Origin of the sequence: Limnovirga soli (assembly GCF_013106755.1) — a bacterium.
Classification (GTDB): Bacteria; Bacteroidota; Bacteroidia; order Chitinophagales; family Chitinophagaceae; genus Limnovirga; species Limnovirga soli.
The window spans coordinates 115343-173013 of sequence record NZ_WHPF01000009.1; the positions used below are offsets into that span (position 1 = coordinate 115343).

At 39.7% G+C, this 57671-nt stretch carries 46 protein-coding genes (2 of these 46 running past the window's edge); 15 read left to right on the plus strand and 31 right to left on the minus strand.

Annotation, left to right across the window (positions count from 1 at the left end):
- From GD597_RS13730 to GD597_RS13785, 12 genes are all read right to left on the minus strand, one after another.
- Positions 1–1258, minus strand: the 5' portion of a protein-coding gene (locus GD597_RS13730; protein WP_171608447.1) for an NADP-dependent isocitrate dehydrogenase. It extends 197 nt beyond the left edge of the window; 1258 of the gene's 1455 nt are visible here — the first part of the coding sequence; the start codon lies at positions 1256–1258; the stop codon falls past the left edge of the window.
- Positions 1259–1596: 338 nt separating this feature from the next.
- Positions 1597–4056, minus strand: coding sequence for an ABC transporter permease (locus tag GD597_RS13735; RefSeq protein WP_171608448.1), 2460 nt, complete (start codon positions 4054–4056; stop codon positions 1597–1599).
- Between the two features lie 425 nt (positions 4057–4481).
- Positions 4482–5156: a DUF1349 domain-containing protein gene (locus GD597_RS13740; RefSeq protein ID WP_171608449.1), complete on the minus strand. Its 675-nt coding sequence runs from the start codon at positions 5154–5156 to the stop codon at positions 4482–4484.
- A gap of 251 nt (positions 5157–5407) precedes the next feature.
- Positions 5408–5872 carry a hypothetical protein gene (locus tag GD597_RS13745; protein WP_171608450.1) on the minus strand — a complete coding sequence of 155 codons (465 nt, stop codon included), beginning with the start codon at positions 5870–5872 and terminating at the stop codon, positions 5408–5410.
- A 792-nt stretch (positions 5873–6664) separates the two neighbouring features.
- On the minus strand, positions 6665–7504 hold the full coding sequence (locus GD597_RS13750; protein ID WP_171608451.1) for a hypothetical protein: 840 nt from the start codon (positions 7502–7504) through the stop codon (positions 6665–6667).
- 237 nt (positions 7505–7741) lie between these two features.
- Positions 7742–8302, minus strand: coding sequence for a hypothetical protein (locus GD597_RS13755; RefSeq protein ID WP_171608452.1), 561 nt, complete (start codon positions 8300–8302; stop codon positions 7742–7744).
- A gap of 223 nt (positions 8303–8525) precedes the next feature.
- The gene (locus tag GD597_RS13760; protein WP_171608453.1) at positions 8526–9197 is read right to left on the minus strand and encodes a hypothetical protein; all 672 of its coding nucleotides are present in this window, start codon (positions 9195–9197) and stop codon (positions 8526–8528) included.
- A gap of 234 nt (positions 9198–9431) precedes the next feature.
- Positions 9432–10268 (minus strand): Imm26 family immunity protein, encoded by an 837-nt coding sequence (locus tag GD597_RS13765; RefSeq protein WP_171608454.1) that lies wholly within the window; start codon positions 10266–10268, stop codon positions 9432–9434.
- A 172-nt stretch (positions 10269–10440) separates the two neighbouring features.
- Positions 10441–10791, minus strand: a complete 351-nt coding sequence (locus GD597_RS13770) for a hypothetical protein (RefSeq protein WP_171608455.1) — start codon at positions 10789–10791, stop codon at positions 10441–10443.
- 190 nt (positions 10792–10981) lie between these two features.
- Entirely contained in the window at positions 10982–11656 is a 675-nt protein-coding gene (locus tag GD597_RS13775; protein WP_171608456.1) for a hypothetical protein, read from the minus strand.
- Positions 11657–11970: 314 nt separating this feature from the next.
- Positions 11971–14067, minus strand: coding sequence for a T9SS type B sorting domain-containing protein (locus GD597_RS13780; protein WP_171608457.1), 2097 nt, complete (start codon positions 14065–14067; stop codon positions 11971–11973).
- A gap of 88 nt (positions 14068–14155) precedes the next feature.
- Positions 14156–15109, minus strand: a complete 954-nt coding sequence (locus tag GD597_RS13785; protein ID WP_171608458.1) for a GyrI-like domain-containing protein — start codon at positions 15107–15109, stop codon at positions 14156–14158.
- 313 nt (positions 15110–15422) lie between these two features.
- Between GD597_RS13785 and GD597_RS13790 the strand changes: the two genes are divergently transcribed.
- A complete protein-coding gene (locus tag GD597_RS13790; protein WP_171608459.1) occupies positions 15423–16802 on the plus strand; it encodes a UDP-N-acetylmuramate--L-alanine ligase in 1380 nt (459 codons plus the stop codon).
- Between the two features lie 42 nt (positions 16803–16844).
- On the opposite strand, the gene GD597_RS13795 is transcribed toward GD597_RS13790, so the two are convergent.
- A complete protein-coding gene (locus GD597_RS13795) occupies positions 16845–17414 on the minus strand; it encodes an O-methyltransferase (RefSeq protein WP_171608460.1) in 570 nt (189 codons plus the stop codon).
- A 177-nt stretch (positions 17415–17591) separates the two neighbouring features.
- On the minus strand, positions 17592–18998 hold the full coding sequence (gene mgtE, locus GD597_RS13800; protein ID WP_171608461.1) for a magnesium transporter: 1407 nt from the start codon (positions 18996–18998) through the stop codon (positions 17592–17594).
- A gap of 252 nt (positions 18999–19250) precedes the next feature.
- Between mgtE and GD597_RS13805 the strand changes: the two genes are divergently transcribed.
- On the plus strand, positions 19251–19625 hold the full coding sequence (locus GD597_RS13805) for an SET domain-containing protein (RefSeq protein ID WP_171608462.1): 375 nt from the start codon (positions 19251–19253) through the stop codon (positions 19623–19625).
- A 52-nt stretch (positions 19626–19677) separates the two neighbouring features.
- Here the strand turns inward: GD597_RS13805 and GD597_RS13810 are convergent, their stop codons facing one another.
- The 5 genes from GD597_RS13810 to GD597_RS13830 form a co-directional block, all read right to left on the minus strand.
- Entirely contained in the window at positions 19678–20967 is a 1290-nt protein-coding gene (locus GD597_RS13810) for a TolC family protein (RefSeq protein ID WP_171608463.1), read from the minus strand.
- 264 nt (positions 20968–21231) lie between these two features.
- Positions 21232–22809 (minus strand): DHA2 family efflux MFS transporter permease subunit, encoded by a 1578-nt coding sequence (locus GD597_RS13815; protein WP_171608464.1) that lies wholly within the window; start codon positions 22807–22809, stop codon positions 21232–21234.
- Between the two features lie 7 nt (positions 22810–22816).
- Positions 22817–23860, minus strand: coding sequence for an HlyD family secretion protein (locus tag GD597_RS13820; protein ID WP_171608465.1), 1044 nt, complete (start codon positions 23858–23860; stop codon positions 22817–22819).
- A 43-nt stretch (positions 23861–23903) separates the two neighbouring features.
- Positions 23904–24524: a TetR/AcrR family transcriptional regulator gene (locus GD597_RS13825; RefSeq protein ID WP_171608466.1), complete on the minus strand. Its 621-nt coding sequence runs from the start codon at positions 24522–24524 to the stop codon at positions 23904–23906.
- A 493-nt stretch (positions 24525–25017) separates the two neighbouring features.
- Entirely contained in the window at positions 25018–26844 is a 1827-nt protein-coding gene (locus GD597_RS13830) for a CocE/NonD family hydrolase (protein ID WP_171608467.1), read from the minus strand.
- Positions 26845–27053: 209 nt separating this feature from the next.
- On the opposite strand from GD597_RS13830, the gene GD597_RS13835 reads away from it, so the two are divergent.
- Positions 27054–27929 carry an aldo/keto reductase gene (locus GD597_RS13835; protein ID WP_171608468.1) on the plus strand — a complete coding sequence of 292 codons (876 nt, stop codon included), beginning with the start codon at positions 27054–27056 and terminating at the stop codon, positions 27927–27929.
- A 231-nt stretch (positions 27930–28160) separates the two neighbouring features.
- Positions 28161–28553, plus strand: coding sequence for a hypothetical protein (locus GD597_RS13840; RefSeq protein ID WP_171608469.1), 393 nt, complete (start codon positions 28161–28163; stop codon positions 28551–28553).
- Between the two features lie 39 nt (positions 28554–28592).
- Here GD597_RS13840 and GD597_RS13845 read toward each other — a convergent pair whose 3' ends face one another.
- The 4 genes from GD597_RS13845 to GD597_RS13860 all read right to left on the minus strand — a co-directional run bounded on the left by GD597_RS13845 (position 28593) and on the right by GD597_RS13860 (position 33388).
- Positions 28593–29111, minus strand: coding sequence for a hypothetical protein (locus GD597_RS13845; RefSeq protein ID WP_171608470.1), 519 nt, complete (start codon positions 29109–29111; stop codon positions 28593–28595).
- A 142-nt stretch (positions 29112–29253) separates the two neighbouring features.
- Positions 29254–31089: an alpha-amylase family glycosyl hydrolase gene (locus GD597_RS13850; protein ID WP_171608471.1), complete on the minus strand. Its 1836-nt coding sequence runs from the start codon at positions 31087–31089 to the stop codon at positions 29254–29256.
- A 144-nt stretch (positions 31090–31233) separates the two neighbouring features.
- The gene (locus tag GD597_RS13855) at positions 31234–32175 is read right to left on the minus strand and encodes an alpha/beta hydrolase (RefSeq protein ID WP_171608472.1); all 942 of its coding nucleotides are present in this window, start codon (positions 32173–32175) and stop codon (positions 31234–31236) included.
- A gap of 127 nt (positions 32176–32302) precedes the next feature.
- Entirely contained in the window at positions 32303–33388 is a 1086-nt protein-coding gene (locus GD597_RS13860) for an aromatic ring-hydroxylating oxygenase subunit alpha (protein WP_171608473.1), read from the minus strand.
- 324 nt (positions 33389–33712) lie between these two features.
- On the opposite strand from GD597_RS13860, the gene GD597_RS13865 reads away from it, so the two are divergent.
- On the plus strand, positions 33713–36421 hold the full coding sequence (locus GD597_RS13865; protein WP_171608474.1) for a TonB-dependent receptor: 2709 nt from the start codon (positions 33713–33715) through the stop codon (positions 36419–36421).
- 312 nt (positions 36422–36733) lie between these two features.
- On the opposite strand, the gene GD597_RS13870 is transcribed toward GD597_RS13865, so the two are convergent.
- The gene (locus GD597_RS13870; RefSeq protein WP_171608475.1) at positions 36734–37342 is read right to left on the minus strand and encodes a hypothetical protein; all 609 of its coding nucleotides are present in this window, start codon (positions 37340–37342) and stop codon (positions 36734–36736) included.
- Between the two features lie 208 nt (positions 37343–37550).
- On the opposite strand from GD597_RS13870, the gene GD597_RS13875 reads away from it, so the two are divergent.
- Both GD597_RS13875 and GD597_RS13880 read left to right on the plus strand, forming a co-directional pair.
- Positions 37551–39020 carry an oligosaccharide flippase family protein gene (locus tag GD597_RS13875; RefSeq protein WP_171608476.1) on the plus strand — a complete coding sequence of 490 codons (1470 nt, stop codon included), beginning with the start codon at positions 37551–37553 and terminating at the stop codon, positions 39018–39020.
- A 322-nt stretch (positions 39021–39342) separates the two neighbouring features.
- Positions 39343–40020 (plus strand): 2-C-methyl-D-erythritol 4-phosphate cytidylyltransferase, encoded by a 678-nt coding sequence (locus GD597_RS13880; RefSeq protein WP_171608477.1) that lies wholly within the window; start codon positions 39343–39345, stop codon positions 40018–40020.
- Here the strand turns inward: GD597_RS13880 and GD597_RS13885 are convergent.
- The 6 genes from GD597_RS13885 to GD597_RS13910 all read right to left on the minus strand — a co-directional run bounded on the left by GD597_RS13885 (position 40009) and on the right by GD597_RS13910 (position 47899).
- Complete coding sequence (locus GD597_RS13885) at positions 40009–40917, minus strand: hypothetical protein (RefSeq protein ID WP_171608478.1); 909 nt, start codon at positions 40915–40917, stop codon at positions 40009–40011. The two genes, GD597_RS13880 and GD597_RS13885, sit on opposite strands and share 12 nt — an antisense overlap.
- Before the next feature lie 2 nt (positions 40918–40919).
- A complete protein-coding gene (locus GD597_RS13890) occupies positions 40920–43754 on the minus strand; it encodes a M1 family metallopeptidase (RefSeq protein WP_171608479.1) in 2835 nt (944 codons plus the stop codon).
- A 150-nt stretch (positions 43755–43904) separates the two neighbouring features.
- The gene (locus tag GD597_RS13895) at positions 43905–44453 is read right to left on the minus strand and encodes a DUF4136 domain-containing protein (RefSeq protein ID WP_171608480.1); all 549 of its coding nucleotides are present in this window, start codon (positions 44451–44453) and stop codon (positions 43905–43907) included.
- A 202-nt stretch (positions 44454–44655) separates the two neighbouring features.
- Positions 44656–46080, minus strand: a complete 1425-nt coding sequence (locus tag GD597_RS13900) for a sugar transferase (protein WP_171608481.1) — start codon at positions 46078–46080, stop codon at positions 44656–44658.
- Positions 46081–46086: 6 nt separating this feature from the next.
- Complete coding sequence (locus GD597_RS13905; RefSeq protein ID WP_171608482.1) at positions 46087–47064, minus strand: Gfo/Idh/MocA family protein; 978 nt, start codon at positions 47062–47064, stop codon at positions 46087–46089.
- A 301-nt stretch (positions 47065–47365) separates the two neighbouring features.
- On the minus strand, positions 47366–47899 hold the full coding sequence (locus GD597_RS13910; protein WP_171608483.1) for a transposase: 534 nt from the start codon (positions 47897–47899) through the stop codon (positions 47366–47368).
- Positions 47900–48431: 532 nt separating this feature from the next.
- Between GD597_RS13910 and GD597_RS13915 the strand changes: the two genes are divergently transcribed.
- Positions 48432–49331, plus strand: a complete 900-nt coding sequence (locus GD597_RS13915; protein ID WP_235954300.1) for a phytanoyl-CoA dioxygenase family protein — start codon at positions 48432–48434, stop codon at positions 49329–49331.
- On the opposite strand, the gene GD597_RS13920 is transcribed toward GD597_RS13915, so the two are convergent.
- Positions 49328–50596 carry a replication-associated recombination protein A gene (locus GD597_RS13920; RefSeq protein ID WP_171608484.1) on the minus strand — a complete coding sequence of 423 codons (1269 nt, stop codon included), beginning with the start codon at positions 50594–50596 and terminating at the stop codon, positions 49328–49330. The genes GD597_RS13915 and GD597_RS13920 overlap by 4 nt on opposite strands.
- 334 nt (positions 50597–50930) lie before the next feature.
- On the opposite strand from GD597_RS13920, the gene GD597_RS13925 reads away from it, so the two are divergent.
- The 7 genes from GD597_RS13925 to GD597_RS13955 all read left to right on the plus strand — a co-directional run.
- Positions 50931–51449: an RNA polymerase sigma factor gene (locus GD597_RS13925; RefSeq protein ID WP_171608485.1), complete on the plus strand. Its 519-nt coding sequence runs from the start codon at positions 50931–50933 to the stop codon at positions 51447–51449.
- Entirely contained in the window at positions 51446–52135 is a 690-nt protein-coding gene (locus GD597_RS13930) for a hypothetical protein (RefSeq protein WP_171608486.1), read from the plus strand. The genes GD597_RS13925 and GD597_RS13930 overlap by 4 nt, the downstream gene beginning before the upstream one ends.
- 288 nt (positions 52136–52423) lie before the next feature.
- Entirely contained in the window at positions 52424–52882 is a 459-nt protein-coding gene (locus GD597_RS13935) for a PepSY-like domain-containing protein (protein ID WP_171608487.1), read from the plus strand.
- A gap of 95 nt (positions 52883–52977) precedes the next feature.
- On the plus strand, positions 52978–54834 hold the full coding sequence (locus tag GD597_RS13940; RefSeq protein ID WP_171608488.1) for a M1 family metallopeptidase: 1857 nt from the start codon (positions 52978–52980) through the stop codon (positions 54832–54834).
- Between the two features lie 310 nt (positions 54835–55144).
- Positions 55145–56044 (plus strand): YitT family protein, encoded by a 900-nt coding sequence (locus tag GD597_RS13945; RefSeq protein WP_171608489.1) that lies wholly within the window; start codon positions 55145–55147, stop codon positions 56042–56044.
- Between the two features lie 6 nt (positions 56045–56050).
- Positions 56051–56614, plus strand: a complete 564-nt coding sequence (locus GD597_RS13950; protein ID WP_171608490.1) for an HD domain-containing protein — start codon at positions 56051–56053, stop codon at positions 56612–56614.
- Between the two features lie 267 nt (positions 56615–56881).
- Positions 56882–57671, plus strand: the 5' portion of a protein-coding gene (locus GD597_RS13955) for an ATP-binding protein (protein ID WP_171608491.1). Its footprint extends 545 nt past the window's final position; 790 of the gene's 1335 nt are visible here — the first part of the coding sequence; its start codon is at positions 56882–56884; its stop codon lies beyond the right edge, outside the window.

Sequence of the window (57671 nt, forward strand, 5' to 3'; positions counted from 1 at the left end):
AAACCTGTGTACCCCTGTTGCTGATATTGATTAGTTTAAACTTAACACCCGCATGGCGCATACATTTATTGGCAATGGTTATAGGTTGTTCGTTGCTCTCAATAAAAAAGTCTACACCTACAATTTTTTCAATACCCACTTCGGTTGATTCCATCATGGAGTTTTTCTCCAGTGTAAAATGAGTTTGTGTGGTGGGCATATCCGGTAACATTGGTTTGGCGCCAATTTCGGGGCTCTTGCCAAAATTGCCAATTATTGCTGCGGCATATTCTGTAGTATTAAGGGCCGTAATGGCTTTGTCGCCAAAGTCGCCGGTATGTATACCTTGTTCCAAAGTGTACAATAAGGCATTTTCAATAATGGCTGCAATCTGCATTAAACCAAGATGTCTTAACATGCCAATACCACTTAAAAGCAAAGCGGTAGGGTTGGCAATATTTTTACCGGCAATATCCGGTGCGGTACCATGTACTGCTTCAAAAATACAAATATGATCACCAATATTGGCCGATGGGGCAAAACCCAAACCACCTACCAAACCTGCACAAAGGTCGCTTACAATATCGCCCTGTAAATTGGTTAGTACAACCACATCAAATAAATCGGGGCGGGTAACCAGTTTCATACACAGGTCATCTACAATTACATCATCGGCTTTAAGTTCAGGATATTCTTTGGCCACTTCGTAAAACACATCCAAAAACAAACCATCCGTAATTTTCATGATATTGGCTTTGTGGCCACAAGTAATACGTTTGGTGCTTTTTTTCTTTGCCATTTCAAAGGCATAGCGTATTACCTGCTCACTGCCGGGGCGGGTAATAAAACGGCGGCTTAAAGCCACATCATGGGTAAGCATATGCTCTACACCGCCATATGTATCTTCTATATTCTCCCTAACAATAGTAATATCAATAGGAATACCTGCTTTACTAAAAACAGTATCTACTCCATGCAGGGTTTGAAACACCCTTTTATTTGCATAAGTATTCCAGGTTTTGCGGGCAGTAACATTTACACTTTTCACCCCTTTGCCCTTAGGCGTTTCCATAGGGCCTTTAAATAAAATACCCAGCGATTCTATAGCCTGCTGTGCTTCGGGTGTCATCCCATTGCTATAGCCCTTATCAAATACCCACTTACCCATATCTACAAACTGATATTCAATAGGCACATGGGCGGCATTAAAAATATTTAAAACGGCATCCATAATTTCCGGGCCTATACCATCGCCTTTAGCTACAGCAATTTTTGTCATACGGTGATTTTTTATAGTGAAGTGTGCTGCAAAATTAAGGGCTGCAGCCTAAGTATGCCGTTAAATTAAAAACTAAATTTTCAAAATACAGCAAGGGCAGGGGCTATTATTAAAAAGGGGAGTAATTTATAAAATGGTAAGTATGGGCCCGGCAGTATAATAGCTATTAAACTTCCCTTGCGTCGCACACTTGTACTGCAGTTATAACAGGCAGCTATTACAGCCAAAATAATTACTGCGGTAAACTCTATATAAAGGGCCATTGCAGTTACAAAAAACAGGTATGATTTTACATTTTGCTAATCCGCCCTTTCACACTCCACTAATAAAAGCGCCTACTATTCTATTCTTAAACTCTTCACCGGATTTGCAACAGCCGCATTTATTGCCTGAAAGCTAATCGTAACCAGGGCAATTATAATTGAAATAAATCCGCCTACAGCAAATAACCACCAACTAATGCTAATGCGATAAACATAATCCTGCAACCACTGATGCATAAAATACCAGGCAATAGGCGTTGCAATTACAAAAGCAATCGTAATAAGTAGGATAAATTCCTTGGAAAATAAATACACAATATTGGCAGATGTTGCTCCAAGAACTTTACGAATTCCAACTTCTTTAATTTTTTGCGCCGCCATAAACGATGCCAAACCATATAATCCCAAGCAACTAAGAAATATAGCTATGGCTGCAAAAATTTTATATAATTGAGATAACTGACTTTCCTGTTTATAAAAACTGGCAATCTTCTCATCTAAAAACCGGTATTCATACACATAATTTGGAAATGTTTGCTGCCATAGTTTTTTCACATGCCCCATGTTAGCCGCAATATTAGTTGTAGCCAGTTTAATAGAAGCCTGACGGTACATGGTAGAATTGGTGGATATAAGTAATGGCGAAACAGTTTGCCTTAAAGATCTGTCATTAAAATCCTTCAATACACCAACAATAGGGCATTTAATCAGGCCTCCCATTATACTTACTTCCTTGTTCAATATATCTTCAGGTTTGGTAAACCCTAAACTTTTTACGAATGATTCATTCACTAAAAATTCTCTTGTCCAACCAGAAGGCTGCAAATTTCTACCAGCTATCAATTGCAATTTATAAGTTGGTACATAGTCATTATCAGCAAATTTGGTAATCACTGGAAAATCTTCCTCCTTAATCGAATTGTCAAATGTAAATGTGGTAAATACATTATTATTATCCTCTATCGGCGCGGTGGAACAGAAGCTTACCGATTCCACTCCATTTTTCAATAATTGTTGTTTTAAATAATCAGTAAGCTTACCGCCCGTACTATCCGGACGAAAAGGAATATTTACTACCGCCTCCTTATCAAAGCCCAATGGCTGATCCATGAAATAGTTCATTTGTTGTACAATAACAAGTGTACCAATTATCAATGCCTGCGCAATAATAAATTGAAACACCACCAACCCTCTTCTTAACGAAATTCCCCTGTTGGTATGTACCGTGAATTTGCTTTTTAAAGCAGTAACCGGATTAAAACCAGACAATACAATTGAAGGATAAAAACCGGCAAGTGCCGTTACAACCACTGTTACCACCAAAAGAAAAAGCATAACGGAAGTGTTGGTAAGCAGGTTTAACGACAGCGAAAGTTCTAACAGCTGATTTACATATGGTAAGGCAAATTGCGTAATTGCAGCTGCAAATATCACGGCAATGGTAACTATCAAAAAAGTTTCAACAATAAATTGCATTTGCAATTGAAATCTATTACTCCCCAGTACTTTTCTTACACCAACTTCTTTTGCCCTGTTAACGGCCTGAGCAGTAGAGAGATTAATAAAATTAACGCAGGCAATTAACAATATAAATGCCGCAATCAGCCACAACACATTTAGCAACTGTTTACTAATCATTTTATTACTGTAATTACCCGTTTGAGTGTCATAATGTACAGCATTTAATGGCTGTAACATTTGAATATCCTTACTGTCTGCAGGTAATACCTTTCTTGAGTAAGCGCTTAGCTGATTATTAAAGTTGTCAACTGAAATATTTGGAGGTAATAAAACATAGCAGCCAAAATCAGGTGCTGTTCCGTTCCAATCGGGTTGTTGAAACCCATATTGTTTGTCACCTGTAAAATCTGTTCCATAAGCCACCACCAATTTTAGCTGAAAGTCTGTATTTGCAGGAATGCTTTCCAAAATACCCGAAACTTTTAGTGCAACCGGCGGAAACTGAAACAATCCTGCCCCCATACTATAATAGCCGGTTAGCTTAATTGTTTTACCCATCGCAGTATGCCAGTCACCAAAATAGGTGTTAGCAATCTCTTTTGTAAGCAATACATTATTCGGATCTTTTAGCGATGCATAAGAACCTGTAAGCAGGGGAAAATCAAATATTTTAAAGAACGATGGCGATGTATAAAATACCCCGCTTTCTTCTTTAAAATTCTTTATAGGGGTACCATTATCATCCACCACCTGTAATTCATCATTGTGGCTTGCATATACCGGTGCCACCTGTTCTAGTTGCGGAAACGCAGTTTTCAATCCTTCGGGCATTGGAAAAGGCACATTTTTTCCATAAGAAACAGTTCCTGCATCAGCGTGGTGGAATGCTGTTAAAACCCGGTACACACGATCTTTATTTGTATGAAAATTATCAAAGCTGGTCTGAAATTGTATAATAATAAAAATCATCATACAAACAGCAATACCCACCGATAATCCGGCAATATTAATAATTGTGTAATTCCAGTTACGGGTTAAACTTCTAAAGGCGGTTTTAAAATAGTTACTAACCATAAACAAGTGATATTCAATTTAAAAGCACTATTCAAGTGCCAGTTTACTATTTATATGAGCTTCAATTAATTGGTGTCAATCCCAACATTTCCGGTGTACGTTTTTGATACAGTCCTGTTCGTTTTTGTTACAAGATTACTGTCCCCATCGATTCCAAAATGCATTAAGGAAGTGGCAATAATGTATCAGCATTATTTAATGCTATTTCAGCTGTCAATTGCAATTTATCCATCAAATAATATGTTGAGGCTTGTTTGAACCCGGCAATCCAATTCCTGTTCAGCTATTCTTGCGTCGCACTCTTGTGCTGTTGGTAATGCTATGCAGCTTTTTTAAATATGCTGTAAAAATTATTATATGTCTTACTCAAAACTGTGTATTGCAGTAAAAGAAGGAATCCTTTGCAGCGCATAACAAATAGTTATCTATTCCCCGGTATAGGGGTCGCTTATTTTTTTTGACTCATAATTAATATCATCAAAATGTACTTCGCATTTTTCACCAAGTGGAGATTGGGCCAAAAAGCCAATTCTTATTGGCTTAACAGTATTAAATTGTAAATGCCTGATCAATAACCAATTTTTACTGTCAATGGAATAGTATAAAGTAATTACATTGTCGGCCCTGGCAATTTTATAATACACTTTGTTGCTGGTTATTTCGGCAGAATTGCAATCATCCGAAATGTCTTTGGTTACTACACTCACCACCCTTCTGGCACCGGTATAGTCTTTTTCAAAACAAAATTTTATCCAGTGTAAACTATCCTCCATAAGCACAATGGCACCCCCATCCCATTTGCTTGAAAAGGAATGCTGGATGGAACTTGATAATACAAAATTTTGATCTGGCACAAACAACAGCTTTGGTGCATTATCCGTATTGTAGGTAACATTCGGGTCCCTAAACATATCTGTTTTTGGGCCGGCAACAATCGTAAGTGCATTGTTTTTTATGCTAAAACTCATTGGTTTTACCACCCATGAACATACATAAGGAATTGAACCCACGCTAAAAGAATCAGCTGTTTGGGCAAATGCGCAATTGGCAAACAAATGCAGCAATAAAAAAAGTGGCAAGTGTAATAAAAGTTTTTTCATTGGCTTTTAATGTATTTAGTTGCTGCATCAAAGTTGGTATTTTTTATCAATATGTATGGTTTTTAACCCGGCGATTTTTAAGATTTAAACCATTGCTATTAGCCCAACTATTGTACCCAAATGCGGCATCCTTGCGTCGCACACTTGTACGGTTGGTAATGCTATGCAGCTTTATCAAATACACGATAAAAAAATAAGACTGCCTAACACTTGCTTATTTTAGTAGTCGTTTCGGAGAAAACGGATGCTGCTTATTTACTTTTACTGCTGTCATAATCTGGAATAAAATGCTGTGTATAACATGGGATGGCGCTCTGAAAAATTCCTTTTTGATATGCTTCAAAATGCAACGCTGAAAGTTTTTTAAATTCTTTCATCCTTAGTTTGTCCGCTTTTTTAAGCGTTATAAAATCATAAGTCGGTCTAAACAATAATACAATTTCAAGTTGATGGCAACTATCCGTCAAATCAATGGATGCCGATTCAAAACCTACAGCTGCAATGGTTAATGATTTTGTGTAAACCGGAATGGGTATACTAAATAGGCCATTCATATCATACTTGGAGAATATGTTGGTATCGGAGTATTGAATAACAACTCCTAAAACAGGTTTTAATTCTCTATCAATCACTTTTCCGGTAATAATTTTGGTTTGTGCTTTCGCGGTAATTGTCAAAAATAAAACTGTGCTAAGTAGCATTATGGTTCGTTGCATAATATTGAAGAGGTTAGGTGTTTAATTGGCTTGCAACGTCCAATCAATGAAGCAGTTGGGGAATGTTATTCCGTCCCTAATGGATTAATGCTGCTAAACTAAGTTACAAAAGATCATGATATATTCTAATGCTGCCCAGAATTCTTTCAGCCGGAACTGATGCTGGGATATTTGCTGCAGTTGAAGAATGTTATTCCTAAGCTCCAATTGGTGCAATGCACTGTTATGCGAAAGCTTTCTTTCGCTTAAATCAGATATTTGTAGCTCCTTTTAGTTCCCTGCAAGCTTCATGGTTTCGGATTTATTAGTCTTACAATATTTAGAATAAGAATTAAAGGGAGATACAGATAAATTCCGAGTACAAAATACCCGATTTCGATATTCATAATAGTGTCTGTGATATTATTGCTGTTTCCATCAACATAGTACCTTGTTTCCAAATAATTAGTTAGAAATCCTAAAATAATTGCAATTAACACTTGGATTATCAGAAGTTGATTAAGTAAGCGCAAAAAAATATAGAAGTCAAAGTTCGAAAACCTTTTTGCTTTCCATATGTAAATTATCAATGGAAATAAGAATAACAGCGTAATTACTATTGTGGTCAAAATTTCAAAAGTTAAGATTAAGCTTGCGCGCAACGTTTTGGCGCTTGGCGAAGAAGCGGATTTGGGAGCACTAAACTTTCAACTTGCATTGAACTTAATTGGAAGCACAATGTTTCAATTAAGCAGTCAGCCCGCTTTTTTGCCAAACGCCTGTTATGGCTCGTTTTTCTTTCGTCCGCATTCATTATCTGTATGAAACATTGTCAAGCTGTCCACCCGAAACAGAAAATGACAAGACTTGATAGCAATCAACTGTTTTACCATCAACTGTCGCAGGTTGCCAATTTTGTGGCATTCTGTTTACGATTGCTAAAACCTGATTTGCATATGTTGCCAAATCTCCACGTCCTTTTGTAACTACTACAAAATTACCTGCTTTTCCTTCACAGTTTACCATAAAAGCAATAGATACTCTAAAAATAGATTCCTTAACTCTTTCATCTGTCAAAGGATTTGTCGAAAAATATTTTTTTAATTCGTCAAGTCCACTAGTAAATGTTGGGGTAGTTGTCGGTTTTGAAAGTTCTCCGAATTTTTCCTTTGCTAAAAAGTCGTCCACCAAATATATAGTCTTTGAACAAGCGGTTACTTTCAAAATACTGTCGGCAGGGAAAACAACTACTTTAGGGATGTCGTCAATAGTCTTGAAAGAAAAACCAACAATTGCTTTTGGTTGTTCATACTCTGTTGTCAAAAAGTAAATGGTTGTTGTTTCCTTTTTTTGTTCGTAGGTCAATACTACCATTGTTTTACCTGTCTTATTTTTATAGTTAAATTTCATATCACCAATATGAATTCTATCTCCGTCCAAAGTTTTTAAACTATTCAAATAGGCACCAATTGCTTTCTCATCTGAACCAACTTTTATCGGGTTATTTAACTCAAAGCCAAATGTTTTGTCTGTTGAAACTACAGTAAGTTTCATAAATCTTTTGTCGCTGTCAAGATACTCTTGGCTGAAAGCATTCAATGAAAAAGTCGTAACCAAGATGGTTATTGCCGAAAGTTTTTTTAGTCTTGTCATACTGTTTTTGTTATTCATTGTGTCGCTTTAAAATGAGCCATAACGAGCCGGGGCTTAGCGAAGTTGGGGATTTTCCAATTGTCCGCCCGGAACCGATGCTGATTTATAATTAAAATTTGAAGTTGCGTACAACTGCCCGGTGATGTTGTGTCGGCCCGAACCAATGATGATAATGAGAAAATGTTGAAGCTAAGTTTGTCTAGCCTCAATTTTGCTAAACCACCTGTTAGTAGCCGTTCATTTCAGTCCCCCGAATATTTGTTTCAGGTCAAATTCTTTAGTTTCGTAATTGTTCATTTGTTTGTTAAACATATTCTTCAGTCGTGCCCAAATTGTTACTTTTTCAAAATGATAAGTGTGTGAAAAACTATTACTTGTTTCGTTGTCGTAAAGAATGGACAACTTTGAATGTGAGAGTACTCCGTTTTTATAAAAAATTACCTCTTGTCCGTCTAACCCTTCATGAAGCTCAGTTAAAACACCCTCTTGATTTTGCTTAGTAAATTTAAGCCCTGGTCTTCCGTAGCTTTCATTGGAATTGAAGTCATGTTCATTAAAATACTCAATTTGATTTTTATTCAGTCCCGGTGTTTTGTCGTTAAATGTGTGCAAATAAATTAGTCTGTCGTCTGATAAATAGCCAACCTGAAATGTAGTTTCTGTGTCTCCAATAAGTTGTCTATATATTTCAATATCGGTGTCACCTTTTCTAAAAGACTTGTCCAACCCGAATTGATTGTTTTTAGTTAGGGTTGCAAAAATAAATTCTTTCCAATTTTTGTATATGTCACTTGTCATTTTAGGACTGTCTCGTTGAATGGCTACTAACGGGCAGGGCTTGCTGCAGGGCTGGAATTCATTGCTCGTCCGCCCGGAACCGCTGCTGATTAAAGATATAAAAGTACAAGTTAACAAACAAAAGCCCAACGATGTTGGTCCAGCCCAGATGATGCACAACAGCGATAAAATGCCCAATTGCTACAATGTCCAGCCAGCCTTGCAGCAAACCCAATGTTAGCGGTTAGGCCGTTTCCGTGTTGTTCGTCTTACGCGTTAACAATTCTGCATCTAGTGGTTTGTCAGTACCCACTATTGGTTTGATAATATATTGTCGAATTCCTTGGTCTTTTTGTCGTTCTTGCTTTTCGTACGCAGAATAAGGGTCAACAAACATAAATGGTTCATTAACTATAGTCCACATTCTCGAATTGTCTAGCGAAGTAATTATTTCGTTTTCTAGCAGTTTAGAATTTTCCGTTCTCAGAAACGCTATCATTCCTCTATTCGTCACATTAAATGCTCCTAAAACCTCAATATAGTTTCCAAGTTTTCTTGGCATTACATCAGACATAGTCCGTTCCATTGTTTCCTCAATATAAGAGCCTCCGAATCTTAATAAAATATCAAGCGATGAAATTTCTTCAAAAGGCGTGTCACTACCTTGTTGGTAAATTGCCAACCTGTGTGGAGTGTCTTTGTAATAGAGGTAGAATTTAAGTTTGCTTAGTTCACAAACTTCTTTTGCTAATTGAAACGGGATTTCTTCATCTAATATTTGTCTGTCCTGTCTTTGAACAATTTCGTTTAAGTTGTCGTAATGTGATTTAAATTTTGCCCAACTATCTTTTGAAAGAACAGATTTCAAATTGTCTGTTTCGCTTCTAAATGCAGATATTAGTTCCCAAAATTTCATAGTTGTTGTGATGTCGTGTCGGCTTACCGCTAACGGCCAAGGGCTTGACGCAGGTGTGGGATTAGAATTCCGTCTGCCCAGTACCGCTGCCGATTGAAAATATTTTGTTCAAGTTAAAAACTAAAGTTGAGAGTTGATCGTCAAGCCCGAACTGAAATTGATTAGCGATATACCGCCCATTGTTCTTCCGTCCAGCCACACTTGCGCTCAAACCCACTGTTGCCTGCAGGCTTTCTACCATTTGTCAATCATTTGAATTAAGTCGGTCTTGCTATGAGGAATAGCCATGTATTTGCTAAGATCAGAAGGTTGAATTTTGGTTAGTTCTGTTCCGCTTAACAGTCTATGGGAAACTATTGGATATTCTCCGTAGAAAACATGAGCATCGTTTATTTGAATTGGTTTAAGGGTTGGATATTTTAAAAGAGCATCAAAATTAATATCAACAGTTTGAGAAATATAAGAATAAGGCGAAATCAAAAGTGTTTTTCCAAACAAGTCTATTGGACTTAAAAAGCCAGCCACCAATACTCTGGCAAAGCCATATTCATATCTACCAATAGGGAAAGCGATTATATCTCCCTGCTTTGCATTTACATTTAACCTCTTAGAATTTAATTGCTCCTTTAACCATCCGAAATAGTTAGATGAACTTTCGGCTACATATTTATTAACCCAATTTGTTATATCCTTATAACTGGAAATTTGACCATCCTCCAAGAAACTCCTAATAAAAGTCACATTGCGTTTATTATCATAGACATTAATTCCGCCTCCATGAAAGGATCCTGAAAATTGTATCCCAGATCCCTTTATTTTTAAAATACGTTGCACTGTCATTTTCCGCTCCTTTCCCTTTGATGTTTTAGGAAGTAGTATGTTTTTGTTTATCGTATTTATTTCGGTATCATATTCAAGATAGCCATACTTATAGTCGATAATTTTTACAATCTTGTCTTTATTGAAATAGCCAACAACCGTCTCATTTAGAGATGTTCTTGTCCACGTCTCTTCAACGTGTGAAAGGCCCAAAAATGCTCGATTAATATTTGAAAGTTCGTAGGGTGTCATAAGCTTGCAGGCAACGGAAAAGTGTTTATGAAGTTGTGGCAATTGAAAAACTCCGGATCAATTAACCACAAAGGCAAAATAGCGATTTAAAGTTGAATGCTTAACGTCCAGCCACAATTTTATAAACACACTGTTAGCTGCTGTTTTTATAGTCTTCGCTTTTTGTGTCAAGCTAAATCCAACCCAGTTCAATAAAATATTCTTTTGCGGATTGCTGAATTTTTTGTTTGTCTAGATGTAATTTTTTGTACTTGTCAAGAATGTCAAAAGAATTTATAATACTATTTGCAAGTATTACTTGTTTGCGCTCGATAGGTGCTGTCTTTACCTCTTGGTAATCTAACAATATATCCCAATACAAAGCCTTTTCTTTCTTGTCAAAATGATAGCGAAGTTTAGCTTCAAACGGCAAACAGTTAACTACAAAGAATAACGACACGTCATCGTTACCATACTCCTTATTATGAAAAGGCCTACCAATGCTTAATAAACTTAAAAGAGGTTCTAATCCAGCATCTTCCATTGTGTCCGCAGAACTCCTTACGTACATATATTCTTGTAGTTTTTATTTAACAAATGCAAGTTCTCGAACATTTAACTGTTCAAAAAATAGCAGCTAACGACCGGGTATTGCTGGTCGTTGGGGTTTGTCGACATCCTGCCCGGTACTTAAGTTAAATTTATAATATAAAATTGATGATTAGAACTGCAGCTCAAGAGAAATTCGTCCGCCCGAACCACTGCTTGGAACTGTACAGCTGTTGATTGTTATTCCGTCCCGCCCCAATGCCAGCAATAGCTTTGTTAGCTGCATGTCTTTTCCACCATCGCTTAAAAATACCCTTTGCTTTTAAAAATGCAAGTCTCTGTCGCATGACTGGAAAGTTTTGAATGAAATACTCAGGAGCATATGATTCCAAGATTTGTCTACCAGTTGTATTTTCAATTTGAAATTTATAATTGACGTCGTCTGAAATGTCACCCCCTCTTGTTTCATTTAGAGAGTCAATATTAAGTGTCCAAAAATTTACTAACGCTAAACTGTCAAATAACTCTGTTACAGCTGACGAGTCCAAGGTTGTGACTTTCTTGAAATACTTACTCTTCTTTTTACCTTTATTATCGAAGACGTCTGAAGAGCTTTTCCACTTCTTAAAATAAGTCCAGGCAGTCCACATATTTCCTGTCCGGGTTATGAGGCTGAAATTTTCAGTATTAGACCACCAATAACTTTCTTCGGAGTATGCAAAAACGAAATCAGCTCTTGTTGGCAAAAATTGGAGAAAAGTCGATGTGTCATTTTTACAAGACGCAAACGTCGGTAATGAAGTCTGTGCGACAATTGTAAGTTGTCCTAAAAGTAAAAATATCAACATTGAAGACTTCATAAGATTGCTGCTAACTCAAAAATAGACGAACAAAACAGCCATACCAAATAAAATCAGCTATTGATAATCAATGCATCTCATGGGCGGTTTTTAAATAGATGGTGCGTCTATTTTTTAACAGATGTTTGTACGATTTTCTTCGCCTTCTTAACAGTCGCCATAAAATGCAGCCAGGGATTAAATTCTTTTTTACTAACTACACACTTATTTGCATAGTACCTCCATTCATAAAAGCCCAATAAAGTATCTAACCGTACAAGAGTGCGACGCAAGTAAAGCTGCTGATTGTTTTGTGGCCGGGCTAATAATTGGCTTTATCGTATCAGGGTTAGCAGGCCGTGTTGGTTTATTGGGATTTTACCATCTACACTTATCATTTGCAGGCTGTAGGCATAAGTACCTGTGGCGGCGGGTATGCCTTGTACTGTGCCGTTCCACCCCTGGCTGATATTAGCCGTGCTAAATATTACCTGCCCCCAACGGTTGTAAATGGCAAAGCGTATTAGCCGGTTGTTTACACCTTTGGGTATGCGGTATGTATCGTTTAACCCATCGGCATTGGGGCTAAAGGCAGTGGGCATAAATATGGTAAATACACATTGCTGAAATACCTGTATGGTATCTTTTTTTATACCACAGGCATTGGTTACCGCTACAGTGTAGATGCCCGGCGTTGTTACGGTATAGGCGGGGCTGCCGGTGTTAATGCCGTTCCAGCTATAGTTATTATATCCTGCTGCGGTTTTTAGTACCAGCGAGTCTTTGCCATCCAGGCAATTATCGGGGCCCAGTGCTACGGTAGGGCTGGAAGAAAACTGCACATCGTAATACACAATACTATCGCAGCCTTTGGTGGTTTTATAGGTGATGCTATAGGTGCCACTGTTGTATACTACATCGTTATTGGGTAGTTTATATTGGTTGGCATTACAAAGGTCTGCAGCAGGGGCGGTATTTACCACATCGGTACAACATGTTTTGCGGCATACTATGGTTTGCTGCAAGTTATAATTGCCGGGGCCAATGCCCGAAACATCGTAAAAGAGCCCATTGGCCTGGTTTTGTAATAGGGTGGAGTCTTCGCTTTTAAACAGGTTCTTAATATTACTGGCAGCTATGCTTAAAGGTGCATCAATACAATCGGCATTACCACTGGAATCTGTTTTTACCAATCGTAAATCCGTACTGCCACCATTATGGGTAAAGGAGAAAAAATAGAGTCCGTAAAGGGTGGATAATACTGCTTTGGTTTCCTGGCTTCGCCCGGTGCCGGGGTAAGATTTTGTCCATTGAATATCGCCATCTTTGTTTATCCGCATCAGGTAGGGCGCATCGGCATTGTCCATAAGAATGACCTGGTCTCCGTTGGTGCCTACATCAGTTACATGCGATGCGCTGATGGGTGGGGCATTGTTTTTATACTGCAATATGGCTTTGGTATGGCCAATGCTATCCAATAATATATTTAATACATTGGTGGCGGTTCTAAAATAAATATAGGATGTATCGGCAAAGGAACTAATAAGGCTTAGGTTGCCATCTGGTAATTCGGTAATGCCGGCAACGGGGTCAAAAGTTCTTTGGCGGTTATTGGGGGGCAGGGTAAAAAAGAATGATTTATCCCATAAACGGTTGCCATAAGTGCTGTTAATATTGGCAATATAATACCCTTGCTTAGGTGGTGTAAAATAGGGGTTGTCTAAATTTAACAAGGTTAGCTGCTGGGCTAAAACAATATTGCCGTTTTTTAATTGCTTTAGCTTGCCTTGCCCAAAAAAGGCAATATATTTTGTGGGTATGGGACTAAAAGTATTTGTCCATTTTAAGGTGCCGTTACGATCTATACATACCATTATATTAACGCTATTATCTGATGAATAGCTTAGGGTAAAAGCATAATCGCCATTGGCCAGCGGAATAATATCATCTATCTGGCTGCTTAAATTGGAAACAAACATTTTCCCAAACATTTTGGTCCAAATAATATTGCCATATTTATCCAGCTTTAAAATAACGCCGTATTGTGTAAGCGGGGTGGGTAAGGGAAAGGTGCTGGTATCTACGTTGCCAATATTGCCGGTTACAAAAATATTATCGCCATCGGCGGGTATGGCTTTGTTAAACTGTATAAAATTAAAATCGCTGCTGGTATAGTGTTTACTTAATAAAACTGTGCCCTGGGGCGAGAATTTGCACACCCATCCATCTTTTAATATAGACCGGTAGCGCAATGTAGTGCCTGCACACAATATTTCGTTTTGGCTGGTGAGTACATTGCTGCTAAAAAAATGTACGGTAGGTGTTGTATAGTTGCTTTGAAAATAATCATCTACACAGCTTTGTGTAAAGCCGGTTATTTGTAGTAAGCTACAAATACAAATGAATAATATGCGTTTACAATACAGCGACATATGGTTTATACAACATAGTGTAAGCAAATAAAGTTATGTGTATAAACGCTGGCTTAATAACTTATATGATGAACGTGAAAATTTTGCTTTAAAATACGGGGTAATAAATGCGGGTCACCCATTTGCTGGTATCTTTTTCCATATTGCGGTCAACCTCCCACGATTCAAACGGAATAGCTGGGGCCAGTCGCTGATAATCTTTTACATAATAATTTATTTGTGTAAAAGCCTCCTCAATTTGGGCCAAACCGCCTTTTACGGGGTCGGTTATCAGTATTTTACCCGGTGGCATACGCTTTATTATAAAAGCACCACTGTTATCAGTAGGTTTATTAATCGGTATGGCCACCATGGCTTCGTAGTGGGTGCTGTCCAGCTTCATGGCATTGGTCATGGGGTAATGTGTTTGGCTAATGCCACGGGTAGCCATAAAGTTTTTAACGCTTTCTATCATGGCGGCCCTGTCTGTAACAGTTGGGTAATGGTCAAATACTTTTTTGGTAGATATTAGCAACGTATCGCTCACCCTGCCCTGAGTAATATTTATGCCATAAATATTTAGATTGTTTTCTAAAAAGACATGCAATTTTGCCAGCACTTCTGCTACACTGTTGCCCGCATTATCGTAGCTAAAATACTGCGATAGTCTGGTAAATGGGTTATTACTGGCAGGCATACTACATTTCCATTGCATCATTACCGAGTCTGCAGTTAGTGGTAATAAAATAAGCGCCCCTTTATAGGTATCATCTCCGCTATTAATGTTAACACCGGCTGCGTTATACTTACCGGTAACAATATCAACGGTTAAACCATTAATGGTATAGGTGGCAGATGTATCGGTAAGCTTATCGGGTTTTGTATTTTCACCGGGCCACCATTTGCTCCATGTGCTGGGGTTGTCAATCATTCTTTTAACAGCACTATGCGGGCAATTTACCTTTACGGTTTCAACAATATCAAACTGGGAAGGAATTAAAATATACAAACCTGCAAAAAATAAAACAATTATGCCCCCAATAACCAACAACCATTTTTTCATACTGCATTTTCTTTAAAGAGGCTGCAAAGTAGTAAATACTGTAACAAATACAGGCGGCTTTATTTTTTTACCCCAGTCTTTACAAAATTTTAGTAAAAAATTGCCAGTTAATACAGGCTACTTAATAGCTATGTTTTTTATGGGCCCGGCAATAGCAGTGTAATGTGGCATTACTTGCGTCGCACACTTGTACGGCAACAATAACAGCAGCAAAGGCAGGTAACAATAAGCCGGAAGTATAAATTAATGTGCGTAAAAAAGCATTCGGTACAGGGTATACAAACCCATACTTATTTCTTTTCTTTGCAGCATTATGATATCCTCCATAAATGATGTTGAACATATTTTTTTTATAGGTGTAGCAGGTACGGGTATGAGCGCCCTGGCGCAATGGCTTGCCGGTGCAGGCAAAAAGGTAAGTGGCAGCGACCGCTACTTTACACCAGGAACCTATAACGATACCCGCGAAAAACTGGAAGCAGCAGGCATACAATGTTTTGAACAGGATGGTAGCGGCATTACACCTGCAACCCAGCTAGTAGTTGTTTCAACCGCTATAGAAAATACCGTTTACGAAGTACAAAAAGCCAATACATTAAACATACCCATTATCAGGCGCTCTGCCTTATTGGCCTTAATTGCCAAAAGCAAAAGAACGGTTGCTATTGGAGGTACATCTGGCAAAAGTACTACTACGGCCATGTTGTATACTATTTTAGAACAAGCCGGTTTGCAGCCGGGTATTATTAGTGGTGCAGGTTTGGTAAGCATTATACAACAGGGTAAAATTGGCAATGCCATTACCGGCAAAGGCGATTGGCTGGTAATAGAAGCCGATGAAAGCGATGGCAGCATTGTGCAATACCAGCCCGAAATTGGTGTATTGCTTAATATTGATAAAGACCACCAGGAACTGGATGCCTTGCTGGAGATTTTCACCGTATTTAAAAACAATACCACCGGCAGATTTGTAGTAAACCAATCGCATGGATTGGCTGCCCGCCTTTCGCAAAATAAGCAATACGATTTTGCCATTGATGCCAATGCAGGGGCCGGTTATACCGCTACCCAATTTGCGCAACAGGGCTTGCAAATTTCTTTTTCAATAAATGGGGTTGCCTTTACTATGGAGCAGGTAGGCCGCCACAATATGGAGAATGCATTGGCAGCCACCGCAGTAGCCAATAGTATTGGTGTTAGCCTGGAAGTTTGTGCCAAAGCATTAGCCACCTATACAGGCATTTACCGCAGGCACCAGGTATTGGGTAAAAAACAGGGTGTTTGGCTTATTGATGATTATGCGCATAACCCGGCAAAATGTGCTGCTTCAATGGCGGCATGCCAATATATAGCACCCAAACTGGTGGCATGGTTTCAGCCACATGGTTATGCGCCTACCCGTTTTTTGCGTGCTGATTTTGTGGCCGAAATAGCTGCCACACTAAGGCCGCAGGATGAAATATGGATGAGTGAGATTTTTTATGCAGGTGGCACTGCAGTAAAAGATATATCGGCCAGCGACCTGATTAATGATTTAAAAGCCCTTGGCAAAAAAGCATTTTTTGTAGCAGACAGAAAGGAGTTTGTAGCCGCCGCCAAACCACATTTTACCGATGATTGTGTACTACTGCTGATGGGCGCCAGAGACCCATCGCTGGAGCAATATGCACAGGAAGTTTGGCAGGCATTATAAATGCATCATATTACATTGCTTTCTAAAGACAGCTATTGCCCATTATTTTTTTACAGCAATAATAATTCCTGTTGACCAAACTTGTTTGGTTAAAAATAAGTCTTCTCTGGTTTCGAGATAGGAGACCAGTTGCAGGGCTTTTTCCTGGTGCCCCTCTGGCCAGTTGGGTTGGGGAAGCATATCGTCAAAAAGGCCACCTTTTTTTATCATGGCCAGTACTTCGTTTAATAATAAATATTTTCCATGCCAGGTGTCGGCAAAAATGTAGTCAAATTGCCTGTGTTTATTTTCTTCTACCCATTTGGCGCCATCGGTTAGCACTAGTTCTACACGAGAGTCATTACCCAATTGGGTGTTGGCAATGTTTAAAAAAGCGGCATCGTTATCAATAGAGATAAGTGTGGAAGATGCATCCATTCCATCTAATATCCATGAGGTGGATAGCCCCGTGCCGGTACCAAGTTCAAGAAATGCACCTGATGGTTTTGATGCTGCCAATGTTCTTAGCAAAGAACCGGTTAATATATCTGATGCCATAGTAAAGCCAGATAATGTTGTTGCTGTAAGAATGGCATTATATGCTTTTGGAAATTGTTGCGTTATTTGTTCCATTAGGAGAGATGATTTGAATTGTTATGAGTAAGGCAAATGAATATACAAAATGCGTTGAGAACGAAGGATAGTTTTAAGTGTAATGTTGTATTGTTGCCACAAAGGAGGAACCCTGAACCGAGCGTGGCAAGCGGCGATGCCATGAAAACCTGCTGCCGGTAACCAAAAAAAAGCTACTTATAATAAAATGCCCTGTAAGAAAATATAGGCCACACTAAAGTAAATAACAAGTCCTGTAACGTCTACCAATGTAGCTACAAATGGGGCAGAAGAGGCGGCAGGGTCGGCACCTAATTTTTTTAATAAAAGTGGTAACATAGATCCACTGAAGGTACCCCACAATACTACCCCAATCAAGGTAAAACCAACTGTAAAACCAATAAGTAAATAATGCGGGCCATAAAGATCCTCAATAATGCCCTGTTGCATTAATAAATGCCAAACACATATGCGCAGAAAACCAATAGCGCCCAGTATACTGCCCAGTACCAAACCGCTTAATACTTCGCGGCGCATTACACGCCACCAATCGGATAGGGCAATGTCGCCCACGGCCATGGCTTGTATAATTAGGGTTGATGCCTGAGAGCCGCTATTACCACCACTACTGATGATAAGTGGTACAAATATGGAAAGCACTACGGCTTTTTCAATTTCATCGCTAAAGAAAGCCATGGCGGTAGCTGTAAGCATTTCGCCTATGAACAATACAATTAACCAGCCAATTCTTTTTTTAATCAGTTTAAAAAACGGGGTATCCAGGTATGGTTCTTCCAATGCCTCGGTACCACCAATTTTTTGCATATCCTCACTATACTCTTCGTTGGCAACCCACAACATATCGTCGATGGTGATAATGCCCAGAAGAATATTGTTATCGTCTGTTACAGGCAGTGCTACGCGGTTATTCATTTTAAACACCTGGCCAGCATGCTCCTGATCGTCGGTAACATTAAGAGCTACTACGCGGCCATCTAATAGGTCGCCCATTTTTTTTTCGGGCAAAGCCAGTATAATATCGCGCAGTTTAATATCGTCAATCAGTTCGCCTTTTTCGTTAATTACATAGATAACGTCTACGGTTTCACTGTTTTTGGCCACTTTGCGTATGGTGTTAAGCACTTCGTCAACAGTATTGTGTTCGTACACATACACATAGTCGGGTGTCATCATACGGCCCACGCTGTCTTCGGGGTAGCCGAGCATGGAGAGGGTGATTTTGCGCTCTTCGGGGTCGAGGAGTTTTATTAAATCGCGTATTACTTCTTTGGGCAGTTCTTCCAGAAAATCTGTACGGTCATCCGGAGGCAGCTCATTTAATAGTTCGGCAGTTTTAAAGGGAGGCAGTTCTTTAACAATGCGTCGTTGCTCTGCCACATCCAGAATTTTAAATACACTGGCTGCACGGTGTATGGCCATATTGGCAATAATCTGCGCTTCGTAATCGGGGAATTCGTAAATGAGTTCGGCCACATCGCTGATATTTTGATCGTTCAAAAAATCATAGATGGCAACAGTATCGTTGGCTGCTATCAGCAACTCAAACTGCTCGGGAATGGTATGTTGTTCCAGTTCAAAACTCATGGGGCTGCAAATTACGCAATGATGTTGTTATAAAACCATAAACATCATGGTATAAGAATTAAAAATGACTATAAAATGCAGGCAATTATTAAAGCAAATCAATCTTGTTGTGTGCTTATTTTAATGGTGCAGTATTACTGATGGTGTGTTGTGTATCATTTATGCTATGTCAACTGGCATTTGTGTTTCCATGTTATTTTTCTGTTATCACAATTTTTATGATTTTACATATGCATGCTTTATTTTCACTGCATGATACAACCTTTTTTAACCGTAGCCCCTTCAGGTAACAGAGGACGTGGCGTATTTACCACCGAGGATATTGCGGCCAATACCATTGTTGAAATGGCACCGGTGTTGGTGCTTTCTAAAAAGGAACGGCAGGTTGTGGAACAAACCAAGCTAAACCGCTATATTTTTGAATGGGGTGTTTCTAAAACAAAAGGTGCACTGGCCCTGGGCTTTGTTTCCATGTATAATCATGAGTACAATGCCAACTGCGAATATGAAATGGATTATGCCCACGAACTAATTACCATACGCACCGTAAGGCAAATTAAAAAAGGGGAAGAGCTTTCTATAAATTACAATGCCCACCCCGATGACCCTACTGAAGTATGGTTCTAAAAAAGCCCTGCCAAATGGCAAGGCTAATATTTATTATTCATCACAACAAAAACTACCAGTATTGATATCCCAGCAATCTTGCTACTTCTATCTTGGCAAGGCATAGCTGATATTCGTATTGCAGACGGGTAAATGAAGCTCGTTCTGCATTGGTGCTGGCATTGGTTATTTCCAGGTTGGTGCCAACACCATTTTTGTAGCGTACTGCCGATAATGCCTGCGCAGCCTTGGCTTCTTCTATTTGCCCGGCTGTATTTTTTATGCGTTCCAGATTGGAGTTTACATCTGTTAAGGCCTGTTGAATATCTTTTATAAAACTGTTGTCCAGTGATTTTAGCGATAACTCATTTTGCTTAATTACTGTTTCGGCCAGTTTGGTTTGTCTTTGTGTTTTACCACCATTATAAATGGGCAACCTAAATGTAACACCAGCACCATAGTTAAAGCGCGGTTCATTTACATTGGGTACATAACCATTTTTTACACCTGCATTGGCGCCTATATTTAGGCTGGGTTTATCGCCAAGTTTGGTTAGTGATAATTCGTTTTGTGCCTGTTGCAGCTTATCCTTAGCCAATACATATTCCAGGTTCAAGGTCTGCGCATCGGTTAACGCGGCTACCCCATCTTTAAGTTGTACATCAAAGTCAAACGCCGTTCCACCCGATGTGATATTACCTGTTGTATATGATAGCAGGTTTTGCTGTTTTTGTAAACTGTTTTTCAAATCTACTTTACGGTTATCTTCCGCATCAATACTGGCTTGTATGTTTAGCAGGTCTATTTTAATAGCATCACCATTGCGTAGTTTGCTTTCTATGATAGCTTTATTCTCATTTAAATAAGCCAGCACACTATCTTCAATAGCCATTGCTTTTTGCAGGTAAATAATATTGTAATAAATAGTGGCTACCTGTGTGGCCAGTTGTGCTTTTACAAACGCCACATTGTGTTGTGCATAGGTAAGATCCGTTTTTGCTTTTACAATATTGGCTTTTAAACGACCAAAATCAAATAGCATATAACTGCCGGTAATATTGGCGTTAAAATTATGTACCGGTGCAAACTGAAAATCTTTTGTTTCGCCATTTACCTGTAAGGGCAATGTAATTTTTGGTTGTACAAAATTATAGCTGGCTATACCATCTACTTCTGGTGAATTGCTTTGTACAATTTCCAGTTTTTCCTGTGCAGTGGCAATACTGTTCTCGGCTTCTTTTACTTTGGGAAAATAGCTAAAAGCCTGATTAATAAGTGCTTTAAGCTCTTGGTTGGCCTGTACCTGCGCCATAGCAGCACTTAGAAAGAATACAGATAGCGTGGTGATTAATATTTTTTTCATGCTGTTTTATTTTACTTCGGCAATACCTGCCGTTTATTTTTGCTGTTATAATTTTTTGTGGCTACTGTTTAGCCCGGCTGTAGCCACTTTTTTCTACTTTACTTGCGTCGCACTCTTGTACGCCTGAAACCTTATTGGGCTTTTTTAAACGGCTGTTGCAGCTGCTGCCTGTACCGTAAAGTACAAGTGTGCGACGCAACCGGGTTTAATAGCTGTTCTGCTGCCTGGCCCATAATTGTATTTTTTAACCTTCGTACTGTTGTTTTAATGCGCTTCCGAAAGAGCTGCAGCTGCCAAACCGGCATCGGCTTCTTTTTTCTTGGAGCGTAAAAACAAGGTTAATGGTATTACCAAAATAAAGAACACCGCAATAAGCCTAAACGTATCTAAGTACGACATGTAATATGCCTGCTTATCTACCGCACCACTTATATAGGCATAGGCCTTTGTGGTAGCTGTAGCAGCATCTGCGCCCTGTGCCATTAAGCTTTGTGTAATAGCATTGGTACGCTCAGTTAATGCTGCTGAACCAGGTGTAAGATTGGCTACCAGATCTGTTCTGTGCTGCATATACTGGTGCGCTACATAATTATTGGCTACTGCTATACCAAAGGCACCACCTAATTGGCGTATCATATTATTTAGGGCAATACCTGCCGCATAATCTTTTGGTTGCAGGCCTGCTACTGCCTGGCTAATTAATGGTAATTGTACCATAGATATTCCCAGTGCTCTAATGGCCAATGGTATAAAGAAATCCCACTTGCCTACATCCGGACTAACACTGGCACTTAGTACGGCATAAAAGGCAAATAGAATAAAACCGGCCACTACAAATGGAACTGCAGAAACACCTTTACTCATTAACTTACCAATTACCGGCATACATAAAACTGCAATAAGGGTGGGCGGTAGTAGCGATACGCCGGTTTCATAAGCGGTAAAGCCCAATACACGTTGTGCCAATACTGGATATACAAATACCGAGGTAAATAAACCAAAGCCAGCTACAAATGTAAAAATGGTTGTTAAAGCTAGGTTGCGGTTGCCCAATACCCTTAAGTTTACGGCCGGGTTTTTAATGCTTAATTCGTAGTAAATAAAACCTATTAAACCAATTGCGGCTACCAGTGCAGAAATACGGATAGATTCGCTGCTAAACCAATCCTGCGATTCGCCTCTTTCCAGCACATATTGCAAACAGCCAATACCTGCTGTTAACAACGCAATACCGGTATAGTCAATTTTTATATTGCTTTTATTTTTGCCTTCATTGGGTTTTTTATCGATGAATGTATAAGTTAATATACTGGCAATAATACCTACTGGAATATTAATGGTGAAAATAAGCGGCCAGCTAAAATGCTCAATTATATAACCACCCAATGTTGGGCCCAGGGTTGGCCCCAGCACAATACCCATTCCAAACAAACCCGATGCAATTGGCCTGTCTTGTGGTTCAAATGCATCAAACAAAATGGCTTGTGAGGTGGAGAGCAATGCACCACCACCTACACCCTGTATAAAGCGCCAGGCAATAATTTCTACCAGTCCGGTCGATTGTCCGCACATATAGGAAGCTATAGTGAAGATGATCATAGAAACCAGATAATAGTTTTTACGGCCAAAATATTCGGCCAGGAAACCGGTAAGTGGGATAATAATCACATTTGCAATGGCATAAGAAGTAATTACCCAGCTAATATCTTCAATGCTAACGCCTAATCCGCCAGCCATATCGTTTAATGCCACGTTTACAATGGAAGTGTCTATCAACTCCATTACCGCAGCCGAAATGGTGGTAATTACTATGACGAATTTGGCTATTCCTTTTGCGGACATAATAGCTTTATTTTATGTTGATAGTAATACCTGCACTTAGGCCGGCTCTTAAGAAATCCCTGTTTTTATCAATATCTTTTATGGTAATTTTTACCGGTACCCTTTGAGTAACTTTTACAAAATTGCCGCTACTATTATCTGGTGGTAGTAAGGAGAATTTGGCACCGGTAGCATCGCTAAGGCTTTCAATATTGCCTTCCAGGTGTGCATCGGGATAGGCATCCAGTTCAATTTCTACCGGCATGCCAGGGTAGAATTTTTTAATTTGGGTTTCTTTAAAATTAGCTACAATCCAGTAAGTGGTATCGTTTACAATTGAAAACATAGGCGTACCGGCCTGTACATATTGACCAATAGAAACATTCTTTTTACCAATTTTACCCGAAATAGGCGCGGTAATTTTTGTGTAACTAATTTTTAATTTTTGCTGCGCAATGGCCGCTTTTTTTATCTCCAGTGCAGCTTCAGATTTTTGAATAGAAGCCTGTAATACGGCCAGTTTGCTATCGGCTGCGGTAAGGTTGGTATTGCTATTACTTACCTGTTGGCTGGCTACTTCCATTTCGTAACGGCTATCGTCTAATTGTTTTTTGGTAATGGCCTGTTCGGCAAACAGGTTTTTGTTGCGTTGATAGTTTTCTTCGGCCTGTTGTTTTTTAACAGCGTTAAGGGTAATATCGCCTTTGTTTACTTTTAAACCTACAATGGCATTGTTTAATGCGGCTTTAGCATTAAGCACATCTGCTTCCGATGCTTTGTAATCAGCTTCCATTTGCATTAGCTGGGCCTGCATTTCATCATCATCTAAAGTAATCACCTGCTGGCCTGCTTTTACTGAATCGTAATCAGCAATAGATATTTCTTTTACATAGCCCGAAACCCTTGGTAATACAGGGGTAATTTGCGTTTCTACCTGTGCATTATCGGTTGTTTCGTGCGATAAGGCAAAAGCTATTTTTGTATAACCAAAATAACCACCCACAATAAGCACTATGCTTAAAATGATGATTCTGATGGGAGATTTTTTTCTGCTTGCTTGCTCTTGTGACATGTAATAAATGTTAGTGTATGATTGTATTTGTATGTATAAAATATTAGCTGATGGTTAAATGTGCATGTATCATTTGCTGTAGGTGTTTTATCAGCCTTTTTTTAAACACCGGATCAGTATATGGGTTAAAATCTTCCTTTGATTGCAATAAAATATTGCACATAGATTTTGATAATAATACCTGGTTAATGGTGCCTATTAGCGATGCCATGGTTAGTTCTGCATCCACTTTTCTAAACTGTTTTTTGCGTATGCCCTGTTCAATAATTTGTTTAAAAAATAGGGTGTTGCTGGCAAAAATATTAATCAGTTGTTCGTGCATTACACCACGTTTGGCAATCAGTAATTCCTGATGTACCAGCCGGTGAAAGGCGGGCTGCGATAATAAACGATTTACATAAGCGTCGATAATGGTATCAATTTTTTCCATTTCGGTTTTGGTAGCATCGTTCACCAGTTCCTGCAACATGTCTTTCATATAACTGGCGCGGTGACTAACAATTGACTCGAATAATTTCTCCTTACTGCCAAAATAATAATTCACCATGGCCACATTTACATCGGCTAATGTTGCTATATCGCGAATGGAAGTACCTTCAAAACCCTTTTCTGCAAAGAGTTCCAGCGATTTTTGAATAATATGTTCCCTTTTGTCAACTACCATTGGTAAAAATTTAAAAACAGGTCAAAATTAAACAAACGTTTAAATTAAACAAATGTTTAAATTGATTTAATAAAAAATTTACATGGGAATGACAGTAGCCAAAACACCTTAAGATTGTTGGCCCGGCCGCAGTTTTCTATGGCAACATCCTTGCGGCGCACACTTCTTCTGAAGTAACAATAATCGGCAAAGCGAAGATGGCAACATCGGTCTGACGGCTCAAAGCCGTCTGACCGTTATCCTTCATGTGCCTGTGTGGTCCGATGGTTCATGAGCAATTGTACAGGCAATAAACTTTTCAGCTATAATTACATACAAAAAAAAGGTGAAGCCGTTTATAGCTTCACCTTTGGAAAATTTAAAATTTATTTGCAGTAATACAACCTATTCTAACGCACTTGTATTTTTTATAAAGCTGCCATAAAACCCAACAGCACAAGTGAGTGACACAAGCGGCGATGCCACAAAGAACCACAGCCAGCCACCCAAATATTTATTGTATTTGAGGAAATTCTATATAAGTAGCAAACTGGTTATTTCTGTATATTTTTTGGGTAGCTTTCTGGTAATCGCCGGCTTTGGCTTTATAAATACTGGGCACAAATTTTTGCGGGTTCATATCAATAATAGGAAACCAGCTGCTTTGTACCTGCACCATAATGCGGTGCCCCTTTAAAAAAGTATGGTTGGCCTGGTGCAGATCAATGGTATATTCTTCCACCTTATTGGGCGTAATGGCAGCAGGTTTTTGAAAACTGGTGCGGTAGCGCCCCCTGAATACCTCGTTGGCAATCATTAGCTCATAACCACTCATGTTTGGGTTAGCTGCATCCTGATCTGGGTAAACATCAATTAGCTTTACCACCCAATCAGCATCAGAGCCGGTTGTACTGGCAAACAGATGGGCAATAATATTACCGGTAACTGTTACATCGTTGGTTAAGGCTTCGCTTTTCCAGGTTAATACATCTGGCCGGCCATCTACAAAACGCTGGTCGGCAACATGCCAGTTGTACCAATGGCTGCCGGGGCCATAGGTTTGCTCAATAGGCCTGGCGCGGTAAGGTACCGGTTTTTTAGGATCGCTAACATAACTATCAAATGCTGTCGCACTCGCTGTGGCCGGTTTGGTAAAACTTATTCCGCCATTATCGCTGATATATAATTTGTTATTGGTTGCTTCTTTGGGTGGCCAGGTGCTATAGGTTTTCCATTCATTGCTACCGGTTTGAAAAATGGTAGCTTCAGCAAAATTGCCGTCGCCAATGCCTTTCAGGTAATAATCAAACCATTTTTTTTGAATATTTTTTTGAAAATAGGCGGCGGTATTACTGCCCATTTCGTAGGAACCAAGATGGGTAACATTGCCACCGGCCCATTGGCCATGGTTCCAGGGGCCAATGCAAATAAAATTGCGGTTGTTGCTATCCAGTTTTTCCATTTTTTTATACATCAGCTGCGGGCCCATCATATCTTCCTGGTCCCACACCCCACCCACATGCAACATGGGTATGCGTGGGTAATCTACATAACGCAATGGCGATTTATATTGCCAGTAAGCATCGTAATCAGGGTGCTCCATAAATGCATTCCAGCTGGGCAGTTTATTATGAAAATATTTGTCGTTGGCATTAGACAAAGGCCCCATTTTTAAAAACCATTCGTATTGGTCATAATGGTCAAAAGGGAATAAAGTGTCTGTTTTAGAGGCTTCTTCCATAAAGGCATAATCAAAAGCATAGGATAATCTAAAAGCCCCGTTATGGTGAAAATCGTCGCCCAAAAACAGGTCGCTCATGGTAGCTTGTTCGCTGGCGGCTTTCATGGCAGGGTGTGGGCGTGAAGCGGCTGCTAATGTGGTCCAACCAGGATACGAAATACCCAGTTGTCCCACTTTGCCATTATTGCTGGGTATATTATGAATCATCCATTCCACAGCATCGTAGGTATCGGTGCTTTCATCCACTGTATTGGGTTTATCCAATACGGGGCGGTTCATTTCAAATTGCCCTTCGCTTCGGTAGCGGCCACGTATATCCTGTGTAACAAAAATGTAGCCTTCGGCGGCCATATCTTTCAGGTAGCTGTTATTGTTGGGGTTTTGCATATCCTGGCTACCATATGGCGTCCTTTGAATAAGAATGGGCACAGGCGTGCTAATATTATCTGGCGTAAAATATACCGTGAATAATTTAATGCCGTCGCGCATGGGAATCATGGCTTCGTGGCGGGTATAGCTAACTCTTGTTTGTGCCTGTACAACAAAACAGGTAATGCACATAAAAAGAATGGATGTGCCAAGCGATATCAATCTTTTCATAAAAGTTATATTAAACATCAATATACAACAGTTTGGTATTAGTAGATAGAAATGGTAAAAGCTATTTCATTTTTTGGTAGCCGGCAATTGGTTAATCATGTGGCTTTACTTGCCACGCTCGGTTCGGGGTTCCGGTTTCATGGCAGCAAGGCAAACAGCCAATTATGCAGGTTGTTTGGTGTTTGAATTATTATTTTTAAATTCACCCTATGTTGCAAGTTTCATCTCCTATAGCCGGATGCATGCGCTGGGGCGCCTGGGGTGCTAATTTTAGTACTGCGGATTATCTTGATATTATCAATGCCTGTTTGGAACAAGGCATCAGTAGCTTTGACCATGCAGATATTTATGGCGATTACACCACCGAAGGCGATTTTGGTGCTGCATTGGCAGAACAGCCTTCGCTTAGGTTTAAAATGCAGCTGATAACCAAATGCGGCATACAAATGATGTCGCACAAAAGGCCGCACCACCAGGTAAAAAGTTATAATACCAGTAAAGAACATATTATCGCATCTGCCGAAAGATCATTACAGCAGTTTCATACAGATTATCTGGATGTATTTTTAATTCACCGGCCCGACCCATTGATGCAGCCGGAGGAAGTGGCAGAAGCCATTCACCTGTTAAAAATTCAGGGCAAAATATTGCATTTTGGCGTGTCGAATTTTTATCCCCACCAGGTAGATATATTGCGGAAATATATACCTGTTGAGATTAACCAACTCGAAATTTCCTTGTTGCATTTACCGCCCTTTACTAATGGTATGCTGGATCATTGTTTGCAACACAGCATTATTCCTATGGCCTGGTCTCCATTGGGCGGGGGTATATTAAATGAGGAGGAAAGTCCGCGTTTTCAACGCATTGCTACCTGTGCATCAGAATTGGCTGAAATCTATCAAACAGGGGTAAACCAAATTCTGATTGCATTTTTGCTTTCACACCCTTCAGGGATTTTGCCAGTAATAGGCACTACTAAAGTGGCCCGTTTGGTGCAGGCAAAAGAAGCCAGGAATATTTTATTGAGAAGAGAAGACTGGTTTAAACTTTTTACTGCTTCGCTTGGGAAGGAGGTAGATTAGCATTTGGATGAGCGGGGAATGGTGAGTGGTGATTGATGAGTGGTGATTGGTGAGTAGGATACAAGGTTTGCAAAAAATTGATTAGATTTTACATGTTATTCTAAAACAGGTGCAGTTGCCTGTGAAGTAATAAAATAAGCGACATAATGATGAGAGAGTGCTGTAAAGCTGACGAGTATCATATTTTATGCAATAAAGCTATGTCAACTTTGTAGTAGCAATTTCTTCCACATGCGATCTTATTTAATCACCATAAAAGATTCGGCTACTTTTAAAGAAGGTGCACTGCCGGAAGAAGGTATTTTAAGATCGCATAATAATACGAATTGGTATAACAGGATGTACAAATGGATGGAAATTCAGGAGTGTAGGCAACCATTGTGGGTTAAAATAGAATTGCTGATTAGTTTAGGTTGCATGTTTCCATTGGCAGCTTTTGCCATAGTTGCAGCCGGTGAAAATAATATTGCTTTTTGGATGCTTTCAGTTAGCGCTAATGTACCCTTATGGGTAGCTATGCTGGCTGCAAAACCTCCTAAATATACCTTGCCTCTTATGTTTGCTGCCGCCATTATTGAAAGTATAGTAATACTAACCTGTGTTGTTTTGTTTATGGCAAAATAATATAAACAACCCTAAGAAATGAAAAAGAGTTAGCCAACGCTAACTCTTTTCTTTTTCTGTATTTTGCTCCTGAAGTATGCTTTGTTTGGTGGTGCATCTTTCTATATCTGCCTGATAATCTTTTATTTTATCGTTACTAATACTGTTGATGATGGCTTTTTTATAAAATGCAATGGCCGAGTCGTATTGGCTTTGAATTTCCTGCATCATGCCAAAACGGTAATATACCCATGCCTTATCTATGGTAACAATGGTTAAGCTTTTATCAAGCAGGCTTTTTAGCTCATCAAATTTTTCAAGATCAATATATAAGCCTGCCAGGTGAAAATACGGGTGCGGATACAGCGGGTCTGCCTGAATAGCTGCTTTTAAATGCATTTCGGCTTTTTCATAATTATCAAACTGTGTTCTAAAAATCCAGCCTAATGAATTGTGTGCTGGTGCAAAGCCCGGCTCCTCGTATAAAATGGATTCATATTTTTGAAAAGCTTCATGATAATTGCTGTTGCGAATATCTGCTTCTGCTTCAAGATAAGTTTGTTCTGCCTGTGTAGTCATATTTCCTCTTTTTACAATGCCGTAAGGTAAGTATTCGTCGTTGTTTTATGTTTTTTTGCTGCCATATAATCCGAACCCTGAACCGAGCGTGGCAAGTAAAGCTGCATGCTTGTACCGGCGCCAGGCTAATAAAACGGCTGTTTTACTGTATTTTTTTTAACACCGCACTGCTTAAAGTTGGAAGGCTACAACTGTTGCCGCTTATTGTTTTATTGGTTAACAGGTTTAAATAAGTGGCTTTGGCAGGCAACGTAAATGTTTTTGTGCTTTTCTCCAGATTAAACAACACAATTATTTCATCGGTGTCATTATACCTTTTGTACGAGAGCATTTTACCGCTGGCAGTAAGAAATGCAATATCACCATTGCTAAGTACAGGGTTATTGGCACGAATGGCAGTTAACTTTTTATACCAATCAAACTGTTGCTGGTTAAAACCTACTTTATCGTACACCGCCGGGCCAGGTTGAAAATTGTTTCTGTTTTCTGGCTGAAAGCTATATTCCTTCCACCATAAGGGTTTGCGGGGGTGTGGATCATCGCCGCCCCACATGCCCATTTCTTCGCCATTCCATATTTGCGGTGCACCAACCGTGGTAAATAAATGCACCAGATAAAGACGTAAACGGGTATAGGTTTCTGCATCTGGCTTGCCGGTTTTATAGGCGGCATCGCTATTGGGAGTGGCGTTGTATTTGTATTTATTGGTATTATAGAAATCGCTGAGCAGCCTGGGGGCATCGTGGGTGGAAGACACATTCATCATGGCATACCGGTTGTCTTTTATAAGGCGGTTCCATTGAAATTCAAGGCTGTCTTTAAACTGAGCTGCATCAATTTCGTAACTGGTTTTGGCAAAGAAATACCGGGCAGGGCGGTAAGCCTGGTAAAACATAACGGCATCAAATACATCGCCTTTGGTATAAGGGGTGGGGTCCATTAAATGATCTGGCCAGCTTTCCCACCATATTTCGCCAATTAAATAGGCATTGGGCTGAATGCCACGTACATAGGTTCTAAAATCTCTCCAAAAGCCCATTCCAATTTGGTCGGCCACATCTAAGCGAAAACCGTCAATACCATTTGCGGTAATACCATTGGGCGATAGCCAGCGTTTGGTAACATCGAAAATGTGTTTTTTAGCTCCGCTATTGATATTGCCTTCGTAGGGGAAACCATTCACTTTTGGGGTGGTGATATCTACTTTTTTCCATTCGGGCAGGCTGGGAATATTGAGCCAGCCGGTATATGAAAATTCATTTTGTGGTGTAGCAGGATCGTCAAAACTATTGATGGAATACCAATCTTTATAAGGTGATTGCTGTTGATGTTTTAAAATATCCTGCCAGGCCCAGAACAGGATACCGGTATGATTCCAGGAATAATCCATAATTATTTTCATGCCCCGTTTGTGTACTTCCTGCACTAATTGCAGAAATAATTTATCGGCTGCTGTCCACTGCCATGTTGCAGGATCAACGGGGTTTTCGGCGGCTATTATTTTATTATCACCTATGGGGTCGGGGCCAAAATTTACATCAATATGGTGGTAGTTGCGGGCATCGTATTTATGCAGCGAGGGCGCATCGTTTAGCGGATTAATAAACAGTGCATTTACGCCCAGGTTTTGCAGATAATCCAGTTTATTGATCACGCCCTGTAAATCGCCGCCATACCGGCGGTATTGTACTGTTTCCTGAAAAGGTTTGTCTTTTTCCCAGGTATCGTGGCCATACCATTCCATGGTCCATGGGGTAACTGCCCAATTATCGGGAACGATATTTTCTGTAGGAATGCTGATATTCTCCCTTTTAGGATCGTTAGTAGGATCGCCGTTATTAAAACGCTCTACAAATATCTGATACCAGATGGCTTGTTTGCTCCATTCCGGTGGTTTTGTAAATGGGGTATTTTCCTGTGCCATTAAAGTATGCAAGCTGATTGATAGGATGAATACAAAACATATTTTTTTGAACATACAACTATTTTAAAAATGAAATACAATGGTAATAAATGATAGTTTTTGCGTTACTGGTTTTTGTTGAATAGCATTGTTGTTGTACAAGTGTGCGACGCAAGTAAAGCTACATAGTTTATAGGTTGCCTGGCCCATATAAAATTATTATTTAGCGCTTTTGTTGCCCAATAAAAAAGTGATTGGTATATAAAATCTTTTGGCCCAGGCTGTTTCTGAATGATTCTCGCCTGTAAATTCCCGGGTCATCCAATTCTTAGATGAATAGCCTCCGGCTTTCATTATAATATCTGCTTGTTGCTGATAGGGTTTGTACATGCTATCCAATGTGGCACTGCCATAATCAAAATAAATCTTATGTGTTTTTGGCGATGGAAGGTGCTGCTGCAAATAGTGTAAAAATGCATTGGGTATGGGATTGTTTTCGGTGCTAAAAATGCCTGGCCAATGGGTGGATAAACAGGCAGCACCGCCAAATACTTCAGGATACTCGCAAATAGCATACATAGAAATTAAACCACCCATACTAGAGCCTGCAATAAAAGTGTTGCTTCGGTTGGATAAGGTGGCAAAAGCACTGTCTATAAAGGGTTTTAGCTCTTTTACCAAAAAGCGCAGGTAATTGTCTGATTGTACGACGGTGCCAAATAAAGCGGTTTCTTTATTGCGTTTTGCCTGTGTAAGCAGCGAGTCTCTATAGGCGGCAGGCAAAGCTTCAAAAGGTTTTTGCGGAAAATAATCGGAGTGCCTGTTTTTGCCTGAATTATATACCGCAACTACTATGCAATTTTTTATTAGATGTTGTTGCATTAGCTGGCCAAAGGTCTCATCCACACCCCATTCTTTGTGGTTCCAGGTGGTGGTAGAATCAAAAAGCATTTGCCCATCGTGCATATATAAAACGGCATATTTTTTTTGGGAAGTATAGCCATCTGGTAGCCATACATCTACATTGCGGGGTTCCAGATAAACAGAAGAAAATTGTTCATAGTGTATCATCTTCCCCGATGCCAATTGCGCAAAGGATTGTTGTGTGTTTGCAACAAAAAAAATGCATGTAAATACCAAAAAAATAAACTGTTTTTTCATAAACAAAATGTAAAATGATAGTTGTTTTTTTTGAGCCAGGCAGTATAGCTGCAGGCAACTTTACTTGCGTCGCACTCTTGTACTGTTGCCTATATGGCAACCAATAAAAATACAAACACCGGTAGTTTTATTGTTCCATAAAGCTGGCAATTAAAGAATGAAAATGGTGTGTACCTTTTTCATGTTTTACTGAGTAGCGGCCATGTTTATAAAACCGTGAACGCACCCCAATTTGTACCTGTTCTACCACTTCCTCATCTTCCATTTCAACGGTATCCAATCCACTACCGGCACCGGTATTTAGTTTAGACGCATCACTAACATAGGTAAGAAAACTCACTTTGGTTTCGCTAATACCTACCGGCTGCACAATATTCAGCGATAAGCCCCAGGGGTAAAAATTAAACATCATATTGGGGAATACCCAGAAATAATAAGCGGCTACCTCTTTACCATAATCCGGTGAAGTAGCTGGCAGTTCAAAACATACATCGCCCTTTTTGCCAATACCCAATTGCAGGTTACTATACCTGAAAATTTCTGTGGTATATTCTCCAAAATCCAATACAGCGTTCAGTCCTGCATGTACAAAGGGAATATGAAAACCTTCCAAATAATTTTCACAATACAAAGCCCAATTGGCCTTTACCATAAAATCCCGTGAAAGATCCTCCCGAAACACCAGCTTATCAATAGGAAACCAATCAATACGTTGCATCATATCTGCAAAAAAAGCCTCCTGGGTTAATGATTGTTGTAAACTGGTGAACAATAGGCTACCCCAGTTAAATAAGGGCAGTTGGGTTAGGTTATCAGCTACAGTAGGAAAATCATTTACCTCTTTAAACTCTGGCATAGAAATAAAACTGCCATCCAGGTTAAATAATCTGCCATGGTATTTACAGCGTAGTTGGGCAATATTACAAGGTTCATTCACCATTAAATTGCCCCTGTGGGTACAAACATTACTAATACACTTAAGTTCACCGGCTTTGTCTTTGGTAAGTAATAATGGCTCATCTATATAGCCGGGGAGTAGTACAAAGGGGTGTGCGGCACCCGGGTTGCCAACCTGTTGGCTATCGCCTGCAAATTGCCAGGTACGGGCAAATATTTTTTCTTTGGATGCTTGAAAGCAATCGACGCTTGTATAAAACTCAGTTGAAATGGTTTTTGCGTTGGCAATATCGGGATGAATAAAAAAACGAGACATGCGTTAGAATTTATATGTTTTACACGACCAAGGTAGCTGCTTTTTTAGCCCAGCAAACCAAATCTTAACTGAATATCTATATCAGCGAATATATTTCAGTGCCATCATAAAAATGTGGGAACATTAAAAAATGATGAAAAAATTGGGCAATATTTTCCATATATATGGTAATGTTGAATGTATTCAAAGTAAATCGGACATAACACCCTACCTGATTCTTTGCTTGGTTATAATTATTTAATTTTAATTTAACACTGTGTTAACTCAATAGTTTAATGCGTACATTTAACACCATAACTGCTTTTATTCACCAAACAATCAATTATGACAAAACTTACATCTGTTATTGCATTTTTGGCAATGCTATTCCTTGCACCAGTATTAGTGCATGCTCAGGGTACCGTTAGCGGTACCGTAACGGCAAACGGAAAGCCTATCGAAAATGTTAGCGTAGTAATTACAAAAGGAGGCGGTACCACTACCGACAAAGATGGTAAATATGAATTTAGCGTTCCGGCCGGAACCTATACCATCACCTTTTCGAATATAGGATTTGCAGCACAATCTGTAAATTTTACCCTTACCAATGGCCAAAAGAAAGTGATTGATATTATTATGCTGGAAAGCAACCAGAATCTGCAGGATATTATGGTAGTTGGTACCCGTTCCATGCCAAGATCTTCTGTTACCACCGCTTTACCGGTAGATAATATTGATGCAGCTTCCCTAAAAACTACGGGCCAGCAGACGTTTGATAAAACATTACAATACAGGGTACCTTCTTTTAATACCGTAAACACACCGGTAAATGATGCTACCACACTACTAGACCCATATGAAATCAGGAACCTCGGCCCAAGCCGTACCTTGATATTGGTTAATGGTAAAAGGAAAAACTTAAGTTCTTTATTATACGTGCAGTTTTCACCTGGTAGAGGTGAAACGGGTTCAGATCTTTCTGCCATACCTGTAGATGCCATTAAAAGCGTAGAAATTTTACGTGATGGTGCTTCTGCCCAATATGGTTCTGATGCGATTGCAGGTGTTATGAATGTAATTTTAAAAGACAGATACCAATACAGCTCCTTAAATATCAGCGGTGGCGGTACCAGCAGCGGCGATGGCGGTACTTATGGCGTTTCTTTTAACAGCGGTAGCAATTTTGCCGGCAAAGGGTTTATTAATTATACAGTGGCATTTAATCAGCAAGACAATGCTATCCGTTCTGGTATTGTAGATGTACCAACTGAAATTGCCACTTTTGGTGGGGATGCACAAACTGATCAGCAGATAAAAGATTATCTGGCAAAATACCCAACAGCCAATAATGAAAACGGAACCGGTGCAACCACCGCTGCCAAGTTTGTTTATAACCTGGGTATTCCAATTGGAGAGAACGCCCAGTTTTACAGTAATGCTGCCTATGTTGCCAAAAAAGTATTTAGTAATGCCAACTATAGAACGCCTTATTGGAGAAGTGATCTTGGTTTACTACACCCGGCAGGAACTGAATATATTGGTTACGAGCCCACTTTTGAGGGCGACCTGAACGATTATAATGCAACTGTTGGTATTAAAAATGTAAACAATGGCTGGAAACAGGATATCAGCATTACTGTTGGTGGTAACCAACAGTTGTATGCAGTAAATAATACCTTGAACAGATCGTTGGGTACTGCCAGTCCAACCTCATTTAAACCGGGTGGTTTCAACTTTAGTAATGTTATTGGAAACATAGACGTTTCTAAAAGTGTTACTGATAATTTTGCCATAGGTTTTGGTACAGAGGTTAGAAAAGAAACCTATAAAATTATTGCCGGCGATACCGCATCATATTCTGGTGAAGGTGCCAACTCATTCCCTGGTATACGCCAGGAAAATGCAAGCATTAACACCCGTTTTAATATGGGTGCTTATCTGGATGCCAGCTGGGATTTATCTAAAGCCTTTATGGTAAACGGTACCGTAAGGGGCGAAAAGTATAGCGATTTTGGTAGTGCTTTTGTATGGAAATTATCTTCCCGTTTAAAACTTTCAGGAGACAATCTGGTATTAAGGGGTTCTGCCTCAACCGGTTTCCGGGCACCTACCTTACATCAAATCTATGCACAGTCTACACAAGCTTCTTTTGTGGGTGGTACCATTCAGTTATCAGGCTTGTTTAATAATACCAGCAAACAGGCTTTTGCTTTAGGTATTCCGGCACTTAAGCCCGAAAAATCTGAAAACTACACCGTAGGTCTTGGTGTTAAAGTATCTAAAGATTTCAGCTTTACTTTAGACTATTATAATATCACCATTAAGGACAGGATTGTATATAGTTCTTCTATTTCTTCCAGCGATCCTAACAGCCAGCTGGGCCAAATACTTACTGCTGCAGGTGTTAAAAACATTCAGTTCTTTATCAATGGTATTAAAACAAATACACAGGGTTTAGACTTTGTGGCCAGTTATAAAAATATCAATGTTGGTAAGGGCAAAATGGTGTTAAACCTGGCAGGTAATTATAACCTTGCCAATAAAATTCTGGGTAGCCCTCAGGATCCTCAGGCTATCAAAGATGGTGGTTCTTCTATCTTAAATACCCAAATCAAATCTTTGTTAACCGAAAGCAGACCAGTATATAAATTTATTGGCGGTGTTGATTATAATGTTAGCAAATGGAATTTTAACCTGAATAATACCTTGTTTGGTCCTAACTATTTCCGCGATTTGGATAATGGCGGTTCTGATATGGAAAATATCAGACAGGCATTTATTCCTAAAGTAGTTACTGATTTAAATATTGGCTATAATTTCTCCAGCAAAGTAGCAGCTAATTTTACCGTAAACAATATTTTTAATGTATTGCCCGAGTGGAAATTGGAAGCTTTAAATGCTGATGGACAAGCAGTTTTAGATGATCCTGAAGCTAAAAACCTGTTAGAAGGTTTCTTATGTTTCAGTGGCCGGTACCGTATACTTGGTTATAATGGTTCTCATTTTAGCCAGTTAGGCACCACGTTTAATGCAACTCTTACTTTCAAGTTCTAAGTAAGTAATATATATCTAAAAGGCCGGCATTCTACAATGAATGCCGGCCTTTTTTTTGCCTGAATTAAATCATAAATATATCTTCTGGCTGTTTACACCTGCGTGCAATTACCGCCGTACAAGTGTGCGACGCAAGTAAAGCCTTATTTGTATTGCATTGCCAGGCTCAAAAAACTATTTCGCTGTATTTATAAAATTGTGTTGGGCGTGCCCCTGCGGGTCGGGCTTTTCGCTGCAAGTCCTCGGCGCAATTGCCGGGGCGGCGTTTGCGCCTGTGGGCTTTACACTGCAATCCCTCACGCAATGCAGGTATTAATTTCTGTTTTGTAATTTAATCAGCATATCCTGCAAGCCAACCATTCTTGTAGAGTCGCTTATAATGCTGTTTTCTGTTTCCAGTTTTTGTTTAAGAATATCTGCCAGTTTTTTTCTTTGCTTATCTAATTGCTTGGTTAAATCGTTTATAGATTGCAACACGTTGTATTTTTCAAAGGCGTTGGTGCGTAAAAAATCCGCAAATTTTTTCAGTCCGCTCCATTGTTTGCTATCGGGTGTAATAAAGGTATTATAGCCAGTAGCAGCGGCAATATATATGGTAGCGGCATCGGTACCTTTTTGTTTTTTGCTGTCCACTACAAAATAAAAATCCAGGTATTCCTGCATATAATCTACTTTGGCCCGCTTAAACAATACATAGGGCAACCCTTTTTTTATTAAAAAACCTTTGCCTTTTTCTTTGGCAATATGCATACTGTCAAAATAATAATCAAGGGCATCTTTCACCGTGCCTTCGGTCATGTTAACTTCCATATAAATGGCTGGCTGGTTAATGGTATCAATCATTACCCGGCTATCTGTTTGCGCAAAAGAAACCCTGGTTGCCAGTAATAAAATAAACACCGGTAACAGTTTTGTTCTCATAAAGCTTGTTTTAAATGAAAGATAATACAAAAAGCTACAAAAAATAAAATTGAAAATTAAGGGTAACCCCGGTTTCCTAACTACCCAAAAACATTTTATGCCAAATAGGATATAATTATGCAAAAGTGCTTTATAACAGATGGCTAAGCTTTATTTTTGTTGAAAGTTTATACTATTGAGCAGCATAAAGAAATTGGCCGGTCAAACAATGTGGTACGGATTAAGCAGCATTGCGGCAAGGTTTATTAATTACCTGTTAACGCCACTGCTTACCTATAACCTGGCCGAGAAAAGCGATTATGGAAAAATTGGCCTTATTTATTCTGCCATTCCCATTCTTAATATCATTTTTACTTACGGCTTTGAAACGGCCTATTTTCGTTTTGCAGCCAAAGACGAGAATAAGAAAGATATTTATAGCACCGCTGCATTATCGCTGTTTTTTTCCACTATTTTGTTTACTGCCATACTATGGATAAATCAACAGGCTTATGGTAATATTGTGGGGCTGTCAGATTTTCCATCCATCATACAAATCAGCATTTTTATTATTGCATTTGATGCATTAAGTATTATTCCATTTGCCCGCCTAAGGCAGGAAGGCCGGCCCCGCAAATTTGCTTTTATAAAAATTGCAGGTATATTCATCAACATTTTTTTTACCTGGTTTTTTATTGTGTATTGTCCTCAGCATGTTACCCCAAAAAGCAATAGCATTTTTTTGCTGGTGTATAATAAAAATACCAATCCGGTGGTATATGTAATGCTGGCAAATCTGCTGCAGGCAGTTTTTACTTTGGTGCTGCTGGGCAGTGAAATAAAAGCCATCCGTTTTAATTTTAATACCCGCCTTTGGAAACAAATGATGCTCTATTCTATGCCGCTGATTATTGCCGGCATGGGTGGTATGATTAATGAAACATTCGACAGGTTAATGTTGCGTTGGTGGCTGCCTGGCAACGTGCAATACCGCGAAGAACAAATTGGCATTTATAATGCCTGTTATAAATTATCTATTTTAATTTCTTTGTTTATACAGGCTTTCAGGCTGGGCGCAGAGCCCTTCTTTTTTAAACAGGCGCAGGAAGGCAATGCTCCAAAAACCTATGCAAGGGTGATGAAATTTTTTGTAATTACTGTGTGTTGTGTTTTTCTGTTAATAACACTGTTTATTCCCGTTTGGCGTTGGTTTATAAAAGATGTGTATTGGGATGGTCTGGCCATTGTGCCCGTGCTGGTACTGGCCAATATGTGCCTTGGTGTGTATTATAATTTAAGCATCTGGTACAAGGTAACCAACAATACCATGGCCGGTGCCACCATTACTATAATTGGTGCGGCAATTACCTGTGTAATAAACTATTTTTTTATACCCCGCTATAGTTTTGTAGCCAGTGCCTGGGCAACTTTTGCCTGCTATGCCAGCATGATGCTGATTAGTTATTTATGGGGCCAAAAAAAATATTATGTGCCCTATGCCTGGAAAAAACTATTGGCCTATACCGTAATTGTAATAGCACTATTCTTTATGCATAAAGGTATTCTTGCGTATAGTAATAGTATTTTACTCAGCCTGGTAACCGGAGTGGTATTCACGTTATTGTTTTTGGCTTTTGTAATTCGTATAGAGCGTAAAGAGTTTCAGCAATTTCCTGTAATTGGTAAGTTTATAAAGTAAATGTTGGGCCGGGCAATATAGGTGCTATGATGCATCAGTTGCGTCGCACTCTTGTACGGTTGAATATTTATCAGCACTATCCAAACTATTTAAAGTATATTCTTTCTTATTTATTGGTCTTATTTATGTTGCATAAGTTTGTTCCTGGTGCACTTGTAACTGTATGGAATATGCGCTTTTAGTTTTGTGATATCCTTGCTGCCATGAAACCCGAACCCTGAACCGAGCGTGGCAAGTAAAGCCCAATTAAAGTACCTGCAGCCGGCTACCAAAAAATAAACAGCCTGCTGTTAGATGGCATTTATTTCTTTTCTTTGAATACATGAAAAAATACGCAATTATTGTAGCCGGCGGCGCCGGTACAAGAATGGGTTATGCCACACCAAAACAATTTTTACTGCTAAAAGATAAACCTGTATTGTGGTATACAATTGATGCTTTTATCCGCGCTTTTGATGATATGCAAATTATTCTGGTATTACCCGAAGCACATTTTGCCAAGGGCCGTGGTATAATTGCACTTTTTAATTATACAGATAGGATTACCATGACCAATGGCGGCAATACCCGCTTTGAATCAGTAAAAAAAGGATTGGCTTTGGTAAAGGAAGCATCTATTGTTTTTGTACACGATGGGGTTAGGTGCCTGGTAAGTGTACCTTTAATTCAGCGTTGCTGTAACCAGGCTTTACTAAAAGGCAGTGCCGTGCCGGCAGTAGCTGCTACAGATAGTATTAGAATTGTAAAAGATGGAAAACATGTGGTAGAAGACAGGCTGCAGGTGCGTATTATACAAACACCTCAAACCTTTTTAAGCAGCATTATTTTACCGGCATTTGAACAACCTTATCAGGAAAGTTTTACCGATGAAGCTACTGTGGTGGAAGCTGCCGGAAACGAAGTGTTTTTAACCGATGGCGAATACGATAACATTAAAATAACCCGCCCGGTTGATTTGGTAGTGGCAGAGCGTATGATAGAAGAAAGATCATCGCTTTAACAGGTTTAAAGGAAATGGTAAACGGTTAATATGGATGCTGCTATAAGGTTGATTTACAGCGCCAAATTTTTCGTAAAAGCTTTGAATACCCGGAATGTCTGACCCTTCAAAATCAAACACATAATTGCTGGCAGCAAATTCCTTAAATACATTATCCAACAGCCAATAATTTGCTGAGCTGTTTCTGCCTGCAGTTGTAGTGCTGTTCATAATATTATAGATCCTGTTTTGATATTGTATAAGCAATACAATGGCCAGTACTTCATTTTTTTCATTTAAAACCTGCCGCGAAATAAGTTGGTTTGCGCCATCCAGTGTATGGCACAATAGCCTGAATGAATCATAATCTGCCGGGGTAACATGTGGTGTTTTATGATGATATAATTCCTGAAAAATTTGGGTAGCATTGGAATAAGATGCTGTTGCATATTGCAAGTCCTCTTTTGCTGCTTTTTTTATATTCTGCTGCACATCTTTACTATATGCTGCACTGATTATTTCATAAGCAGGTTGCAGGGGTAAAATGTAGTTATGGTGTACGTTTGCTGCCCACTCTGCTGTTGTGGTGCCATAATTAAATGCATAATCGCCATACTGCACAAATTGCTCTAAAGCCTGTATAAATTCTTCTTCTAAACCCGGCTGCAGTTGTTTGGCATATATACCAAGTTGTTGTGTAAATGGCATAGTATAACAATAGCGGATACCCAATTTCTTTCTCCAAACCACGGGCATTACGGCTTCGTAATTATTTAATACCAAACCATGCCAGCTGTCGGCCATTTGTTGCAGCCAGGTGCTGGTGGCATATACCATGGGATTTTTACTTTGGGCAATACAAACATCCCATTGATGGTAATTTATCTCCGACGATGGTATAATAGTTATGGCAGACATACTTATAATGGTAGTTCCCGACTTATATTATTGGGCCTGAGTGCAGATAAGTTGATATTAAAAGATACCGTTTTCCAAAAGCGTTTATCTCCAAGTGTGGATTTATAGTAGTCACCATACACTTTGCTATACAGTAAGGGAAAATAAATATTAATGCCATCCTTTAGCAACGATAATTGTAACCCTGCATCATATACAAAACGGCCACTTGCGGCATTATCCTGCCAGGCCTCACTATAGGTGCCAATATCAAAAAAGAACTTTAATGGTATAGCAACCGGTAAAATGCTCAACGGATTATATTTATCGGGTATATTACCGCTAATATTTAATGCCATTATCCAGTCGTCGGATTTGCCAATTTTATTGCCCAGCAAATCGGTGCCTACTTTAAAAAAGCCATCCCTTTCCATTACCTGCTGACTTTTAAAACCTTCAAATTCATTGCGGCCAATAAAATAATTGCTAAAGGTATAATCCTCATTGCCTTTTGGGGCACTTAGGTTTAAATGATACCTGCCGGTTTCGTAGGCAGATAAAAATGTTTTGGGTGTTAGATACACAAACTTGCCCGCAAAAAAACGGGCATTAATACCTTGTTCGCCATTTTTGTAGTTGAAAAAATAGTTGCCCGTAAAACCAACCCTGATAAATTTACTGCCCTGATCAATAATTAAACGGGCATTGTATGGATAAAGAATCCTGTTGTTTTCATATCCAACCGCTAATTGATTAATTAAGTAAGCGCTTGCTTTTTTATCTAATACATCAAATGTATCTGTTGGGGTGGTGATGGTGGTAAAATCTAATAGATCTTCCTTTAATAAAAAACTTCTGGCCTGTAATACCCATTTGTCTTTTTCCCTAAGGTCTTTATTGTAAATAGTAAGCTTAACAGAAGGCACAATTCTTTGCATGCCCAATATCAATGGCTTGTTATTTCCTGTTTCAAATTGATTAATACTATAGCTAACAGCACTTAATGACGTTTCTAACCACTGTTTTTGGGTAAAACGATTAACTGCTATACGTGCAGCACCATTTAATTTACTACTGCCGGTAGCATATAAAGGGGCTACCAAAAATTGAAATTTTTGTAAGGGTAGCTGGTAATTATGCAAAACAGCACCAATCATTATTTTATCATAACTGTTATAACCAGCAATGGGGGATAAGTTTATATAGTGGTGCTTATTATCTAAACCCGGTATTAGTATTTTTAGCTGGGTGGTTTTTTTAATGGTACTGCTATCCAGCCATCCGGTTTGGTATATTTTATTGAATTGATAGCTAAGGTCTTTGCCGGTAACCCTTTCTGCCACTTGTTTTAAATCAGCAGGCTGCGGGTGTTTAAAGCCATAGTTTTTAAAATACAATTGCATTACCCGGTGCATGGCATCCACACCAATTTCTTTTTCTAATTGCTCAAGCCAGTCTGCGGTTTTTTCATATACTATTGCACCATAATTATTAAAACTGTAGGCTTTACTGGTTAAATCAATGGGTTGGTCTTTATGTAAGGCTATCAGGTTGTTTAATAAAAAATGCGCACCGGCACCATTCAGCCCCGAAAAATCAACACCTTTAATCGCTTTGGTTTCATCAATGGGATAATACCGCTGCCGGTATTTTCGTTCAATAAACGTATTAAAACCTTCATCCATCCAGGCATGGTCTCTTTCGTTGGTTGCAAGTATGGCCTGCAGCCAGTTATGACCCACTTCATGTGCAATGGTGGCATCCAGTTCCATTTCTGTTTCCTCGCACATTAGGGTAATCATGGGGTATTCCATGCTGGTAACACGAAAAAGTTCCTGTGGGCAGCTAACCACGCTAACACTAGGGTAAGGATAATCGCCAAACTGATTGCTATAAAAATGCACGGCCTTTTTTAAAAACTGCATGCTATGGGCATACAATTCAGCATTTTCGGGTAGTATATAACAAAAGGCTTTTACGGTATGCGATGCCAGTTGAATAGTATCGGCTTTTACAATAAACCGTTTATCGGCAAACCACGCAAAATCTGTTACGTTGTTAGCCGTATAAGTAAGTGTTTGCAATTTGCGGGAGGAGGCAACCACAGTTGTTTCCTCTACTTGTTTCTTTGGAAAAAATGGCTTTTTTATTTTATTGCTGTTATTGTCAAATGCGGCGGGTAATACATTGGCGGTGGTTTCTTCCCTGCTTAACAGTAAACCTGTGGCACCCACTTTATAATTGGCAGGCAAGGCAATATGAACCGTATAATCACCAAAATCGTTATAAAATTCTCCCTGATCGGTATAAGGCATGGGGTGCCATCCATGGCTATCATACAATGCTGCTTTAGGGTACCATTGTGTAATCTGATAGCTTTGGCCGGCATGGCCGCCACGCGAAAAATTATAAGGCAACTTTACAAAAAATGGCGTGCTGATAATAGCTTTTGAATGTGGTGCCAGTGGCGTTGGTAATAGTAGTTTTATTATATCAATATGGGCGCTATCCGTTTCAAAAACAGCAGGGGTATTATTCACTTTTATATCCAGCTGATTAATAAAACCCCTTTTATCATCATTCGAAAAATAAAAATCGGTACGGTCGCTGTGTAGTAATTGTTCACTAAAAGTAGTACGGTCGTTTTTATAGGCATTTTGCCAAAGGTGCAAATAAATAAAACCAAGCGTATCCGGAGAGTTATTCAGGTATTCCATTTGTTCAAAACCGGTAAGCGTATTATTTACATCATCCAGTTGTACATTAATGGTATAGTTAACCTGCTGCTGCCAATAGTTTTGCTGACCATTGACCACGGACAATAGTATACTAAAGAATATAAAAAGAAAATATCTCACATGCCAATTTTTAAAATGCAGTCAAGATACTAAAGTAGCTCCAAACAATAAGGGCTATCCTTTTTTTGGGCCAGGCAGCAGGTAGGTAAATGTAGCTTTTCTTGCGTCGCACACTGCATCGTTCGTCCTTTGTGGCAGCAGGGGCAGCGCCTATTTGGTTTTCATTTTGTCGAATATTTTGGCTACCCCTTTTATAATATTGGCGTGTGCTTTTTCATCTTTATCACTTAATACAGATGCTGCTTTGGCGTACCAAACAATGGTATTTAATTTACTATCTACCAGGTCTACCGTAAATGTGCCTTCTTTGTAACGGCCGGTTTCTATTTCTTCACTTTTCCAGGAATAATTACGCTGGCCAATATATTTGGGTGCATCGGTTCTAAAATCGGTTGTGCGTGTTTGGGTTTTTTCCTCTACCACAATTCCAATATTAATTTTTACATCGGGGTTGGTTTTGGTGGGTTCTATGCCCAATGCATGCATTTGTTTGGTAATCTCTTTCTTAATCCAGCCAATGCGGTTGGTGTAGCTTACATCTGTAGGATTATTTATGTCCACATCGTAAAAGGAGAAGGTTTTATAATTGTGTAAGCTGTTGGCCGTATTGTGGCTGGTATCAATAATTCTTACGGTAGAACAGCCATAGCCACTTAGTAGGGCTATTGCTACAATGGCGTATATAATTTTTGTTTTCATGCGTTTTATTTTTTGGTGCAGGTATGGTGTAAATATAATACATCAAGAGAACAATGCACATGGCTATACACCATTGCTATTGTTAAACCGTTAGTTGTTGTTGGGTACAACCTGCATTTATTGCTGCAAAAAGTTGTGTGGTACAAGAGTGCGACGCAAGTAAAGCTGCACTGGCTACCAATGCCGGGTACATAATGCCTGTTTATTTACCCTGCCCGGTTAAAATAATTTTTAGGGTATATAGCATAATTTTAAAATCCAGCAGCAGCGATATGTTTTCAATATACACCAAGTCGTACTGCATACGCTGTATCATTTCGGCAGTAGTAGAAGCATAGCCAAACTGCACCATACCCCAGGAAGTGAGCCCCGGTTTTACTTTTAGCAAATACCGGAAATAGGGGGTTTGACGATTCAACTGGTCAATATAAAATTTACGTTCTGGGCGGGGGCCAATAAAGCTCATTTCGCCAATAAAAATATTCCATAACTGTGGCAGCTCATCAATACGCCATTTGCGCATAATGCGCCCCCAGCGCGTAATACGGGCATCGTTTCCCGACGATAATGCCGGCCCGTTTTTTTCAGCATCTATATACATAGACCGAAACTTGTAAATAGTAAAGGGCTGGCCACGATAGCCAATTCTTTCCTGTGCAAAAATGATACTGCCCGGCGAGGATAATTTTGTTTTAATGGCCGCAAAAAGCAATAGCGGACTTAATACCACCGCCGCCAGAAAAGAGAAAGCTACATCTACCAGTCGTTTAATATTTCTTTGCCACTCAGGCATTAATCCGGTATCAATAGCAATTAACAATGCACCTAAAATATTTTCTGTTTTAACAGCGCCCGATAATATTTGAAATGTTTCAGGTATCATTTTCACCTCCACATCTTTCTCGCTAAGCCTACTGATGATTTCATCTGTTTCGCTTTGTTCTGTGGCGTCCATGGCAATAATAACCCGCTGTATAGCCATTTGCGCTATCAGGGCTTCCAGTTGCGGCAAACCGCCCAAATAGGGGGTATACCGGGCCAGTCCGGTTTTTTGTTGCGGCTCGGGTGCAATAAACCCCACAATGCTATAGCCCGATGCATCGTGTGCACGTTTAATATCTTTAAATACTTCTGAGGCTTTGCGGCTATTGCCCACAATAAGGGTGTTAAAGGAAAAGCGGCCGGCATGCAATTGCATTTTTGTAATGGTTAAAATCAGCAGGCGGCCGGCATAAACTACGCCTGTTTGTAAAAACAAAAGGCTAAAAAAAGTATAATAGAAATAGGTATAATTATGCTCCCTGTCGTTAAAAAAAAGCAGGAATAACAAAATAATAGCCCCTATAAAACTTTGAATAAACGTGGTGGTTAATTCCTGTAATCTTGATTTTTTATATACAGGTGTATTGTACGATCCAATTACGGCATATATCACCACCCATAACAACACGCATAAACCAAGGCTAATGGGGAAAAAGCTATCCTGTGTAAACAACCCATACAGGGTTTGTGGTGTTTCGTTGAGTAAATGCCGGCGCTGCAATGCAATACAACTCCATACTATAGCTGTGGCAAACATATCGCTAACTATGTACCAACTAATATGTATGGGTTTTTTTTGGCGCATACCCGTTTATGCTACCACAGTGGTGGCGCTAATTTTTTCCAGAATTTTATGCGCTACTTCCATGGCCAGGTAGCCATCAATTTCGGTAACTGCGGTTGGGGTATTGGTAGCAATAGACTGTACAAATGCCTGCAATTCCTCTTTAATGGCGTTCGATGGTTTGGTTTCGGGGTTTATTACGGCAATGGTTTTGGTGCCGCCATTGGGTGTTTCCAGGTCAAAGCTAAAAGCGTTTTCATCGCCTGGCTGTTTAAGTTTAATAATCTCGGTTTTCTTTTCCAGAAAGTCAATACCAATATAGGCGTCTTTTTGAAACAGCCTCATTTTGCGCATACGTTTCATGCTAATACGGCTGCTGGTAAGGTTGGCTACGGCACCATTATTAAATTCAATGCGTACGTTGGCAATATCGGGGGTTTCCGTCATAACGGCTACGCCGCTGGCGTGTATATTGCGCACATCGCTTTTTATCAGGCTAAGTATAATGTCAATATCATGTATCATTAAATCCAGTATCACACTTACTTCGGTGCCACGTGGGTTAAACTGTGCCAGGCGGTGTACCTCAATAAACATGGGGTTTAGTTGCATGTTTTTAATGGCCTGGTAAGCGGGGTTAAAACGTTCTACATGGCCCACCTGTAACTTAATACCGGCTTCTTTTACCATCTTCATAATTTGACGGCCTTCCTCAATGGTATTGGCAAGGGGTTTTTCTACAAATACATGTTTTCCCTTACGTATGGCGGCTTCGCACAAAACAAAATGATAATTGGTAGGGGCAACAATATCTGCAGCATCAATCCTGTCCAACAGGCTATGTATATCTGCAAAACGGGTAAGTCCGTATTTGGTAATTACCTCATTGGCAATGGCATCATTGGGGTCGTAAAAACCAACCAATTCCACATCCGCCATTTCTTTCCAGTTATTCAAATGAAATTTGCCCAAATGGCCCACCCCAAAAACACCAACTTTCAACATATAAAAAGTTTATGCTGTAAAGATAAGGTTTGGGGCCAATGCTTACCCGCTGGCAGGGACCATGTTAATAAATAGGTTTTTAAAGCTAAGGGCTATTATTGGCCCGGCAATAGATACCATTTTCCCCATCCGTTGCGTCGCACTCTTGTGCGGTTGGATACTTTGGGCGGCTTTTACCGCAGCGTATATTAAAGCAAAGCCGGTTGGCTGGGACTACAACTGAACTAAGAAAACGCAGGGGTTTTCATAGTTTGATTTATGACCAATGACAAAGCTAATTTCTAACCACTTTTGGATATCTTCAGCCTTTTACTTTTAAGTCCAGTTCTGAAGCCAGATAATCAATTAGTTTATCAATCTTGCTTGTTACATCTGTATAAAAATAACCATTAAGCTCTACAGCTCTCTTTATTATGCCCTCATTTAGCTCATCCGAAATAGGCAGGGAAGAAATTTGCTTATCAAGTTCAACCATAAATGCATAAAAAGATAGCAGCTCCTGAAAGGCCTTTTCGGATACGAGTCTTCGAGAAATACTTATGTCTCTGCGGATTTGGTTGAAAACCTCCCAGATTTTCTCGTCATACTCTTTTCTAGCTATATTGTACTCTTTGAGATTATTTGGGATTGCATAATAAACTACTTTCATAGACATGTATCGCCATTTCCAAAGCGTCTGCGCTATGTCGTCCAAAAACTTCGATTGAGCCTCAATAATCTTGGTTTGCCGTGCTTTTCTTTCGTCTATCTTTTTTAAGATGTAAGGCACAAGGAATCCAGTGAGGGAAGCTGTTAGTAAGAGTAAAACGATTTTCTCGATGAAATCCTGGCTCATAATTTATTGCTGACTAACCATGAAATGTTAAGCCAAACGGCCTAACATACTATTTTACATCCAAAATCGGCGTATTACCAAATCTACGCTATATCATATAAACGTCAATATTTAATATTAAATAATTAATAGCAGGTCTATGTTCGCATAGTGGGAGTTAATTATATGAAAATTCATGAGAATTTGCATAATAACTTGTCATCAGGTGAAAAGATCAAGACTGTTTGTCCAATTTTCATAGTGGGTACGAAGCAACTGCCTATAGTGGAGTAAACAAGGGATTTTTCAACCCTGCTCCACAGACAAAAATACTTGAACGGTTCCAATTATTTTCTCTTCAAAATGTGCATCTCCTTCTCCTAAATATAGATTTGAGTGTGCCAGGGTTTATTTTTTATTTTCGGTGTATATAAAAAGCCGAATAGCATTACCCACTGCACAAGAGTGCGACGCAAGTAAAGCTGCATGCCTGCACCATCCCCTGGCTCACCACCTGTTTACTGCTTATTTGGTTTGCTAAAAACAATTACATTTGAACAAACGAATTTTTATGCCATATAAAGACCTTGGTAGTGTACATGAGTTGGTGAGTAATTTATTTAACTGGCCTACCAGCGCCGAAGAATGGGAGCAGTATAAACTTAGCGAATCTCAGATTGCTTTTTTTAATGAAAATGGCTACCTGCCAGGTATTAAAATGCTGGATGCTACACAGGTAGCGGCAATTAATGAAGAAATTGCTGCCCTTGCCGATCCTAAGCACCCCGGTCATCATTTGTTTTACGAATTTCATAGTAACGAATCCACTGATCCCTCTACCATATTATTCCATGCATTAGGCGCCTGGCGTATTACACCCGGACTACACGATGCCCTTTGGAACCCCCGTTTTGTAATGGCTGCCAGTCAGCTATTGGGAAATGTGCCTGTACGTTTCTGGCACGATCAGTTGTTTTGCAAACCACCCAAAAAAGGTGGTGTAGTGGCCTGGCACCAGGATTACTCGTATTGGACAAGAACCAAACCCGTAGCACACCTTACCTGCTGGTGCGGTTTAGACGATTCAACCCAGGCCAACGGATGCCTGCAATATGTACCCGGTAGCCAAAACTGGGGCTTGCTGGATAAACCCGATCTGGCGGGCAATATGATGGGTATTATGGATTATTTAAACGAGGAACAAAAACAAGAGTTTAAACCCATACCGGTAGAAACGAAGGCCGGAGAAGCCATTTTTCACCACTCTCTTACCTTACATGGTTCGGGAGAAAATACATCGCCCAATCCACGCCGGGCCTTTGTGTTAAATGTGTTTGCAGATGGGGTACACAGTGATTCAGATGATGAATTGTTACAGGGCGTACCACCCGTACCAAAGGGCCATAAAATGGAAGGTCCGTTTTTCCCCTTATTATTTAGCGGGGTGGTTTAGTAGCCATATTTCTCTTTCCACAAATTGCGTAAGTATTTGCGCAGTTCTTCTTCACGGGCATTTTGGCCGGGCACATAAAATGCCGTACCACTTAATTGGGGTGGCAGGTACTCCTGCGGGGCAAAATTACCCTGGTAGGAGTGGGCATATTTATAACCTTTGCCATAATCCATTTGTTTCATCATTTTGGTAGGGGCATTGCGTATGTGCAGGGGCACGGGTAAATCGCCCAGTTGCTCTACGGCCGCCAATGCTGCACCAATTGCGGCATAAGCTGCATTGCTTTTGGCACTGGAGGCCAGGTAGGTGGCGCATTGCGATAAAATGATCCTGGATTCCGGATAACCTATTTTGCTAACGGCATCAAAAGTGGCATTGGCCAGTAAAAGCGCATTGGGGTTGGCATTGCCAATATCTTCACTGGAAAAAATAAGCATGCGGCGGGCAATAAATTTTACATCTTCTCCACCCTCAATCATGCGGGCCAGCCAGTAAACTGCGCCATTGGGGTCGCTGCCACGCATGCTTTTTATAAAGGCCGATATGATATCATAATGTTGCTCTCCCTGTTTATCGTAAAGGGCAATTCGTTTTTGGGCTACCTGCATTACATAGGCATCTGTAATTGTTATAGTAGTGCCCGGGTTTTCGTGGGCAGTAACTACCAGCTCCAGCAGGTTTAGCAGTTTGCGGGCATCGCCGCCCGAAATATTGATCAGGGCCGCTGTCTCCTGTAAATCTACCTGGTATTGCTGCATCATCGTATCGTGCAATAATGCTTGTTGCAACAGGTTAACCATATCGGCTTCGCTAAGGGCTTTTAACACAAATACCTGGCTGCGGCTTAGTAAGGCGGCGTTTACTTCAAAAGAGGGGTTCTCGGTAGTGGCGCCAATCAGGGTAATGATGCCTTTTTCCACTGCACCCAGTAAAGCATCCTGCTGGCCCTTATTAAAACGATGAATTTCATCAATAAACAAAATGGCTTTAGTTTGCTGTTTGGCCTGTTCTATTACTTCGCGTACTTCTTTAACGCCACTGCTTATGGCACTTAACTGGTAAAAAGGCTGTTGCAGGGTATGGGCAATAATATTGGCAATGGTGGTTTTGCCCACACCGGGCGGCCCCCAAAAAATCATGGAGGGGATATTGCCTTTTTCTATGGCCGTACGCAAAATGCTGCCTTTGCCGGTAAGGTGTTGCTGCCCCACCAGCTCGTCAAGGCTATTGGGTCTTAATCTTTCTGCAAGTGGTGCAGTAGGCATGCTGTTTTTTTGGTAAAAATATCAATCATTCTCCGCAATTTGCCAAACAGCCATTATTAGCCCAGCTATTGATTGTTTGTGGGGCTTTACTTGCGTCGCACACTTCAAGTTGCTGAACCTGTATGGGCTTTTTTCGTAATTGGCTTTTAAGAAATAGTACATAGTTATTCTATAGTACAAGAGTGCGACGCAAGTAAAGCTGCCATTTGTTTTTTAGCCGGGTAACAGAAATAGTAATTTTAATAAAAATGGTTTCCACAAAAAATATCTCTGGCCACTGTGTGATTTTTTTGCTGTTGCTGCGAATAATGATAAAAGGTTTATTTACAATTTCATGAATACACTTGCTGATAAAGACAAATTTTTGCGGCTGATTGAAGCGAATAAGGGCATTATTTTTAAAATATGCAATGCTTACTGCCATAATAAGTCCGATAGGGAGGATGTGGCCCAGGAAATAATTTATCACCTCTGGAAATCGGGTAACAGTTTTAATCCCGATTATCAATTTTCTACCTGGATGTACCGTATTGCCTTGAATGTAGCTATTTCTTTTTATCGCAACGGTCGGCAAACCATTGCAGCTGCACCATTTACCGGACAGGTTTTTGAGCTGGAAGATAGCAACACATCGCCAGATGAAACCGAAGAACATATTGCCCTGCTGCATAAGTGTATTAACGAATTAAAAGAACTGGACAGGGCCTTGATGCTCTTGTACCTGGAAGCAAAATCTTATCAGGAAATAGGAGAAATATTAGGCATTAGCACCACCAATGTAGCCACTAAAATAAATCGTATTAAAACCAAAATAAAACAATCATTTCAACACAATAAATCAATTACAAAATGAACAATAGCGACGAATTAATGCAGTTATGGCAGTCTTACGACAAAAAGCTTAATACATCGCTGGCCATAAACAAACATTGCATTGAAGCCATTCAAACTCAAAAAGTACTAACTGCCTTTAACCACGTAAAAGTGTATAAGTATATAGAAATTGGTACAGGCCTTTTTTGTATGTGGTTGTTGGGTAGCTTTTTGGCAAGTAATATCACCAATATGTATTTTGTTGCAGCAGCAGCAGTGTTAATGCTGTTTTGTATGGTGGCCATAATTGGCGCAGCGCATCAACTGGTGCTTATTGGCCAGGTGCAATACAACGGGGCGGTTATTGAAGGGCAGCGTAAATTAACTTTATTGCAGTCAACCGTTTTTATACAAACTTCTATAGTTACCTATTTGCGGCTGGCTTTGTTAAGTTTACCTTTTTATACTGCCTATCTTATTATAGGTTTCAAAGTGTTTTTTGGGATAAATATTGTTGAGCAGGGCAATAGCAACTGGTGGATATCTCAAATAGTATTAAGCATTTTATTTGTGCCACTGTCTATTTGGATGTATAAGAAAATATCGTACAAAAACCTGCACATACCATGGGTACGCACCTTAATTGAAGGTGCTGGTGGCAAAGCCACACGTAAGGCCATGGATTATATTCAGGAACTAAACGAATTTGAAAAGGAATTGGCATAAAACAATAGCTGTAGCAGCCGTATTTCTTAATGGTTAAGATTGGCAAAGGTTTAAGGTTTTATTGGCCAGTCGATAGAGCAGGCATGATACATCGTTGTGTCACTCACTTGTACCGCATAACTGGTAGCAGCAATTTTTTTAACAAACAGTATTAAGCATCTAGAAAAGCCTATAAGTGCTGGCCAATACAAGTAAACCAATAAAACAGGTATAACCCTTATTGTTAGCACAGCGTTAAGTTCTTTTTTTCACCTTTTTATTTGCTGGTTTTGCCTGAAATTTACAGCAATGCATCAACAACGCTATTTCAGGTATTTGGGCATAATGCTGTTGGTTTCACTGTTAACGGCACCTGGGTTTGCGCAACTGCGCAAAATACCTTTTGATGTAACAGATGCATTCATGTCGCGCTATCCGCACGCCGAAAAACTGGAATGGCGGGATAAGCTTACTGCTTTTGAAGCACATTTTTATTTAAACGGTTTTGAAATGACGGCCGATTTTACCGCCAGAGGCGACTGGCAGAAAACCGAGAAATTCCTGAACCTGAATACCCTGCACAATGAAGTGGCAGCTGGTTTTAAGAAATGCAGGTATGCCGGTTGGGCGATTATTTCCATCGCCGAAATAAGTATTATCAGCGAGCCGGTGGTGTACCGTATACTGGTTAAAAAAACAAGCCTGCAAAAGAAATACCTGTATTTTAATGCCCGTGGAAAATTGTTGCGCGAAGCTATTACGCTGTAAAGCAATTGACCACTTGTTTGCCTGTTTAGGTAAAAAATACCGGGGGCAATACTGTTTTTTTATAACTTCAATGCCATCACTAAATATAGAACGGAATGAAATTCAGCAGTACTGTTTGTTTTTTGTTATTATGCGTAGGTATTGTTAAGGCCCAGCCCGACCGTTGGCAGCAACGTATTAAATATGCCATTAACGTGGATATGAATGTGGCTACTAACCGATTTACCGGTACGGAAAAAATTGATTACTGGAACAATTCTCCGGATACCTTAAACCGTATTTTTTTTCACTTATACTGGAATGCTTTTCAGCCCAATAGCATGATGGATGTGCGCAGCCGCGAATTGGGTAAAACCATTTTGGGTAATGATAAAAAGGGTAATCCCGTGCAGGATTGGGACAGCCGTGTAACAGACCGCATCAGCAAACTGCAGCCCAATGAAATTGGGTATCAAAATGTGCAGTATGTAAAAATAAATGGGGTAGCCCAAAAACTTATTACCCACGAAACCATACTGGAAGTAATACTCGATAAACCCATTTTGCCAAAATCAAAAACAGCACTCGAAGTGGCTTTTGAAGCCCAGGTGCCTTTGCAGGTGCGCAGAAGCGGCCGCGATAATGCAGAGGGGGTACGTTATAGCATGAGCCAATGGTACCCCAAAGTTACAGAGTATGATTACCAGGGCTGGAATGCCAATCCCTATATTGCCCGGGAGTTCTATGGCGTTTGGGGCGATTATGATGTAAATATTAACATTGATAAAACGTACATGATTGCCGGCTCCGGCACACTTCAAAATGCCGGGGATATTGGCTTTGGTTACGAAGCAGCAGGCACTACCGTTAAAAAACCTACAGGCAATACTGTTACCTGGAAATTTGTTGCCCAAAATGTACACGATTTTGTATGGGCTGCCGATCCGGAGTATACCATTTTAAAACAGCAGGTGAAGGATGGTCCGTTAATTTATGTGATTTACAAAAAAGGTGCAGGCAATGATAAGGATTGGGAACAGGTGTTAAATAAAGCCGTTACAGCTTATCCCTTTATTGCCAAAACTTTTGGTGCATACCCCTATAAAAATTATTCATTTATACAGGGCGGTGATGGCGGTATGGAGTATCCCATGGCTACCTTAATTAAAAATGCAAGTGTAGGTACAGCTATACATGAGTGGATGCATAGCTGGTATCAGGGAATGATGGGTAGCAATGAAAGTCTTTTTGCCTGGATGGATGAAGGGTTTACTACTTATGCCGAGCTAAGAACCAGTGCATGGTTGGCTAAAAATGATACTTCATTTGCGTTTGCCAATGCTTACGCCTCGTATTACCGCCTGGCAAAAGGTAAACTGGAAGAGCCCATGACTACCCATTCTGACCATTTTAATACCAATTCAGCCTATTCATCTGCTGCATATTCAAAAGGGGCTGTTTTTTTAGCACAGCTGGGCTATATAGTGGGCGATGCAGTGCTGGATAAAATATTGCTGGAATACTATAACCAATGGCGTTTTAAACATCCTAATGCCAACGATTTTATAAGGGTGGCAGAAAAAGTAAGTGGCATAGAATTGCAGTGGTATAAAGAATACTGGGTATACACCACCAAAAATATTGATTATGCCCTTGGTGATGTTAATATGGATAATGGTGCCACCAGCATACTATTAAAACGCATAGGATATATGCCCATGCCGGTTGATGTAATGGTTACCTATAAAGATGGTTCTAAAGAAATGTATTATATACCCATGAACCTGATGTATGGTGCCAAGCCAGCAGAAAATACCATTCCCCGCTTTGTGCAACCAGAATGGAAATGGGTAAACCCTGAGTATACGCTTACACTAAATAGAAATGTTGCGGATATTAAAGAAATAGAAATAGACCCCAGCAAAAGACTGGCCGATGTAAACAGGGTAAATAATAAGCTTACGGTTCCTTAACAGGGAATATTATATTGCAATAACAAGGGCCGGTTGTATTACCGGCTTTTGTTTGCCCATCCTTATTTGGTGTAAAGTTGTTTTGCTATAGTTTGTGTTGGCTGTTAGCAGCTGCCCATGTTGTACAGTACAAGTGTGCGACGCAAGTACAGCCGCTATGGAAATATGTTGCCGGGCCCAAAAAATACTTCATCTAATTTGGGGTTTAGCGCTTACTGCTGTTGTGTAATTGAAACAGCAAACCAATAAATTTATCTTTCATAATAAAAAGAGTGTCTTACATTAGTATACTTAAAAACAGTTCGTATTCATGCGCAAGAAAAAGTATAATGGCGATAGGGTGATTTGGAAAAATGTTTGGGATGCTAAAAATCTGCTGCACATAATTGCCGGTACAGCACTGGCTGTGTTGGCAATGAAGGGCTTTATGATACCCAACAGGTTTATGGATGGCGGCGTTACCGGTATTTCCATATTGCTGCACGAAATATTTCATATTAATATCAGTATACTCGTGCTGGGCATTAATGCCTTTTTTATTTACCTGGGCTACAGAAGAATTGGTAAAACATTTGCGGTGCAAACCACCATTGCGGTATTACTGCTATCGGCAGGTCTTTTGTTTATTAATATACAACCCATTACCAGCGATAAATTATTAATTGCCATATTTGGCGGTATATTAATTGGTGCCGGGGTAGGCCTTGTAATTAGGGGCGGCGGTGTAATTGATGGTGCAGAAGTAATTGCCGTTTTTACCAAACGCAGAACAGGGCTGTCTAACAGCGAAATAATCATGATGATCAATACCCTCATTTTTGCGGTAGCCGCATTGCAATTTGGCATTGAAACCGCCATGTATTCCATCATTACCTATTTTACTGCCACCCGTGTTACAGATTATGTGGTAGATGGTATTGAAGAATTTACCGCTGTAAACATCATCTGCTCGCAGCAGGAAGATGTAAAAAATTTGCTGGTAAACGATCTGGGTAAAGGCATTACCGTTTACAAAGGCGAACGGGGGTATTTACCCGGTAGTTTTGATGTTAAAATAGATTGCGAAATTATAGTTACCATAGTTACCCGTTTAGAAATTAAGCAAATACACGATGCCGTTATGCGGATAGACCCCAAAGCATTTATGTATGTGCAAACCATAAAAGAAGCTACCGGTGGCGTACTTAAATCAAAGGCCCATGTAAAGTAATTGCCTATGAAAGAATTTGTTGTAGACTTATTAAAAAACAACCTGTCATTATATTTTTTTTACCACAATCCGGCGCATACCCTTTATGTGCTGGAAAAAGCATTGGAAATTAGCCAAACCGAAAACTGTAGTGCAGAAGAAATTGCCCTGCTAACTGTAGCCGTACTTTGGCACGATACGGGTTATATCATCACCTATGCCAATCACGAAGAAGCAGGTTGCACACTGGCCCGTAAATATTTGCCCGATTATGGCCTATCCCTCCCCGATATTGAAAAAGTATGTGGTATGATAATGGCCACCAAAATACCACAGCAGCCAAAAAATAAATTAGAGCAAATAATTGCCGATGCCGATCTGGAATATTTAGGTACAGACAGTGCCGCTATTCAGGCCGAAAATTTATATAAAGAACTGCAATACATAAACCCGCAACTTACCCGCGAAAGGTGGAACCAAATGCAAATAAGCTTTATACAACAACACCAATATTTTACCCGCTTTTGCATAGAAAACCGGGAGCCTGTAAAACAGCAATACCTGCAGCAAATTATTAACAGCACCTTGTAAAATAAGGCAATTTTTTAGGCCAGGCAATTGGCATGCAATGCAGCATCCTTGCGTCGCACACTTGTACGGTTGGATACTTTATGCAGCAGGCCATACCTTTACAAACAACGACTTAAGTTCTGATTGTTTTATGCGTGGTCCATAAAACAGTAAACAAAACAAAGCTGCATTGCACAGATTATCTTTAATTTGCTATACAAAAACAGAAAGCGACCAAACACTGGTATATAGTACATAAATTCACTCCCATCATTCATTCAATATATTATGAGTTTTGATTTTATACTTGGAATGGTTCTATTTAGTTACCTGCGTAAGTTTTTACGCACCACCGGCCTAACCAGCTTTTGGGATAAAGTGCTGCAATATGGACTGATCATTTCAATTGTTCTGATGGTAATTAATATAGTACAACCTGGCGGCAGGCATGTTACGGAGTGGATTATGCATCTTATTTTGGTTGCCTTTATTTACATTACTTTAAAGCTACCCATTTTTAAGCCGGCAAGATCTATTATATACGCCGTATTGCCCCTTGTAATAATAGCCATTATAGAGGATGTTTTACAGCTGTTAAACAATAATCAGTACGATGATTGGCTGGATTCTGCAGAAATATTTGCAATTGTTTGGTGGGCTGCCATGTGGTTTATTATCAACAGACAAAAAAAGGCGCTGGAAAAAGCGCAACAAAAGGCCAAAGAAAAAGAAGCCGAAATAAAAATTACCGAAGCCTTAAAAGCCGAATTGGAAGTACAAGTGGCCGAGCGTACAGCGCAACTTACTGCCCAAAAAGAGGAGTTGCAACTGGCCATTACAGAATTAAAAGCCACACAGGCACAATTAATTCAGTCAGAAAAAATGGCATCGCTGGGTGAGCTTACTGCCGGCATTGCCCATGAAATTCAAAACCCGCTGAACTTTGTAAACAACTTTTCTGAAGTAAATGCAGAACTGGTTGAAGAAATGAAAACAGCATTGGCCTCCGGCGATAAAGAGGAAGCGATTGCCATTGCCAATGATATTGCCGCCAACGAACAAAAAATAAACCACCATG

Bases quoted from the DNA above. Each gene is read 5' to 3' on its own strand.
- GD597_RS13905 (WP_171608482.1), bottom strand. From the start codon at position 47,064: ATGTTGAAAGTTGGTGTTTTTGGGGTGGGCCATTTGGGCAAATTTCAT.
- GD597_RS13875 (WP_171608476.1), top strand. From the start codon at position 37,551: ATGTGGTACGGATTAAGCAGCATTGCGGCAAGGTTTATTAATTACCTG.
- GD597_RS13850 (WP_171608471.1), bottom strand. From the start codon at position 31,089: ATGTTCAAAAAAATATGTTTTGTATTCATCCTATCAATCAGCTTGCAT.
- GD597_RS13900 (WP_171608481.1), bottom strand. From the start codon at position 46,080: ATGCGCCAAAAAAAACCCATACATATTAGTTGGTACATAGTTAGCGAT.
- GD597_RS13825 (WP_171608466.1), bottom strand. From the start codon at position 24,524: ATGGTAGTTGACAAAAGGGAACATATTATTCAAAAATCGCTGGAACTC.
- GD597_RS13820 (WP_171608465.1), bottom strand. From the start codon at position 23,860: ATGTCACAAGAGCAAGCAAGCAGAAAAAAATCTCCCATCAGAATCATC.
- GD597_RS13920 (WP_171608484.1), bottom strand. From the start codon at position 50,596: ATGCCTACTGCACCACTTGCAGAAAGATTAAGACCCAATAGCCTTGAC.
- GD597_RS13880 (WP_171608477.1), top strand. From the start codon at position 39,343: ATGAAAAAATACGCAATTATTGTAGCCGGCGGCGCCGGTACAAGAATG.
- GD597_RS13925 (WP_171608485.1), top strand. From the start codon at position 50,931: ATGAATACACTTGCTGATAAAGACAAATTTTTGCGGCTGATTGAAGCG.
- GD597_RS13870 (WP_171608475.1), bottom strand. From the start codon at position 37,342: ATGAGAACAAAACTGTTACCGGTGTTTATTTTATTACTGGCAACCAGG.
- GD597_RS13840 (WP_171608469.1), top strand. From the start codon at position 28,161: ATGCGATCTTATTTAATCACCATAAAAGATTCGGCTACTTTTAAAGAA.
- GD597_RS13885 (WP_171608478.1), bottom strand. From the start codon at position 40,917: ATGTCTGCCATAACTATTATACCATCGTCGGAGATAAATTACCATCAA.
- GD597_RS13860 (WP_171608473.1), bottom strand. From the start codon at position 33,388: ATGTCTCGTTTTTTTATTCATCCCGATATTGCCAACGCAAAAACCATT.
- GD597_RS13805 (WP_171608462.1), top strand. From the start codon at position 19,251: ATGATACAACCTTTTTTAACCGTAGCCCCTTCAGGTAACAGAGGACGT.
- GD597_RS13795 (WP_171608460.1), bottom strand. From the start codon at position 17,414: ATGGAACAAATAACGCAACAATTTCCAAAAGCATATAATGCCATTCTT.
- GD597_RS13935 (WP_171608487.1), top strand. From the start codon at position 52,424: ATGCATCAACAACGCTATTTCAGGTATTTGGGCATAATGCTGTTGGTT.
- GD597_RS13855 (WP_171608472.1), bottom strand. From the start codon at position 32,175: ATGAAAAAACAGTTTATTTTTTTGGTATTTACATGCATTTTTTTTGTT.
- GD597_RS13785 (WP_171608458.1), bottom strand. From the start codon at position 15,109: ATGAAAAAATGGTTGTTGGTTATTGGGGGCATAATTGTTTTATTTTTT.
- GD597_RS13760 (WP_171608453.1), bottom strand. From the start codon at position 9,197: ATGAAATTTTGGGAACTAATATCTGCATTTAGAAGCGAAACAGACAAT.
- GD597_RS13950 (WP_171608490.1), top strand. From the start codon at position 56,051: ATGAAAGAATTTGTTGTAGACTTATTAAAAAACAACCTGTCATTATAT.
- GD597_RS13895 (WP_171608480.1), bottom strand. From the start codon at position 44,453: ATGAAAACAAAAATTATATACGCCATTGTAGCAATAGCCCTACTAAGT.
- GD597_RS13790 (WP_171608459.1), top strand. From the start codon at position 15,423: ATGATATCCTCCATAAATGATGTTGAACATATTTTTTTTATAGGTGTA.
- GD597_RS13815 (WP_171608464.1), bottom strand. From the start codon at position 22,809: ATGTCCGCAAAAGGAATAGCCAAATTCGTCATAGTAATTACCACCATT.
- GD597_RS13745 (WP_171608450.1), bottom strand. From the start codon at position 5,872: ATGCAACGAACCATAATGCTACTTAGCACAGTTTTATTTTTGACAATT.
- GD597_RS13830 (WP_171608467.1), bottom strand. From the start codon at position 26,844: ATGAAAAGATTGATATCGCTTGGCACATCCATTCTTTTTATGTGCATT.
- GD597_RS13770 (WP_171608455.1), bottom strand. From the start codon at position 10,791: ATGGAAGATGCTGGATTAGAACCTCTTTTAAGTTTATTAAGCATTGGT.
- GD597_RS13810 (WP_171608463.1), bottom strand. From the start codon at position 20,967: ATGAAAAAAATATTAATCACCACGCTATCTGTATTCTTTCTAAGTGCT.
- GD597_RS13755 (WP_171608452.1), bottom strand. From the start codon at position 8,302: ATGACAAGTGACATATACAAAAATTGGAAAGAATTTATTTTTGCAACC.
- GD597_RS13780 (WP_171608457.1), bottom strand. From the start codon at position 14,067: ATGTCGCTGTATTGTAAACGCATATTATTCATTTGTATTTGTAGCTTA.
- GD597_RS13940 (WP_171608488.1), top strand. From the start codon at position 52,978: ATGAAATTCAGCAGTACTGTTTGTTTTTTGTTATTATGCGTAGGTATT.
- GD597_RS13740 (WP_171608449.1), bottom strand. From the start codon at position 5,156: ATGAAAAAACTTTTATTACACTTGCCACTTTTTTTATTGCTGCATTTG.
- GD597_RS13750 (WP_171608451.1), bottom strand. From the start codon at position 7,504: ATGACAAGACTAAAAAAACTTTCGGCAATAACCATCTTGGTTACGACT.
- GD597_RS13735 (WP_171608448.1), bottom strand. From the start codon at position 4,056: ATGGTTAGTAACTATTTTAAAACCGCCTTTAGAAGTTTAACCCGTAAC.
- GD597_RS13775 (WP_171608456.1), bottom strand. From the start codon at position 11,656: ATGAAGTCTTCAATGTTGATATTTTTACTTTTAGGACAACTTACAATT.
- GD597_RS13910 (WP_171608483.1), bottom strand. From the start codon at position 47,899: ATGAGCCAGGATTTCATCGAGAAAATCGTTTTACTCTTACTAACAGCT.
- GD597_RS13945 (WP_171608489.1), top strand. From the start codon at position 55,145: ATGCGCAAGAAAAAGTATAATGGCGATAGGGTGATTTGGAAAAATGTT.
- GD597_RS13930 (WP_171608486.1), top strand. From the start codon at position 51,446: ATGAACAATAGCGACGAATTAATGCAGTTATGGCAGTCTTACGACAAA.
- mgtE (WP_171608461.1), bottom strand. From the start codon at position 18,998: ATGAGTTTTGAACTGGAACAACATACCATTCCCGAGCAGTTTGAGTTG.
- GD597_RS13835 (WP_171608468.1), top strand. From the start codon at position 27,054: ATGTTGCAAGTTTCATCTCCTATAGCCGGATGCATGCGCTGGGGCGCC.
- GD597_RS13845 (WP_171608470.1), bottom strand. From the start codon at position 29,111: ATGACTACACAGGCAGAACAAACTTATCTTGAAGCAGAAGCAGATATT.
- GD597_RS13865 (WP_171608474.1), top strand. From the start codon at position 33,713: ATGACAAAACTTACATCTGTTATTGCATTTTTGGCAATGCTATTCCTT.
- GD597_RS13765 (WP_171608454.1), bottom strand. From the start codon at position 10,268: ATGACACCCTACGAACTTTCAAATATTAATCGAGCATTTTTGGGCCTT.